Genomic DNA, 57,671 nt, shown 5'->3' with positions numbered 1-57,671 from the left:
TTTGCAGTTTTTCTTCCGATCCCCGGAAGCGTAATAAGCTCGTCTATTTCAGAAGGTATTTCCCCTCCGTAAACGTCCATTATCCTGCGGCACATTTCAACTATAGATCTGGCCTTGGTCTTGTAAAGACCGCAGGGCTTGATAATCTCTTCTATATCCTTTATATCAGCTTTAGCAAAATCGCTTATCGAACGGTATCTGCTGAACAGCTCCTTCGTAACTATATTAACTCTTGCGTCGGTACACTGAGCCGACAGTCTGCCGGCTATCATAAGCTCATGAGGTCTGGTATATGTAAGCGAGCATAATGCGTCCGGGTATTTTTCTTCAAGTCGCCCGCATATTATAGCCGCCTTTTCCCTTTTAGTCAAAAAACCACCTCCGATTACATAAAATCTGCGTTCACATTAAGCCGCCTCTGAGCATAGAATAAATACATAAAGCGGCTTACAAATCGACATGACTGCAGAATATTCCGGAATCTGTTATATCTATATAAGCATAAGACGGAGGTTTCCCGTCCCGAGGGCAGCCGGCGCTTCCCGGGTTCAGGATATGAACTCCATCACCATATCCGTAATATCTGCAGTGTGTATGACCGAACAGAACTACGTCCGCTCCTATCTCGCGGGCCTTGAAAAACAGCCTGTCCGCCGACCGCTTTACTCCCCAGTTGTGACCGTGAGTAAAAAATATCTTAGTCGTTCGGGCGATAAAAATATCATTGTCGGGAGCTGTCGAAGCATAATCGCAGTTTCCGGCGGCGCTGACTATAGTTTTATCGGGATAGCATACCCTTATTCTGTCGAGATCCCGTTCTCCGTCGCCCAAAAAAATAAAGATATCAGCGCTTTCCTCGCAGCGTCTGAAGATCTCACGCATATTACGGACATTTCCATGCGTATCTGAAAACACGATAAGGCGCACGTTTTTCTCCCCCCTCGGTCAAGAAAAGCCATATACGTCAGAAGAAAAATTGTCTGAATTGTGCATATATGGCTATAGAATATTATTTTATATTATATCATAATTATTTATAAATACAATAAAAAAAAGGAGAATTTTTTATGAGCAATTTTAATCAGCCAAACCCCAAAGGATTACAGGCTCTTCTCAACATAGCGTCAAAAAAACTCGGCACTACACCTGATACTCTGCAGCGTCAGCTTCAGGACGGGACTTTTGAAAAGGCGCTGAATACAATGCCCGGAAATGAAGCCGCAATGCTGAAAAAGGCGCTTTCTGATCCTAAGACAGCGGAAAAGATACTGTCAACGCCGCAGGCTAAAGCAATATACAAAAAACTGAACGAGGGCTGACAATAAAAGCCCGGAGGAGGTGTTAACGTGGACGATCTGATGAGCAAGCTACAGAATGTACTTAACGACGAAGAAAGCATGAAGCAGATACAGGAGCTTGCAGGTATGCTTTCAAGCGAAATGCAGGAAAGTCAGAGTCAGCCGCCAGCCTCCCCTGTGCCGGCGTCAGGCTCTTCTTCAAGCAATCAGCAGGACTCAGGAGGGCCTGATCTGTCTCAGCTGCTGTCAAAGCTGGGCGGAATGTTTTCCGGAGGGAATGAAACGGTAAAGAACAATGTTCCTTCCGTTTCCCCCGGTCAGCCCGCTTCGGGTCAGAATCAGACCGGTTCATTTGATCTGTCGGGTCTGCTTTCCGGTCTTGGAGTAAACTCCGGACAGAGCGGTTCCCAGAACGCTCCGGCTCAGCCGAGCTTTGATATGGGAAAGCTTTTGCAGCTTCAGGGAATATTGGCTCAGGCAAATAAATCAGACAAAAACGTAGAGCTTCTGCTCGCTTTAAGACCATTGCTAAAGGAAGAAAACCAGCAAAAGATAGACCGTCTTATAAAAATATTCAAGCTTTTTGCCGTTTATCCCGCATTAAAGGAAAGCGGTCTTTTAGGGGGAGATTTATTTGGATTATTATAGCTCGAAGGACTTCTCCACTATGCAGGAGGAGGCAGTAAAACGCGTCCGTGAAATGCAGCAGCGTTCCCGAAGTATCGTTAACGGAAATAAACGCAGTCCCGAAAAAAAAGAGCCTCCGCCCGCTGTTCCCCATCCGCCTCAGGAAAATGCCGATCCTGCTCCCAAGGAGCGTACCGATCCTATTCAGGGACTTCTGGGAGGGCTTCTGGGAAGCAAAGGCACAGTTTCCCGAAAGGGTGAGCTTTTTAATATAGGAGGAATAAAAATAGACGAGGAAAAGGCAATGATCGGCCTTCTTATCTACATATTGTATAAACAGGGCTCGGATGTTAAGCTGCTGCTAGCTCTGGGGTACCTTCTTCTGTAACTTTTCATAATTCCCACAATTGCACTGTCATAAAATTGTTCAATTTGTCAAACTTTCAGAATTCTTTGTTAATTTATTGACAATCTTGTCTTCTCCATGTATAATATAATCATAACCATGCATACTTGCATATGTATAAACTTTCATGACTAAAAAAGAGGGCGTTGACAATGAATCTGACACATCTTCGTTATATGGTGGAGGTTGAACGGCTCGGCTCTATTACAAAAGCCGCCGCTGCGCTTTATATGGGACAGCCTAATCTATCCAAGGCTATCAAGGAAATGGAGAGGGAGGTAGGAATACCTATATTTAAGCGTTCCGCTAAGGGCGTTGTCGCAACCGAAAAGGGCAAGGAATTTCTCCAGTACGCAAAGGCTATTCTTGTTCAGATGGACAAAATGGAATCGCTTTACAAAGAAGATCCCGAAAGCTATGTGGATTTTCAGCTGCTGCTTCCCAGAGCAAGCTATATAACCTATGCGTTTACGGAGTTTCTTAACAAGGTCGACAGAACGGAACGTATGGATATAAAATTCAAGGAAACCAACTCAATGGACGCTATAAATGCAGTTGTCGAATGCGAATATAATATGGGTATAATCCGCTATCCGATAAACTACGAAGCTTTTTTTATGTCTATAATAGAAGAGAAAAACCTAAGGGCTCAGGAGGTCTGGACGTACGACTACGTTATTCTTATGAGCGAAAGAAGTCCGCTGGCAAATGCACCCGGAATAACAGAAGAACTGCTTGACAGCTATATTGAGATACTGCACGGCGACAATATCGTTCCGAATATTTCTGCGGCATACCAGAAAAAGAATACTCAGATACAAAGCAGCAAGCGGCATATTTATGTATACGAAAGAGGAAGTCAGTTCGATATACTAAGCTCAGTACCGGAAGCGTTTATGTGGGTATCTCCCCTGCCTAAAGCTGTACTTAAAAGATACGGTCTTGTACAAAGGCAATGCCCCGGAGTAAGCAAAACAAATAAGGACGTGCTTATTTACCAGAACAACTACAGGCTTTCAAATATTGACAAAACATTTCTTGAAGAGCTTGACAACGTAAGGAAAAGTATAATTGTCTGAGCCTTACGCACACAGTAACAGTAATACCGCAGAATTCTGATTCTGCGGTATCTTATTTTACAGCGCAAAATACGGCTTTTATATATTCAGTCAGTTGAGAAAAGTGTATTTACTTTGATCCCGAAAATGAACAGACTACATTTAATTATCCGCTTAAAAATGCGGAACGCAAAGCACGAAAATAAATTGAAACTCCAGCTAAATAAATTATCATGCAGTTGCCGACTATGACCGATAACAGATAATCCGCATCAATTAAATGATAAACAGTAACCGTACTTTTACTTATGTAAATATTTAACCGCCCGAACTGACTTTCGTCAAATGCAAAACGCCCCATGTTGACAAATCAAGCAGGATATTGTATAATAAAATTTAATCTTTAATTTATAAATGGGGGCATATTATGTTATTAACAGGTGCTGATATTATTGTTGAATGTCTGCTTGAACAGGGTGTAAATACCGTATTCGGCTATCCGGGGGGATCAGTTCTGAATATTTACGACTCGCTTTATATGTATTCGGATAAGATCAGGCACGTCATTACAGCTCACGAGCAGGCTGCCTGTCACGCCGCTGACGGTTTTTCCAGAACTACAGGCAAAACCGGTGTTGTGATCGCGACCTCAGGACCGGGCGCTACGAATCTGGTCACAGGAATCGCAACGGCGTATATGGATTCTATTCCTATGGTAGCTATTACCGGAAACGTAGCTACTCCGCTCCTCGGTCTTGACAGCTTTCAGGAAGTTGATATATGCGGTATAACTATGCCTGTAACGAAGCATAATTATATTGTAAAGGATATAAACAAGCTTGCCGATACCATAAGAGAAGCTTTCTATATCGCTAACGAGGGCAGAAAAGGTCCTGTTCTTATCGACGTTCCCAAGGACGTTACCGCAGCAAAGTGCGAATTTATAAGAACCGAGCCTGAAAAAATCGTAAATCACAATCCAGAAGATATAAATTCACAGATCGAGGCGGCGGCTAAGCTTATTAAGGCTGCCGAAAGACCTATGATATATGCAGGAGGAGGAGTCGTTTCCTGCGACGCCGCCGGCGAAATGGCCATATTTGCTGAAAAATGCGACGCTCCCGTTTCACTTTCTTTAATGGGGCAATGCGCCTTTGACAACACCAAGCCTGCTTATACAGGTATGCTTGGAATGCACGGAACAAAAACCTCGGCAATGGCTCTTGGAGAATGCGACCTGCTTATAGTTCTCGGCTCAAGATTTTCAGACAGAGTTCTCTGCAACGCAGGAACCTTTGCGAAGGACACCAAGATAGTACATATTGAGATCGACCCGGCGGAAATAGGAAAAAACATAAACGTTGACGCTTATGTTGTCGGCGACCTAAAATATGTTCTGGCAAAGCTGAACGAAATCCTGCCTGATCTGAAGCACTCCGAATGGATGGAAAAAATTGCAGAATGGAAAAATAAATACGCGCTCAAAATGGTTCCTGTTGAAAGCGAGGACGAGGTTCTTCCTCAGGATGTTATAGAAACGCTTGACAAGCTTACAAGCGGAGAAGCGATAATAACAACCGAGGTAGGTCAGCATCAGATGTGGGCGGCTCAGTATTATAATTTCAGAAAACCGCGTTCATTTGCTTCAAGCGGCGGACTCGGAACTATGGGCTACGGTCTTGGCGCAGCTATCGGCTCAAAGTGCGGAAATCCCGACACACCTGTTATAAATATTGCCGGCGACGGAAGCTTTTTCATGAACTGCAATGAGCTTTCCTCTCTTGCAAAGCACAATATTCCTGTAATTGAGCTTGTCTTTGAAAACAATGTGCTGGGAATGGTACGTCAGTGGCAGCGGCTTTTCTACGGAAAGAGATTTTCGCAGACGGATATTGACCGCGGAACCGATCTTATGAAGCTTGCGGACGCATTCGGTATCGAAGGAGTTCTGATAGAAAAGAAATCGGATATTGAGCCAATGCTTAAAAAAGCGCTTTCCTGCGGCAGGCCTTGTCTTGTCGACTGCCGTATTAATAAGGATATAAACGTTCTCCCTATGGTTCCGGCAGGAGCCGACGTACTCGAACCGATAATGGAGATCGATCTGTCTGAATAAATTTTCAAGGCGGCGTTATGTCGCCTTTTTCAGACGAAGGGAGGAATACCGTGAAAAGAACAGATAAATTCAAGGAACACGTTCTTCTGGTCGTTATAGGGGTTGGGCTGTTCTGGGCGCTTTTTAACTATGAAAAGATATTTAATCTGCTTGGCGCAGGAATGAAAATTCTTTCACCGTTTATTATCGGCGCTGTTCTGGCGCTTATTCTGAATGTTCCTATGAGCGCAATAGAACGCACAATGTTCCGACCTGGAAAAGACAACAGCTACCGAAAAATAACCAAAAAGATAAAACGTCCGGTATCTCTGATACTTACGTTTATTATATTCTTCGGCGTTATCGTACTGGTGCTGTATCTGATAATTCCAGAGCTTATTACAACGTTTACAAGACTTTCAGACGATATTCCGGACTTTATCAAAAATATGAGCCAGAAGCTTCAGAATTCAAAGCAGATAAACCGCTGGCTTGATGAAATGAATATCAGCAAGGACGCTGTAATAAACAAAATACAGGAAGTATTCAAGGACGGAGTTCTAATACTTAAAACAGTCAATTCAACTGTCAGCGTAGCCTCGTCAATGATCACGACCCTTGTAAATTTCTTCATCGGAATTTTCTTTGCGGTATATATGCTGCTGCAGAAGGAAAAGCTAAAGGATCAGCTTTACAGGATCACTACGGCGTTTCTTCCGCAAAAGCCCGCCGGACTCTTATGCCATGTATGCAATATGTCCAAAAGCACATTTTCCAGATTTCTTTCAGGACAATGCACCGAAGCGTTTATTTTAGGCTCGCTTTGCTGTATAGGGATGTCTGTGCTGAGATTCCCCAACGCAGTAACAATAGGTATACTTGTAGCTGTAACCGCCTTTATCCCTATAGTCGGAGCATTTATCGGAGTAGCGGTAGGAGCGTTTCTAATTATGGTGACAGACTTTAAGCAGGCTGTCTGGTTTGTTGTATTCATGCTGGTACTTCAGCAGATCGAAGGCAATCTCATATATCCTAAGGTAGTAGGTCAGTCTGTCGGACTTCCGTCTCTGTGGGTGCTTTTTGCAGTAACCGTCGGCGGCGCAACAGGAGGAATACTTGGAATGTTTATAAGCGTTCCTATATGCTCTGTACTTTATTGTCTGCTTCGTGAGGCTGTAACCTATTTCAATTCAAAAAAAGGACTTGACGAGCCTACCGAAAACGCTCAGCCTGAAGCTTCATTCACAGCTACCGAACGGCAAACGGAAAACCAAGCTGCTGTTCAAGGCGCCGGCGTAAGGATAGTAAGCCATCAGCAGACCGTTTCGGACAATATGAACATTTCACAGCATACGGCCAAAGCACCGCATAATACGGGAAAAAAGCCGAGAAGAAAAAAATAAGCATAATAAAACCGGATACCTCATGAAATTATGAGCTATCCGGTTATTTGCTTAAGACCTGCTGTCTATTATCATAAGCAGTATCGCAAAATAATGAAAAACTGTTCCGGCGATCGTAAACAGATGCCATATAGAGTGAAAATATTTAATTTTCTTTATAACATAGAATATGACCCCGACCATATAGAAAATCCCGCCGACCAATAGGAATATAAGAGAAGTTTTTGTAACAGCTTCAAGCATAGGCTTTACAGCAAAAACAATTACCCAGCCCATTGCAATATAGCAGATAAGCGACGGCTTGCTGAATTTTTCAAGGTCTATCGAATTAAGTACGATACCGAGGACCGCCGCCCCCCATACTATACCAAACATTACCCAACCCGTTGCTCCTCTCAGCGGAACCAGAGTTATCGGCGTATAGGTACCGGCTATCAGCAGGAATATAGTATTATGATCCATAATCCTAAAAAACTTCTTTGCCTTCGGATTGGTAATAGCGTGATAAAGAGTAGACATAGTATAAAGGATTATCATACTTGCACCGTAGATCGCTGAGCTTACAACGCCCCATGCGTCAGAGTATATTGCCGCTAAAACTATAAGCACGGCAGTTCCGGCTATTGCAAGAAGTCCTCCCGTTCCGTGAGAAACCGAGTTGAAAATCTCCTCCCCTAAGGTATATCTTTTGGTTATATCCTGTTTCATATGCTCCTTTTCCTCATTGCTGCTCATAAACGTCTTCCTTTCATTTCACTGTTTTTCTTTTAGATATAGTACCATTTTTCAGGACATATGTCAAGAGATTTTTTTGACATATGTCGCAGTTTAAGCAGCTTATATTATAAAAAAATGAAGCAAAATAATTATTCCGCGAGTGAAATAAAAAGCATTTAGCTTTGAAAATTCCGCAAATTTTCACATTATCTACACATAATAAAGTTATTATATAGAAAATGAATATGAAATATTATGAGGAGGTCTTTTTATGCCAAAAATGCTGGTGGTGGACGATGAACCGAGGATCCGTGAAATTATAAGGGAATATGCTGAATTCAACGGCTTTGAGGTAGTTCAGGCTGAGGACGGAATGGACGCTGTTGAAAAGATAAAAAAAGAAGATTTTGATATTATCATCATGGATATAATGATGCCTAAGCTGGACGGCTATTCCGCCTGCAAGGAGATCAGAAAGCTTAAGGAAATACCGGTTATAATGCTTTCGGCAAGAGGCGAGGAATACGACAAGCTTTTCGGCTTTGAGATAGGCGTTGACGATTATGTAGTCAAGCCATTTTCCCCCAAAGAGCTTATGGCCAGAGTCCGTGCAGTTATGAACAGAATCAAGTCAGCTCAGAAAACCGAAGATGTTATCACCTACAAAGGGCTCTGCATAAACTTTACTGCCAGAGAGGTCACGATAGACGGAGAACGGGTCTCAATGACTCCTAAGGAATACGATCTCCTTTTCTATCTGGTCAAGAATATGAATATAGCGCTTTCAAGGGAAAAGCTGCTTGAAGAGGTCTGGGGCTTTGATTTTTACGGCGACGACAGAACGGTCGATACTCATATTAAAATGCTCAGGAACAGCCTGGGGCCGTACCGAAATCTTATAGTTACGCTGAGAGGAATGGGCTATAAATTTGAAAAAATTCAGTGAGTTCAAAAGCCGCGTAAAAGCAAAAAAGCTGGAAATAGAGGGGAAACGTTCCCTGCGCTCGTATGTATGGATGTATTTTATATTCTTTACCGTATTCATACTGGTGCTTATCTGGCTTTTCCAGTATTATTTTCTTGACAGCTACTATGAGTCTGCTAAAATACGCGACGTACAGAAAGCAGCTTCCAAGATAGTCCGCAATTATGATAAGGACGATATACAGAATATTTCAAGACAGCTTGCCTTTGATAACAGTCTTTGCATTGTAGTTCTTGACGAAATGGGAAATATCAAGCTTGTTGAAAACAATATCGGAAGCTATTCATACTTTTATGACGACCTTGAAAATAATTTCGGTATCTTCCTGTTTAAGCTGAAAAATGAGTTCAACAGCTCAGATGAAAAATATATCACCAAGATCCATCAGAACGAGCATTTCAAAAGCAAGGAAATTTTCTTCTGTACCGGGATCAACAGCTCAGATTCGGACAAACCTCTGTATTTATTTATAGAAAGCTCCGTTGCGCCTATCGACTCCACAGTTAATATAATCAGGGAACAGCTTATTTATATTACCATAATACTTTTCGAGCTTGCATTTATAGTAACGATGTATATATCAAAAAGGCTGTCAAGGCCTATCGTTGAAATTACGAAAACCGCAAAAAAATTCGGAGCGGGGGATTATTCCGTTGAATTCAAAGCGGGGGGATACCGTGAAATAGAAGAGCTTTCAACCGTACTTGACAACGCAAAAAATGAGATTCAGAAGGTCTCCGATCTGCGCAACGACCTTATAGCAAATATTTCCCACGACCTGAGAACTCCGCTTACAATGGTAAAGGCATATGCCGAAATGATAAGAGATCTGTCCGGGGACATTCCCGAAAAGAGAAATGCTCATGTTCAGATAATAATAGACGAGGCTGACAGGCTTTCCAATCTTGTAAACAATATCCTTGAGCTTTCAAAGCTTGAAAGCGGAAATATAGAGCTTGAGCTGTCGGATTTTTCTGTACATGAGAAAATTCACGATGTTCTTACCCGCTATACTCTGCTGATAGAAAATGACGGCTACGATATTCAGTTTATAGAGGACGAGGACAGGATCATAAGAGCCGATATTGAAAAGCTGGATCAGGTTCTTTACAATTTTATAAACAATGCTGTCAACTACTGCGGAAACGATAAACGTATAAGGATCAAGCAGATAAACAAGGCTTCATGTGTAAGAATCGAGATAATCGACAACGGAAAGGGTATATCAAAGGAACTGCTTCCGCTTATATTCGACCGCTATTACCGTGATGCAAAATACAAGCGCGACGTAATAGGCACCGGACTGGGACTTTCAATATGCAAGGAGATCCTTAAAAAGCACGGCTTTGCATTTGGAGTTCAGTCTGAAGAGGGAAAAGGCTCTACTTTCTGGTTTGAAGCGAAGCTTGCTCCGCTGAGGAAAGGCGATAAGCACAGCCATGATAAAAAGCCGCTGAGCTATCTTCCCGCTCAGACAAAGGAGCAGATAATGGAGGAAGAACAAAACAGCAGTCAGAACGGCTTATAAAAAAACAATACAGAGAGCATTTATTTTTGCCCTCTGTATTTTTATATGCTTATTATTTAATTCCGTACTTCCGGTAAAATGCCTTAATATCCTCATCACCTTTCACAAGCTCCGTATACATAAGCCTGCCGGTTTTAGGATCGTAAAAGCCAATGGTTTTTTCACCCGTGCATATGCTTTTTTCAGTTCGGACTTCAAAGCCTTTGCATTCCTCCGGAACGGGAAGCTCCTTGAATCTTTCGAAAATACTCATATCAATACCTGTATTAAGCTCTACAGCTTTATTTTTATAATATCAGAGCAGATACCGTACTGCTTCCTGCCGTTTACAGTCTTATAGGCTCTTACCTTGATATAATTATATCCCTTTCCTGCTTTAACAGACTGGCTTGTCTTGGACGAAGTGCCGACTACTGCCGTAAGTTTAAAGGAATCAGTTTTTCCGGTCTTTGATGTATATATCTGATACCCGGACGCATTCTTCTGCTGATTCCAGCTGACTTTGATATTGCTTCCTGACTTTACCGCCGAGGCCTTTGTTTTAAGCGGATTTGTAACTGCGCTTATAGCTTCGGTAGCCTTTCCGAAATAAGTAACTCCGTTTTTAATATAGTAGGCTTTTACCTTATACTTATAACCTGTGCATGACGCCAGCGGGATATCCTTGTAGGAATTTGTTTTTACATCGGCTTTCCTTACCCACCTTTTAGTTGAGGGATTGTATCTGTAAACATAATACCCGCTTGCTCCGCTGTATTTGCTCCAGCTAAGGCTTATATAATTTCCGCCTATCTTGGAAACCTTTGAATTTTTAAGTACAGAAGGACAGATTTTAAAGGATAGCTTTTTTACTCCTTTATAAAGTCCTTTTCCCTTAACGGTGATCTGAGCCGTTCCCATATTTATATTTGAGGAATATGCAACGGTATAATCCGTTCCCTTTAAAAGCGTTTTGCTTCCATTTCTGACTTTGACCTCAGGCTTTAATGCACTTCCTGTATAATACTGATCTGCAATGCTGTCAAAAGTCATATCCGAAATATTTTCTGTAACGGTAACGCTGCATTTGGCGGTTTTTCCGGCAGAGGTCTTAGCGGTAACAGTTGCCGTTCCTGCATTTTTTCCTACAACCTTTCCGTTTGAAACGGAGGCCGCACCGCTGTTGCTCGATGACCACGTTACCTCGTCAGTAATATTCGAGCCTTTCAGAGTATGCTGAAGCTTTGTGCTCTGCCCCTTTTCCAGCGTAACGCTTGAGGCATTAAGTGAAATTCCGGCGGCGGGAGATATTGTTACCGTTACTCCCCTTTCCGAGCTGTTTCCGTATGTATCATAGGCGTATATATAAGTATTATATTCGCCCGTTTCCTTATTGTGATCGGCTGTGCTTACATAGAATGAAGCCGCCGATCCGCTTACCGCTCCGTCGGATAACGTACCGGAAGCCCAGTTTTTATCCAGATCGTCAGTGGAATTTTTTGTGGTCCATGTAGGGAATTTAACGCTTTCTATTGCCGAATTGTCCGCAACCGTACAGGTTACGGTATATCCCTTTGCCGTTATTCCCGATATCTTTACATTTGATATTTTAGGCGCGGTCGTATCGATATAGGTGCTGAGTGTTTTAGAGGACATATTTCCATATTTATCGTACGCCTGAATTATCGTAACATAGGTATCGTCTATACGTCCGAAATCAGAAGTTCTTACAGTACCTGATACATATTCAGCCGGACTGTATACCGTACTCCATTTTGCGGCGCTTTTACCCTTTGACTTTGGATAAGTTCCGAACTTTACATATGAAACCTCGGTATTATCGGTAATGTTCGCCGAAACGGTATAGCCGCTGCCGGAGATTTTTGAAGCCTTTGCTCCGGAAATTACGGGAGCTGTCCGATCCAGCTTCTGCTCCATGCCGTCAATATAAAGCCTGTAGTAATAGTTCTCCGAAGCCGTGCTTTTCCTGTTTATCATTGTAACAAGCTTATCTGTTTTATAATCGTTCCATTTGTAGTTCTGCTCTATAAGCGTGACCTCGCTGCCGTTTACCTCCTTGACTATAGCGACATGATCATATTCTCTTGTCTGCATAATATCTCCGGGAAGAGGGTTCTTTACCGTTTTCAGCTCAGCGTTATGTCCGTACATTGAAACCGAGGGCTTATCGTCAACCATATTTATATTATAAACCGTAACGCCGAATATCTGTGAATAAAACCTTGATACATAGCCCGCGCAGCAGTAATATCCCGTATTGCTCTGATATGTTACATACTCCGCATCTATTCCCTGAAAGGTATCTACTATCTGACCGTTTCTGGTTATTTCTATTATCTGCTCATTACTTGCCGCAGCAGCCTCAGTCAATGCAATATCAGCACACAAGGTAAAGAGCATACATATCGTACATATCATTGCGGAAAGTCTTTTCAATGGCGTCATCATATCAGGTCATCCTTTCATCAGCGTTAGCTGTTTGAATCATAACAGCGGAAACTAACTTAATAATATCACAAAGGTTACAAAATGGCAACAGAATATGTTTCACTTCTCTGTTTTGCACATAAAGTTTTAGCTATTTCGCACAAACAATTCCCCATTATCAGGAGCTTAAAATTCCATTTAGGCCCAACGCCTCAAATGAAGTTTTGTTACATTTTGTAACCTTTATCTCTATATGATATTTAATCCGCTGATGAAATAATTGACAATCCGAAGCAGTAATATTCAGATATTAAAATTTATTCCCTCATGCTTCTGCGTATCCTTTTCCATTCGGGACAGTATTTTTCAACAAGCCTCCAGAAATCTCCGCTGTGATCCATATAAACTAAATGACAAAGCTCGTGAATAATTACATAATCGATACATTCCATATCAAAATAAACAACGTCTAAATTAATGGATATCCTGCGCTCTGAGGAACACCTGCCCCAGCTGCTTTTAAGCTGTTTTACCGTTACGCTTTCAGGAAAAAGCCCGGTAAGCGAAGTCAGGAAATTCACTCTGTCAGTAATAATTTTTACCGCCTTTTCCTGTACGGCGCTTTCCGCCTGAGCAATAACATAGCCTTCGGTATAATTCTTGTTTACCGAGATCTTCAGCGCGCCGTCTTCAAAGCAAGGCTTGAAATATCTTTCGCTGTAAATAAGCGAAATACGGTACAGCGTTCCTGCTAAATAAATCCCGTCTCCGTCCTTATAGCTTGTAAAGCCTCTTTTCACGCGTCGACTGCAGTCAAGGTTTTTAATGATCCAATCGGTTTTCTGACGCAGAAACTCCTCCCCCTGAGCGACAGAAAACTCAGGCGGTATCTTCAGAACCACCCTGCCTTCTCTGATACAGATATACATATTTTTCCGACTCTTGCAGTCCAAAATATAAGATATCACCTGTCCGTTTTCAAGAATAACCGTTTTTTCCCTTACAGTACCCATACCCTTTCACCAGCCCAGTCTAAAAAACAACGGGCGGATCTCTCCGCCCGGTTTCCCTATAAATAAATCACATCAATAAATCGGAGTATCCGAAAGATAACCCTCATAAACATATCCCGTCAGCTGTCCGTCTACATTCATAAAGGTAACCTTGCAGTAACCGTCTATACCGCGCTCAAGCACAGTAACCTCAATATTCGGCGACATACATACTATCTGCTGTGCATTCTGGTCCGGCTCGGTACGCAGATATGCATATTCGGTAACATACGCCTTATCACCCTCAACCTCGGCTTCACTGCCGCTGTCCTCAGCCTTTGAATCCTCAGCTGCCTGAGAAGAAGCCTCAGAATCGGACTTTGAATCCGCGCTGTCAGTGCTGCTCGGATCAGCGCCGCTTTCCTTTTTATCTTCTGATGTCACATCCTGAGCTATAGACGTTTCAGGGGCAATAGTTCCCGTATAAACTCCGTCAGGAACAGACGAAGAATTACTTTTAAACAGTCCCTTTGCCAGAACTATAATAACGCATATTACAAAAATCCCTACTACAATTACTGCGGCAACTCCCATAAGGTTTCCAGATTGAAACCCGCCGCCTCTGCCGCCGTTTTTACTGCCATTATCCATTATCCGTAATCATTCCCTTTTCAGCATTTACCGCTGCGATTATACCTATTAATATTATATATGCAAACTGCGGTTTTGTCAAGATTAATGATTATCCGCAGATAATTTACGGTAAACAATATCTCTGACACAACTATATACTCCCGGTGTCCTTTCCTGACGTACAGTTAGGAAAAGGTAATTTAAGTTTATCTCTTCGCCGAAAGAGAAACTGAATTTCAAATAAAAAGCAAAATTGATTTCCTGCAAATACTTGCTTAAATATTGACTTTAGCTTCAAAATATGCGATAATAAAAATAATAATGATTTCAAAGGAAAGGAAATGTTTTATGACGATCATCGCAGGTCTTTATATTGATCCTTTTGATATTCTTCTTGACGTCCGAGTCTGAACCGATATTTTCGCTGTATAAAACCGAGTCAGGAAAAATGAAAGGATATGATGATATGGAAAAGGAGCTTTCAAAGCTTTACGAACCCTCGCAGGTCGAGGATAAGATCTACAAATTCTGGCATGACAACAACTATTTCCATGCCGAGAGAGATTCGCAGAAAAAACCGTATACTATTGTAATTCCGCCTCCGAACGTAACGGGGCAGCTCCATATGGGGCATGCTCTGGACGAAACATTGCAGGATATTCTTATCCGCTGGAAGAGAATGAGCGGTTATTCGGCACTCTGGCTGCCCGGTACAGACCACGCCGCTATTGCTACCGAAGCAAAGATCGTTGAAGCTATGCGCAAGGAGGGTATTACAAAAGAAGATCTCGGACGTGACGGCTTTATGGAACGTGCGTGGGAGTGGAAAAAGCAGTACGGCGGAAGAATTGTCGAACAGCTTAAAAAACTTGGTTCTTCATGCGACTGGGAGCGTGAGCGTTTCACTATGGACGAGGGCTGTTCTCAGGCTGTCAAGGAGGTTTTCGTTAAGTATTACGAAAAAGGCTTGATATACCGTGGAGAAAGAATGGTAAACTGGTGTCCTCACTGCAAAACAACGCTTTCAGACGCCGAGGTCACCTATGAGGATCAGCCGGGACATTTCTGGCATCTTCGCTATCCGCTCAAGGACGGCTCGGGTTATGTTCAGCTTGCAACTACCCGTCCCGAAACTCTGCTGGGAGATACCGCTGTCGCTGTTAACCCTAACGATGACAGATATAAGGATATTGTCGGCAAGACCTTGATACTTCCGCTGGTCGGCAGAGAAATTCCTGTTGTTGCCGACGATTATGTTGATATTGAATTTGGTACGGGCGTTGTAAAGATCACTCCCGCTCACGACCCTAACGACTTTGAGGTTGGAAAACGTCATGATCTTGCTGTTATCAACGTTATGACCGACGATGCCAAGATCGTTGACGATTATCCCGAATATGCAGGCATGGACCGCTATGAGGCAAGAAAGAAGATCGTTGAAGATCTTGATAAGGCAGGCTTCTTGGTTAAGACTGAAGATCACGACCACAATGTCGGCACCTGCTACCGCTGCGGCACAACCGTTGAGCCTAAAGTTTCAACTCAGTGGTTCGTAAAAATGAAGCCGCTTGCTCAGCCTGCTATCGACGCTGTTAAGAGCGGTGAAACGAAATTCGTTCCCGAACGTTTTGAGAAGATCTATTTCCACTGGCTTGAAAATATCCGTGACTGGTGCATTTCACGTCAGATCTGGTGGGGGCATCAGATCCCCGCATTCTACTGCGACGACTGCGGCGAAATGACCGTGACCAAGGAAAGCTCGGCTGTTTGCTCTAAGTGCGGAAAGCCTATGCGTCAGGATCCTGATACTCTCGATACATGGTTCTCGTCAGCGCTGTGGCCGTTTTCAACTCTTGGCTGGCCTGATGAAAACGCTGAGGATTTCAGATATTTCTACCCTACAAACACTCTTGTTACAGGATATGATATTATTCCGTTCTGGGTCATGAGAATGATGTTCTCGGGAATTGAATGCACGGGAAGAGTTCCGTTTGATACCGTTCTTATTCACGGTCTGGTCAGAGATTCACAGGGCAGAAAGATGTCAAAATCACTGGGCAACGGAATTGACCCGCTGCTGATAATCGACCAGTATGGCGCAGACGCCCTGAGATTTATGCTTGCTACAGGAAATTCCCCCGGAAACGATATGCGATTTATTGAAGAAAAGGTCAAGGCAAGCAGAAACTTTGCAAACAAGGTATGGAACGCCGCAAGGTTTATCATGATGAATCTGCCCGACGATTTCAAAGCGGACAAGCTTCCTGAAAAGCTGAATGTTGAAGACAAGTGGATAATTTCCCGATTCAACACTCTCGCCAAGGAGGTTAATCAGAATCTTGAAGCATTTGAGTTGGGCGTTGCTGTTCAGAAGCTTTACGATTTTATTTGGGACATATACTGCGACTGGTATATTGAGCTGACAAAGCCGAGAATTACGGCAGGCGGCGAAACCGCACTGACTGCTCAGACTGTTCTCGTTTGGGTAATGAAGGGTATGCTCAAACTGCTCCATCCGTTTATGCCTTATATTACCGAGGAGATATGGCAGGCGCTTGTTAATGACAACACTGCAATTATTGTAAGCGAGTTCCCTGTTTATGACGAGGCTCTCTCTTTTGCTGAGGACGAAGCCAGGTTTGAAAAGATCATCACCGCTATTAAGGGAATCCGTGCGACACGCAGCGATATGAACGTTCCGCCGTCAGTTAAGGCCAAGGTTTATATCGAAACTGCTCATACCGAAACTTTTGAAGCAGGAAAGCTTTTCTTTGAGCGTCTTGCGTCAGCTTCAGAGGTTGAAATTGCAGACAAATGGGAAATTCCCGACAGCGTAACGGTCGTTACAGATTCAGCTAGAATCTTTATCCCACTCTCTGATATTGTTGACATTGAAAAGGAAACAGCTCGTCTTACAAAGGAGAAAAAAGCGGTCCAGAAAGACCTTGACTTCCTTAACGGAAAGCTCAGCAATCAGGGCTTCCTTGCAAAAGCTCCCGAAAAGCTTATTGAAGCTGAAAAGGCTAAGCTTGAAAAGGCAAAGGAAAAAATGGCGAAAATCGAGCAGTCGATCGCGGCGCTGAAAAAATAACTTATTAAAAAAAGCCTTCTGCGGTACAAAACACCTCAGAAGGCTTTACTGTTTCTAAACACGAGTTTTAGGACGATAAATTCCAGCGCAGACTGATTTTATAAATAGGTCTGCGCTTTTTGCAGAAATTTGTCGAACGGAATACAATAGCTTTTACTTGAATTATGTCAGATTTTGTGGTATACTTTTTGTAATAATATTTATCATAAAGGAGTATAGAAAATGAAATGGTCAGCGTTATTATGCGAACAACGTCAAAGGCCTTCTATATCTGGAAAAGGCGACTCAAGAAATGAGTTTCAAAGAGATTATCACAGAATTATCCAAAGCGCATCATTTCGGCGTTTACAGGACAAAACTCAGGTCTTTCCGCTCGATAAAAGTGATTTTGTAAGAACAAGGCTCACTCATTCGCTGGAAGTGTCATCATTTGCAAAATCCCTGGGACAAATGATCTTTCAGAATATCATAAAATTCAAGCAGGATTCCGAAATTACGGAAGAGATCAAAGATAAGATATGCAGCGTTCTGGAATGTGCAGGACTTATTCACGACATAGGTAATCCGCCCTTCGGTCATTTCGGTGAAGAAACAATTCGTGCGTGGTTTAAAAACAATCTGCCTAATATAAAATACAACGGTAAGGAAATTACAAATATTCTATCCGAGCAAATGCTTAATGATCTGTATCACTTTGAGGGCAACGCTCAGGCTCTCAGGCTTCTGACGAAGCTGCATTTCCTTGTTGACGAGCATGGAATGAATCTTAATTTTACGCTGCTGAACACAATAATAAAGTATCCTGTTTCATCAATTGAAATAAATAAGGAAAGTAAAAATATCAAAGAGCATAAAATGGGCTATTACTTAGCAGAAAAGGAATTGTTTGAAGAGATAACCTCAGCCACAGGCGCAGTTGATTGCCGCCACCCCCTAGCATATATTCTTGAAGCAGCAGATGACATTGCTTATAAAACCGCAGATATAGAGGACGCTGTAAAAAAAGGCTTTATTACATATTCACAGCTTATCAGGGATCTTAAAAGCGAAAAATATAGCGGCAAATGTGCAGATGAGCAAGAGCTTAATGAATACCAAAAGGCAATAGACAGGCTTGAATATTATTACAAAACAGCATTGGAAAATGAAACCTCTTCTCCCGAACAGAACGCAGTTCAGCGCTGGATAATTTATGTTCAGGGCGTATTGCTTAAATGCGCGGCATTCGGATTTACAAAGAATTATCATGAAATTATGAACGGCAGTTTTAAAGATGAAATACTGTCCGTTTCTCACGCAAACGCTCTTGCTTCTGCTCTCGGTGATCTTGCGCTCAGATATGTTTTTAAATCAAAACCCATTTATAAGCTTGAGATCTCGGCAGGAACAATTTTAAACTTTTTGTTGGACAAGCTTGTAAATGCCGTTCTTTACTATGATACGGATAAGAAGCTTTCACCGATGAGCCAGCGTCTTATCGCTTTGATTTCTGAAAATTATATCAAAGCATACAGGTCATATTCTGAGGATAAAAACGATAATGAAAAATTATATCTGCGTTTGTTATTGGTTACAGACTTTATCTGCGGAATGACAGACAGCTATGCAAAAAGACTGTATCAGGAACTCAGCGGGATAATGTAGGGGAAAATAATATGTTGATAGAAGAATATTTAGAAGACATTTATGAACAGCTTAAAGAGCAAGTTGAGGGTATGCTTGGCCTGTGTTTATTAAAAGATGTTAATTATCATTCAGGGAACATACCGGATTACAAAAATAAAACTGTGCAATTATTGTATTGTTTAAAATACCATTTTGGTTATGCCTGCGAATATGAATATATGTATCATAAGGTTTTGAATGAAATGTCAGACAAAGATGAAATTACCGTAGTGTCAATAGGCTGTGGAAACGGAATTGATTTGTGGGCTTTACAAAGTGCAATTAGCCGGGAGAATAAAGATATAAAAATAAATTATTATGGTATAGATTCATTGGATTTCAATTTTTCACAGGAACATATGATGAAGCCGAAGAAAAATGGATTACAGATCGTGAACGTAATTGGGATAACGATAACGTGCGTGAGTTCGTAAATTTATGTAATGATGCTCAGATAAAACTACTTACGTTTAGTAATCACCCTTACACGGATATTCAAGTTGAGCGGTTGAAGAATGTTTCAGTTTTAGGTTTTATATATGCAATATCAAAATTAAAGCTATTAGTTGGAATAGACAGCTCAGGGGGGCATATTGCAGCATGTTATAAAGTGCCTTCGATTACAGTTTGGGGAAAACAGACGCCGGAATATTTTTATAATATTGGCATTAAGCAGGAAAACCTTAAACATAACAAGATAAGTTATAGACCCCTCAGAAAGAATATTAGTATATGGTCAAAGGATAGATGTATAGAAAAGGTAGGTTTCAAAATTGTCTTTGATAAGATGCTGGAGGTAATAAACGGTGGAGTAAATCTTTCGGAGGATGTTTTAGATTATGATAATCATAGCAACTGTTTTATAATGGAATAGAAGGGGTTGGTAATTGATGTAATGGATTCGGACATTAAAAACCTAAAAAATATAACAGGTGGTGATATAACAAAATAATTGTGAGTTCTGTAGTTTACACAAAATATTATAAAAACTAGGAGGCTAATATGGATTACAAAATTAAATTAAACTCATTCTATCTGTGTGTTCAAGATTTAAAAAGAGCGGTTAATTTTTATGAGCAAATTTTGAACCAAAAAGTAGAAGGTGATGGCTCATTGTTTGTTATCAACGGCATAAGATTTTGGTTGTTTGATTATCAAGCTGCTAACGATAACAGAGTTGTTTTTGGACACAATTGTTTGCCAAGTTTTGAAGTAAGTGATATTAAAGCTTTAGTGGAAAAATTAGAAGAATTGCAAGCGGAAATAGTATATCCCCTTACTCATTTAGGCAACAATTGGGTTCTTGAATTTAAAGATTCCGAAGGCAATGACATTGAAGTATATTCAAGATATCGTCCTTTTGAAGAAGACCCGGACGGAAATTATTCTTTCAATTGATTTTTTTAAAAATAGAAAGAGAAAAGATTTAATGAATAACATGATGTACATTAACCGAAATATGATCCTTCGCCTGTAAAGATACGTTTTTTACAAGCGAAGGAAATAAATCAATGAATAATTGGCTATCGTGTTGTATCGTCATTATTTATTATAGGTATTGATTGGAGCAATAAAATTACAGGCAGAGGTAATGATAATGTGCAATACTTCCAAACCGACGTATCAGAATTAGTTGAAATAATGCCAGCGTTAGATAGAATCGATATACTGATCTTTCCAAAATCAATATGTGAAATTTCATCATCTGATTTGCAGTATATTGCGAAATATATTTCATCAAAAACAGATGAAATATATATTATGGCTTCGTATAGGAATGTTGAAGCTGCATTAAATCTAGACGTGAACAAAATGATATTACTTAGTAATTATTTAAATAAAGAGAAGTTTCAAATATCAATCGGCGTTCCTGAATATTCATATTCATTTGAACATAAAGGTACAGGAATAAGAAAAATATATTATGATTATGTTTATCCAGATGAAGCAATAAGCTATATTGAACAGCTGGGAAATAAATGTATACTATTTGATGAAGATGATAACGACTGTATATCTTGTAATGATATAATTACAAGGAAACCTATATTAACACTCAGCAATATACATTTCAACTGGCTTAAATTTGAAAGGTATTAAAACTCTATTGACGAATGACAAATATAGGTGTATCATATTAATAAAGGAGTGATAAAATGATAATCAGCGCAAGCCGCCGGACGGATATACCTGCTTTCTATTCGGAATGGTTTTTCAAAAGAATAAAAGCCGGATATGTTCTTGTGAGAAATCCCATGAATATCCATCAGGTCAGCAGGGTAAAGCTTACTCCTGACGTTGTTGACTGCATTGTATTTTGGACAAAAAATCCTAAGCCAATGCTTGAACGGCTTGACGAACTGAAAGATTACAGCTACTATTTCCAGTTTACCCTGAATTCCTATGCAAAGGATATTGAGCCGAATGTTCCGTCAAAGGACAAAGAAATAATTCCGACCTTTAAATTACTTTCGGATAAAATCGGCAAGGAAAGAGTTATCTGGAGATACGACCCCATAATTATCAATCAAAAATACACCGCCGAATATCATATAAAATATTTTGAAAGGCTTGCGCATATGCTTGACGGAAAGTTCGGAAAATGCGTTATCAGCTTTGTTGATTACTACAAAAAGAACGCAGCAAACTTCAGAAACAATAATATATCAGAGCTTTCTATTAAAAGCATAAGACAAATTGCAAATGCTTTTTCAGAAATTGCAGAAAGAAATAATTTTACTATAAATACCTGTGCAGAGGAAATTGACTTGAGCGAGTTCGGCATTGAACACGGAAGGTGTATTGACGATACACTGATCGAAAAGCTTACGGGCAGCAAGCTTATAATACCGAAGGACAAAAATCAGCGTGATGAATGCGGCTGTGTTGAAAGCATTGATATCGGCTTGTATAACACCTGCCTGCATGAATGTAAATACTGCTATGCAAATTACAGCAGAAATACCGTACTTTCAAATTATAAGAAATATGATATTGATTCTCCGCTGCTTTGCAGCAGTATCAGGGAAGAAGATAAGATCACTGACAGAAAAGTCAAATCTCTTATTGACAGTCAGCTTGGTTTCGGAGATATATAATAAACTCCTATTAATTATAAATGCTTTTCTGCAAATAGTTCCTTATAAATACCTAACGCCCCTGAAGTGTCTGCGATCAGTTCAGGGGCGTTTAATATAATAAATCGGTTAGGTCATAGCATTTTTAAATGTGGAAAACCGCAGGGAATCGGGTAGAATTAAATTAGGTATATAACTCATTATCCGACGCCGCTGTAGGTAAGAATTATACACGGCGAACCCCTTATATACCGCCTCGCAAGCATAATATTTTGAGCCTCCCTGCTGTAATCTCCGTGCAGTTTAAAATTCTTATACAGACAAGCATGTACTGCTCAGAGCCGGGATACTTGAAATAAACAATGTCAATACTGATAAATGCTGTTCTTGACTATTCGGCAAATTTGGGTTACACTATAAATATAATAACTTAACTAAAGGAGGACGCTGTTATCAGACCTTTCGGAGGTAACGGCAAAAGCTTATGACACAATATGAAAAACTGCTTAAATGCTTTGAATGCGTAAAATCAATGATAAATTTCAAGCCTGAGATCGCACTGGTTCTCGGTTCGGGATTGGGTGATTTTGCAGATACGGCTGTGGATGTATATGCCGCTCTTGACTATTCTGAGATCGAGGGCTTTCCACGTTCTACCGTCGAAGGACATAAGGGACGCTTTGTGTTCGGATATGTAAACGGAGTTCCCTGTGTAATTATGCAGGGCAGAGTTCATTATTACGAAGGCTATCCCATGACCGACGTTGTGCTTCCTGCAAGACTTATGTCAATGCTGGGAGCAAAGGTTCTTTTTCTTACCAACGCTTCCGGGGGTATCAACGCCGATTTTTCCGCAGGTGACTTTATGCTGATAAAGGATCATATCTCCTGCTTTGTACCCAATCCGCTTATCGGCAGGAATATAGACGAGCTTGGTACTCGTTTTCCCGATATGAGCAGGATATATTCTCCTGAACTTAGACGTATAATTAAGGATACTGCCTCCGATCTCGAAATAAAGCTTCAGGAGGGAGTTTATCTACAGCTTACAGGGCCTTCCTTCGAGTCACCCGCGGAGATCAAAATGCTCAGAACCTTCGGTGCAGACGCAGTAGGAATGTCTACGGCTGTAGAAGCTATTGCCGCAAATCACGCAGGTATGCTCGTCTGCGGAATATCCTGCGTTTCAAATCTTGCCTGCGGAATGACAGACAATCCTCTTACTCATGCCGAGGTTCAGGAATGTGCCGATAAGGCAGCCCCTAAATTCAAAAGGCTTATTTCGGAAAGTATTGAAAATATATCTGATTACCTCAATACTGTCAACTGAAGCTGAGGTGGATCAGAAATGATATACAATGAAAACGACAGTGTAAGGCTTTCCCAAGACGGAAGCTCCGTTGTGATAATAGATCAGACGCTGCTGCCTGCCGAAAAAAGATTTATTTCACTTTCCGCCGCCGAAGAGATTTTTGACGCAATATACCATTTAAGAGTAAGGGGCGCACCTGCAATTGGAATTTTCGCAGGCTACGCCTTATATGTGCTTGCCCGACAGATTAGCGAAACCGAGGATTTCTTTGCGAGGCTTGAAGAGCTGTCGGACTATCTTAACTCCTCCCGTCCTACGGCAGTCAATCTTTCATGGGCGCTTAACAGAGTAAAGAAAGCCGCGTTAAACTGCCGCAACCTAAAAAGAAGTGAGATCCTTAACGCTATGAAAACCGAAGCCGCAGAAATTCATGAAGAGGATACAGCCGTATGCAGGAAAATAGCGGAATACGGGCTTTCCCTTATAAATGACGGCGACGGGATACTTACACACTGCAACGCAGGTGCGCTTGCGACCTCACGATACGGAACAGGCTTAGGACCTCTTCTTTACGGCGCAGAACAGGGATACAGATTCCACGCATTTATTGACGAAACACGTCCGCTTATGCAGGGCGCAAGACTTACTGCGTTTGAGCTTATGAACGCCGGGATCGACTGTACTCTGATCTGCGACAATGCGGCAGGGCTGCTTATGAGTCAAGGAAAAATACAGGCCTGCTTTGCCGGCTGCGACCGGGCGGCAATGAACGGCGACTGCGCCAATAAGATCGGAACAGCGTCTGCCGCAGTTCTGGCAAATTACTATAAAATTCCGTTTTATATTTTTTGTCCTTCATCAACGATCGACAAAAACTGCAGGACCGGAAAGGACATAGTGATTGAAGAACGCCCCGCAGAAGAAATAACAAAGCTTTATTTCAGCAGGCAGATTGCTCCCGACGGAATAAAGTGCTTCAATCCTGCCTTTGACGTTACAGATCACAGTCTTATAACTGCGATAATTACCGAAAACGGCATATTCAGATTATGATAAAGCAGCCAGTCAGCATATCCGTAACTGTCTTAGAAAAAGCCTCAGTTATAATTTCAAATAAAGATCCCGCCAAGCCTTAAACTTGACGGGATCATTTTTTAAGTTCACGCTAATTGACTTATTATTCAAACAAACCGTTTTTCAATCTTTCATATGTGGATCTTTCCAATCCTACATATACAGGAAACCTTCCTGTCTTTTCAATTGTCAGACCATTAAGCATACCCGTATGAAATGATATGTGCCTGAACTGACCAAGCGCCAACTCAAATCTGGTGTATTTACAATTTTTCGGCTTTTCGCACAGCATTTTATCGCTAAGGGAATCAATATAGGTAATAGTTTTCTGACGAACCTGTTCCAAATAGTTTAAAAGCTCATTATCTGATAAAACTATATCGCAGGGATAATCAGGATTATCCATACCGTTTTCGTGGAAAAACGGTTCTTTATAATTAAAAGGATCAAAAAACCACTTGTCTGCTGAATGTATTGTATGATATACATACCGCCACGCAGGACTTTCGCAGATAAGCGCATTGCGGTCGTAGGTTTTAATTACAGTTTCAAGGTTAATAAAATTAGGAATTACCTGCTGTTTGATTATTTCACACAGAGTGTTCATGACTTAATATCCTCCATAAGCTCTCTGCACCGAGCATATATACGCTTAGGATCTTCGCCTACGCTGAAGCGTCCGTTTTCATAAAGTACTTTTCCTGCGCACATTGTAAGCTTAACGTTCTGCTTTGAACCGCTGTAAACCAAATTTTTCACAATATTGTTTTCCGGCTGCATATTAGGCCGGGACATATCTATAACTATCAGATCCGCCTGATTTCCGACGTTAAGTCCGGTACAGTCGTTAAGCCCCATTGCAAGAGCCGAACCTTTTACCGCCGCATTCAGCACAGTATCTGCCGGACAAGCCGAAGCGTCCGCTCTGTCTATCTTCTGAAGAGCCGTCATAAGGAACATTTCCCTGAACATATCAAGGCAGTTGTTACTTGCCGCTCCGTCTGTTCCGATTGCTATATTTATACCCTTATCCTGCATTCTGCATATCGGGGCTATTCCGCTGGCAAGCTTGGAATTTGAGCCGGGACAGGTAACCGCCCAGACTCCATGCTCCTTGAATATCGCCATATCGTTATCACTGAAATGAACGCAGTGAAAGCCCGCTCCGCCGTAATTATAAATTCCCAGACTGTCAAACAGCTCAGTAGGAGTTTTCTCATATTTCTGAATACATTCAACAACCTCTTTTTCGGTTTCCGAATTATGAACCGAAACGGGAGCCTTGTACTTTTCGGCAAGCTCGGCAACCCCCTCAAGCATTTCATATTCCGCCGTATACTCGGCATGAAAGCCAAGACGGTATGAAACAAGCGGATCTACGCCGTTAAAACGCTTATAGTTTTCCTCCAGACGCTTCACATTTGACCTATCCCCGCTTATTGCTCCGCACATAACCGTTCTGAAGCCGCATTCGGTATTCGCCTTAAAATAAGCGTCCGGTTCAAAATACATATCAAAGGACGCGGTTATTCCCGAGGTAAGATATTCAAGAATCGCAAGCTTTGAAAACCAGTAAACATCCTTATCGGTCAGCTTTGCCTCCATGGGAAATACCTGCTTGAAAAGCCAGTCATGCAGCGGAAGGTCGTCCGCATAGGAACGGAGAAAGGTCATAGCCGAATGCGTATGGGCATTTTTAAAGGACGGCATAAGCAGGCTGCCTTCAAGATCGTATTCCTTTTCAAACAAGGTGTTTTTGAGCAGCTCGTCTGACGGAGCTCCGGCAAAAGCGATCTTATCTCCCTCGACCCATACCTCCTTATTCTCTATACTGATACCGTCCTGTATATCCATTACTCTTCCGTTTTTAAACCTTATCATCTTCCTCTACCTCATTTCATAATTTTAAGCAAGGGAGCTTGCTCTGCCGCACCGCAGGAGCTTGAGCCTCCGTATGCAAAGATTAAAGTTATTATATCACACTTTTTTATCATATACAAGATATTCTAAGGGTTTCAAATATAATTTTCTATAAAAACAGAATATATTTCCATTAAATAATTCAAGAAAACTTGAAAAAAAGTATTGACAACAGGCAATAATAATGATATAATAGATAAGTACTCAATCAGAGAACATAAAAATATCGCGGAGTGGAGCAGTTCGGTAGCTCGTCGGGCTCATAACCCGAAGGTCGTAGGTTCAAATCCTGCCTCCGCAACCAATGCCGAAAGAAGTCTGTTGTATTAAATAGACTTCTTTTACTTTTTCTGACAGAATATAAAGGGAATCGAACTATATCAAAAATGCCTTTTCTATAACAATGTACTCTCGGCTAAGTGAGATCTAAAGTTTTCACCCATTTTAATACTGTTTAGTACATCGAGATACCTGTCATCACTTTGCGATGACAGGTATTTTTATGCTTGCTGCAAATATCCGATCTGTTACGCTATTTTATAATTTGAACTGACTATATTATATAGTATAATTTTGTTTGAGTAAAATGCACAAAAAGAGCATACGGAATCTGATATGCTGATTCTACAAAATTATATCCCGACTGTTTTTTGATAAACTGTGGCTTTTTCGGCTCCTGCTTTGTATTAATTATGAAAGGAGGCTGATACCTCTTGGAAGTGTTGACGTTGCGTACGGACGAAGACATAGAGCAGACTATAAATAAATACTCATCCACTGTTTACAGCATCGCTATGACCAGATTAAAAAGCAGATCTGACGCTGATGATGTTTTTCAGGAGGTTTTTTTAACTATGTGCAGAAAACGCCCGTCGTTTGAAAGCGAAGAGCACCGTAAAGCATGGATAATAAAAACCACTCTTAATTACTGTAAAAGAATAACAATGAGTACCTGGCGAAGAAAAACCTCACCGTTGGAAGAAGTTTCAGACCGCTCATATCAGTTCTATACCAAGGAGGAAAACGACGTATACAACGCCGTATCAGATCTGCCTAAAAAATACCGAACAATAATAGTCCTGTATTATTTTGAAGATATATCCGTAAAAGAAATAAGCTCGATTCTGCATATCCGCGAAGGAACGGTAAGAATGCAGCTGACTCGTGCAAGGAATATACTGAAAACTAAACTGAAAGGAGATTATTTTTATGAATAAAAGCTTTTTTAAGAATATGAAAGAACAACTAAAGCCCTCCGATAAGGTTTTAAATGAGCTTCTTGAAAAAATAAACAGCGCGCCGCGGGTAAAAAGCAGAGTATGGCTTAATATTACATATGCTGCGGCAGCAGCGGCGGTACTTATCTTAGCGGTTACTTTTATTCCCGGAGCGAGTTCCGACGGAAAAATAAAAGTTTATGAAAGCAGCACCGCTTCCGACTGCGGCAGTAATTCAGGCTGCATAGTCAAAAATCCGGCAGCTTCCGCCGACAGTATTGCCGCAGGATTCGTTATTGATAATAATAACAGCCTGAATCCTCAGAGCAGCAGTTCATCCGGTGCGCCTTCTAAGGATAATACCTCTGAAACGAACGGCGAAAACTCCAAAACCGATAACAAGAAGTCCGAAGAAAGCAAAGCTCCGTCAGACAGCAGCTCCGTCAATGCAGCTGACAGCAAGACTGATACAGAGGAATCTTCAAAGACCGACGACGTTTCAGGTGCGGCAAACTACAGCAGTTCTGACGCTGATCAGGACGAAGCAAATAAGCTTGCTCAATGCACAGCAATAGACTATAACGGATCTACTTATAATTATATTTTAATTTCTTCATCCGAAGAAACCGGAATTACAAAGCTCGGTTCCGGAACAGCAATGGCGGAAAATATATCTGTGACTGCTGATATTTACAGTGACGTTACGCTTCCTTCCGATACTCTTATCTGGCTGAAAACCCGTACATCAGATTACTATGCATATTTTAACAGCGGCTTCCCCAAGGATACTCTTTCCCGGTATATAAGTTCACTTTGCCTAAAAAATTTATCCTGCATTCAGGCTATGGGTGATCTGACGCAGTCATATTCCTCTGAGATTAATACCGAATTTGACTGCGAAAAGAACCGGCAGGCAGTTACAATGCTCGGATATCTGGAGAGTATTGCAGGCTCGGCTCAGAAGTGCGACAACGATACAGCATATGAAAATATACACAATTCAGGCAGCTACGGGCTGTATTTTGAAATGTCCTATCCGTATTCATATTCTCAGCAATGTACGATCTCAATGAGCCGCTCGGGATATATCCAATTCAGGTTTATGGGACAGACCTCATCTTATTATGTCGGAGCTAACGCCGATATTATGATCGACAGACTGTCCGGCGATTTTAACCTTCAATAATAAATTTCTCTTTATATTAACAAAGCAGCGCCGCATATCTTATCATGATATGCGGCGCTGCCGGCAGTTATTATAAATTATGCCCTTGCTGCAAGATCTGCAAATTCCTCTCTGTATTTATCTGTAATAAGATCATACTTATTAAGTGTATCCAGAATTTCATTAGGTTTAATATCAGAATATTCGCTTCCCTTTAAATACATTGCAAATTCGGCAGCACAGGCTGCAAACGCAAGATTCGACGGCATTTCTTCGGTATAGGAATCAACCCTAACTGCATTTTGTATCTCACGGCTATCATTTTTCTCGGGACTCTTATACCTTAGTTTTACCGTAAGCAGCTCCTTCTGAAGCTCACCGCTCTGATTAATTTCAGCGCCGCTTTCTTTTGTATCCTTTACCTCTGCTGAGGAAGTGTTTTTCTGATATTTAAGCTCTATTCCCGATGAACCTGACGAACCAAGAACTCCTTTAACAGGTATTATCTCATAAAGAGCGGTAACGCTGTGACCCGCTCCCATATCCCCGGCGTCCTTTTTATCATCGGTAAAATCCTCGTCTTCAAGCAGGCGGTTCTCATAGCCTACAAGCCTGTATGCCGCAACGTTAAGAGGATTGAATTCGACCTGTATCTTAACGTCCTTGGCAACGGTATAAAGCGTTCCGCTCATTTCAGCCACAAGCACCTTTTCCGCCTCGCTGAGGGAATCTATATACGAGTAGTTTCCGTTTCCGTTATCGGCAAGCGCTTCAAGCCTATCGTCTTTAAGATTGCCGGTTCCGAAGCCGAGGACCGACAGGTAAACTCCGCCTTCACGCTTTTTCTCCACCAGCGCCGTAAGCTCCTCCGCAGAAGATACTCCTACGTTAAGGTCCCCGTCCGTTGCAAGAATAACTCTGTTGTTTCCGCCTTCTATGAAATACTCCTCAGCGATATTGTAGGCTCTGTTTATTCCCGCCTCGCCTGCGGTAGAGCCACCCGCCTCCAGCGAACCCAAGGCGTCGGTTATCTTTGTATAATTGTCACCTGTTTCTCCCTCAAGAACGACCTTATCCTCACCCGCGTAAGTAACTATAGAAATTCGGTCGTTTTTATCAAGATTTTCCGCAAGCATTGCAAACGCCTGCTGAACCAGCGGCAGCTTGTTTTGATCCATCATAGAGCCGCTTACGTCAATAAGAAATACAAGATTCATAGGAGGTCTTTCGGTAACCTCAATATCCTCCGCCTTTAATCCGACAAGCATAAGCTTCGATTCACTGTTCCACGGACAGTCGGAAAGCTCCGTCGTTATCGAAACCGGATCTTCTCCCGAGGGCTGAGGATAATCGTAATTGAAGTAATTTATGAACTCTTCTGTCCTGACTGCGTCCGGGTTTACCGTTTCTCCGTTTAGCAGCATTCGTCTGATATTTGCATAAGAAGCGGTATCGACGTCAGTTGAAAAGGTTGAAAGCGGATAATCTGCAACAAGCTTATATCCGTTTTCCGTATATTTTGCATATTCCTCAGCGTTAGGCTGCTCATTCAAATATTCTTCTGAATAATTATCGCTTTGACCATCAATGGTATTATCGTTTGAGGGTCTGTAATTTCCGCCGTTCATGCTTGCCGAATCCTTTGCACCGCATGAAGTCATTATTCCCGCAGACATAAAAACCGCAGTTGTCATGCTTAACGCCTTTATTAGATTTTTCTTTGTGTTTTTCATAGTGCCGTCCTCCCTTTATTGTCATTATGATAAAGCTTTGTATATATTATTTTTTCGCATACTCGTCAGTATTTTTCTCAACCTATCCCCCTGAGAGTATATCTTAAAAAGCGTACGATCCGAAGCGAGTACATATACAGCGCTGCGCTTTTACCTGCTCAGGTTCGTTAACCGTCCTGACTGATAATTTTTTCGTCCTTAACGATCCCCTCGCATATTATGGTATAAAGCGTATTCCCTGTAAAATCGTCTTCAAAGCTTTCATTGTCGTTTCCGTAAACTCTGTTGTAGCAAATATAATTATTGCCGCCGTAAGATATTCCGTTTATTATAAGTACCTCAGGGCCTCCATCCACCGCTGGATTTTCATAAAATATACCGTCCCGAATCGTATATTGCTCCCCCGTCTGCTTATCCGTCAGCGTGAGGACCGCATTTGTAATGCCGCCTCCGACCGAATTATTCCCGTCAAATTCACAGGGCTGCTGGTTCTCAATTACAGTTATAAAATTCCACAAGTCTTCAATTGTCCCATTATCTGAAATCTCGCCGGAATAGCGAATATCTGAGTGAGTTTGTTTGTCGTAAACCATTACCGTTCCGGAGAATTCATAATCCTCGGGATTTCTATCCGACAGCTTAAAATACTCACGAGCACTTACATTGCTCACAGATGAACTATCTGCTAACGGCAATGAAACATCAGATCGAGAACTGTCACTTACATCACCGCACGAGGTCAGCGTTACCGAATTGATAATTGTAATAGATAAGCTCACTGCCTTTAAAAGCATACTGTTTGTCTTTTTCGTAATGTCGTCCTCCTTTTCTGTAATTCGCCTCAAACACTCTCCCACTCCTCGATCAGAGCTCCGATACTGTCGGTATAGGCAATTCTCATACGGTCGTAGTAAAAATCGTCTATACCTTCCTTAGGATAAATACATTCCGCAGAATCCTCTGAAAGCGACGACCAGCCGTTATGAAATACGATCTCGCCGTTCTCGGTAAATTCTATCTGAGGAGCGTTCTCAAATACTATCCTGTATTCACTGCCCTCCTGCTTCATAGGCAGCAGATAGCTGCCGCCCTTATTCATCAGATACGGGGTCTTTGACGTTATCTTTATTTTCTTTGCTATCCGTTTTTCGCTGTTCCCCCGACAGATCACATTGCCGACAGCTAAAGTATACTCGCAGTAATCGCTCCTTTTATCTGCTTCGGTAACTGTACAGTCAATAAAGAACTCCGTTTCCTCAAGAACCCTTTTTTCAACAAAGTAATCGCCGCCGCTGTAATCATAGTCCTTATAGCTCTTTTCTCCGCTGTATGCAAGGCTTAATGACTGAAAGCTTGTTTTTGCTATTTTCTTTTGTTCTCCTCCGGAATTATATGGAATGTTTATATCGGCGGCAGGGTTTGTGAATATTTTAACCCCAAAAACAATTACAGCTATACAAGCCGCCGCATAGAGCCATTTCAGCGGCTTTTTCCTCCTGCTGCGAGACGCTGTTTCTATGACGCTCTTTTTATCCGATCTAATATCCTTTGGCGGATCATATCTTTTTTCCGCCGTTTCCTTGTCCGTACTTTCCTTTATCCTGCCCCATAATTTTTCCATATCGGGAGCAGTATTCTCCACATATTCATCGTAAAGTTGTTTCAGGTTTTTTTCGTTCATAATGCCGCTCCCTCCTTCACAAATTTTCTCAGCTTGTGTATCGCCCTGCTGTATTTCCATGTGACGGAGCCTAACGGCTTATGCATTATCTCTGAAATTTCTCTGAACGTAAGCTCAAGCCCTATATGAAGGTTTACTATCTCACGTTCCGGTTCCGAAAGCAGATCCATTGCTTCACCGAAGGACATAACACTTTCAGCTGTTTCGTCAGTGCGCTTCTTATCCGGAATACTTTCTTTCAGTCCGTTTTCCTCTTCGTCCAGCGCAAAAACCGTTCTGTTTCTCTTTTTCAGGAAATCCGCCGCCATATTGTGAGCGATAGTTACAAGCCAGCGCTTGTGCCCGTTTCCCATACGGTAGTATTCAGCCTTCTGCCAAAGCCGCAAAAAGAAATCTGATGTAAGATCCTCAGCGTCCTGAGGACTTCTGACAATATTAACGAACGTTTTGTATATGTACTTTCCGTAATCCTCATATACAGCCCTGAGTCCGTCAGTATCGCCTTTCAGAATCAGCTCCATTCTGAAATCGAATTCCTTATCGGTCATAGCTTCACACCCTTCGATATTTTATATACGATCTGCCCCTGTCATATTTATTGGGCAATAATACACAAAATATAATTTTATTTTTTGTAAATTTTACACAAACTCCTGCTTTTATAAATAAAGGCGGTCAAGCCGCCTATGATACTGATATTATTTACTTCCTGGCTTTAATCTGTCCTCGGCTATCTCTATTGAAACGTCGTAAAAGGATATGACATTATCCTCAGGCCCGTTTCTGATACGCCTCAATACCTTATTGATCGGATACACTGCATTTTTTTCGTCTTTTTTCAGATAAGGGACGCCATCCTCTTCGGCTGCCCAGCTATATCCGCACTCTTCAAGCCTGCACCGCAGCAGTACCTGTCCCAGATAAACGCCGAAAATTACCGCTGCGTTCCATATATATTTATCGCTTGCTTCCCCGCTCGCCGCATATCTGCTTTGTCCGTCAAGCAGCTGTTCGAGGGAAAGTATGCTGTCGGGAGTATAGTCAAGCGTCCAGCCCCCTGATGCAGCGACCTTTACCGCCTTATGGCATATCTCCGCAATATTTATACCGTTACCGCTGTTTAATTTAACCGCCTCCTCAGTCCTTTATTCCCTTAAATACCATTGCCGATATCGGCGGAATATTTACGTTTCCCCTTATAGGGAACTTATTCATTTTTCCCTGCTCGTTCAGCCTGGTATAGAATCTGCCCTCAGGCAGAACAAGATTTCTTTTATCATGATACGGATTAAACGCCGCTATAAGACACGTTTCATCATTTTCAAGCTTAAAAACAACAAAGTTATCGTCGCCGGTATCGAGAAATTTAAGATATTTACCTATCTCGTCCTTTGTCCTGAGCCTGAAAAGCGGATTGTTTTTTCTTACTCGTATAAGCGCCTTATAATAATTGAATACATCTATATTTTCCAGCTTTTCGTTCCATTTTACCGAATTTGTATGATCGGGGGCATTATAGCTGTCATGGCTGTATATGTTAACTTCGTCTGGCTGTTCCCCCTCCGAAAGAAGCCTCGGCTTTGAGCGCAGAAAATCCTGACCGAGCTGTAAAAACGGAACTCCCTGCGCCAGAATTATTACTGCCGCCGCAAGCTTATCCATTTTTATCCTATCGTCTCTGGAATTGTGCTTAGCCGAGATCGCAAGCTTATCCCATAGCGTATGATTATCATGAGCCTCGCAGTAATTTATCGCCTGCGACGGCTCAAACGCCCAGCATGCCTCAGGCGATAGGTTATTTATCTGCCAATGAGGAACAGAGCCGGCAATTCCTCTTTTAAGAGTATATACAGCGTTTACATTGCCGTTTACAAAGCCCTTGTCATAAGGATTAAATGTTCCTCCCTTAACTGCGTCCCGTATATTGTCATTGAAAAGTCCGACGCTTCCGAATTTATAGGAATTCCATTTGTAAGCGAGCTTATCTGCCGAAATGGGAGATTCCCCTCCTGTCCAGCCCTCCCCGTACATAAGCAGGGCAGGGTCGAATTTATTAAGCTCCTCTCTGATCATATTGACCGTTTCAATATCGTGCAGCCCCATAAGATCAAAGCGGAAGCCGTCAAGCTTATATTCCGACGCCAGAAATTTAAGCGAATTTATCATAAATTTTCTGTACATAATATGATCCGACGCAGTTTCGTTGCCGCAGCCGGAGCCGTTTGAAAATCCGCCCTTATTATTCAGACGGTGATAATAATACGGAAAGCTTTTATGAAATGAAGATTTTTCGGTAAAATAGGTGTGATTGTAAACAACGTCCATAATTACGCCTATCCCGTTTTTATGAAGAGCCATTACAAGCTGCTTGAACTCGCTTATTCGCTTTGCCGGATTCTCAGGATCGGAAGAATAAGATCCCTCCAGGCAGTTATAATTCAGGGGATCGTAACCCCAGTTATACTGTGCCTTATACGGCTTGCTTTCATCGACAGTAGCATAATCAAAAACCGGCAGCAGCTGAACGTGAGTTATTCCAAGCTCCTTCAGATGATCAAGACAGGTAGAAGCCTCCTTGTACTTCGTTCCTGTGCGTGTAAACGCAGTAAACTTTCCTCTCTCCTGCCATTCTATACCGCTTGTTTCGTCAATTGAAAAATCCCTGACATGACATTCGTAAATAACCGCATCGCATATGCTTTCACAGCGGGGCCTTGAAACCCTGTCCCAGCCGTAAGGGTCGGTCTTATGCATATCAAGAATACAGCCGCGCTTGCCGTTAATGCCGCAGGCCTTGGCATATATATCTATAGTTTCGTATTTATCCCTGTTGTCAAATTCATATGTGTAGGTATAAAAAACGCCCTCGGCGATCCTGAGCAGCTCTACGAACCATACTCCGTGCCAATGGCGTTCCATAGGCAGAGTTTCTATCAGATTATCGCCGTCCCCGTCAGTATAAAGATTAAGGTATACCGCCGTAGCCAAAGGAGACCAAGTTCTGAACTGGGTCTTTCCGTCTTGGAATACAACTCCAAGATCATCTCCGTCATATGCGTTATCCCTGTCAAACTGCCGGTAATCTGTTATATTGTACATCTGCCATGCCCCTTGTTTATATATTTAAATTATTCAGCCGATACTCCCAAGGCTTCACCCAGCCTCACCTTCGTTTCAAAGCCCTCTTTTGTATTCTTTATAAGATCTCCGCATACGCTTACCTTACCTTTTTCCAGAAGAAGTATTACAGTTGAGCCGCCGAATTCAAAAAAGCCCTTTTCCTCCCCCCTTGAAACTGTTTTGGTTTCAGGGTGAGAGTTGGTGATCTTTCCTACCATTGTTGCCCCGACCTCCATCTGGATAATATCGCCGAAGCGCTCTGTCCTTATCATACAGTATTCTCTGGAGTTTTCCTTGTATACCGGAATATACCGATTGACAACGGGATTTACCGTATAAAGCATTCCTTCTATATGCCTGTTATGACTTTTGATTCCGTCAGCGCAGTAGCTGTAACGGTGATAGTCGTCAACGGAAAGCCGTATTATAAGCGCAGTTCCTCCGTTATACCTTTCCGCCAGCCTGCTGTCCCGCAGCAGCGAGGCTGCCGTATAAACCGAATTTTTTACAACAAACATACTTGAATTGGTTATCTCATAGGCTGAGACTTTTCCGTCACAGGGCGAAATAAGAACGTTATCGTCAAGAGTTATCCAACGCTTCCCCGGCTTCAGCTTCCTTGTAAAAAAGTCATTGAACGACGAATACATCCTCTCCTCGTATTCAGCCATATCAATATTGTTTTTCTCGGCAAAGGTAATCGCCGCACCTGCCGAAAGCCTGCTTGAAAGTATAACCCTTGAACATTTTGAGAATATCGGAAGCGCCAGAAACTTCATAAGCGCCCTGCCTAAAGCCGACGAATAAGCGTCTGCAAGAAACTTGTCCTGCTTCGTTGTTTTTTCATACTCGTTTCCGTGTCTGTCGCGGTATTTCACAGCTTTGACCTCCTCAGGCTATATTATATGGTTGAATTTCAGATACCCGATAAGAATTATAGCTCCCATTGTAAACAAAATAAGTATACCCTTAAGGGACAGCTTTTTAACGTTTATATTAAGTACAAAAAGTATAGATATAAGTATCATGAAGCCCTGAAAAACGTACGGAAAATATCTGTGGGGAATATTCTGCCTGCCCAGATAAAGCAGCGGAAGAATTATAGCTACGGTCGTTACCGGAAGCCCCTGGTACTGCTTTCTAAGCTCGCTTGTCTGACGCTGACGCTCCTCCTCCATTACATTGAAGTAGCCAAGTCTGATTACAGCGCCCAGAACGATCATAACTGCCGACAGAAGTCCGAGTCCGTTGTTAAAGCCGTAATGATAGCCTATCACTGCCGGAAAAACTCCGAAGCATACAAGATCGCAGAGCGAATCTATCTGGATCCCGAATACCTTTTCATGATCTGTTCTGTTTTTCATTGACCGTGCTATCTTTCCGTCGAACAGGTCGCATATACCTGACAGCAGCAGACATAGAAACGCTATGGATTCATGTCCCTCAAAAACCTGCGTTATACCGAAAACCGACGACGCAAGTCCTATATACGTCAGAATTACGGAATAATTATAGAAACCAATCATTTTTAAAACTCCTTATTTTTTCAGGCATAAATGCCGTATCCTTTTACCTGTTCCCGTCCTTTTCATGTTCCTCTGCGGCGCTCTTTCGCATACATAGAATATGAGCCGCAAACGTAACTGCCGCACTCATAATTAGCAGGCAGTAAAAGCTAAGACCTCTGCTCAGCAGCATTCCCGAGCGCACATATCCGTCGGAAAAGATCCCGCTGAACATTACGATAAAGCAAGCCTCCGTTATACCGGCAGCTCCCGGAAGAGGCAGCATTTCAACAGTGATCGAGATCATTGTCTGTATGGCTATTATTCCTATAAAACCCGTTCCCGATAAGCCGTAGGATCTATAAACAACATACGTTACTGTCAGCAGAAAAAGTCTCTGCACCGCAGTTATTAGAAATATATTGACTATCGCCCTTACGTTATTCTTGATATATTCTGCGCCCTTAATATAGTTATCACAGACACGGTCTATTTTGTTCAAATACTTCTCATTGTTTTTCTGTTTGAGAAAATGTATCCTGCAAAGGAAATTGATAATTTTTATACCTGCCGACCTTGCCCACATCGGTCTGAAAAAGATAAATACCAATCCTCCGATATACGCAAGATTCAGAATAAAGCCTATTATAAGAAGCCACATCCAGCTTCCCACATGTTCCACAACAAAGCTGTGCCTGAAAATAAAGAACAATACCCCGAATATAACAAGAACCGCCTTGTATGCGACCGTAACAACAAGCATTATAAGCGACGAAAAACCAATCTTTATCCCGTCCTTTTTCATGTAAAAGACCTGAGCCGGCTGCCCTCCCGATGACGACGGAGTGATACAGCTGTAGAAAAAGCCTATAAAGCTGTATTTCAGGCATCTGTAAAACGGAGTTCTGTCGCCGAACATTGTAAGCATATATTTGAAAATCACCGATTCACCGCTGACAAACAGGAATACGCACAGTACTCCCGCCGCAAGCCACTTCTTATCCGCACGGTGAAGATCGGCAAGTATTATTTTCAAGTCGGTATCGCCGAACAGCAGTCTGAAGGTAAGAAAGCCTATAACTGCGATAAATAGAATATTAAGAGCATAGCTCAGGGTTTTCTTCAACCTTTTACCTCCGTTTCGTTAACCGTGCAGCACCAGCCGCAGCGGCTTATTCCTTTGCTTTTCACACATAATTATAAACTGAATATAAAAATAAAAATCAGATATTTATCTTAAATAAATCTTTAGAAAAAATACAGCGCAGCAAGTGAAACAATTATCTGGACGATAGTAAATCTGAATACTACCTGGGTATCGGACCAGCCCTTGTTTTTTCTCATGTGATCGTGGAGCGGAGTCCTGATATTTTCCATAAACCTTTTCATTCCTAGAAAACGCCTGAAGGAAAGCTTCATAAGTCCCAGCCCTCCGTCAATTATCAGAACGATACATAACGGGATAAAGAGCAGAGGTCTGCCTGTCTTTAAAGCGCAGACAGCAAGAAAAACGCCCATTGCCCTAGAGCCGGCATCGCCCATAAGCAACTTGCTGGGCGAACAGTTGAACCAGAGATAGGCAAAAGCAGCCGAAAGCATTACTACGCAGACAAGCCTGAAGCCCGAACCTACAGATACCGCCATAAACGAATAAAGCGAAACGCAGAAAAGAGAACCGCATAAGCCGTCTACTCCGTCAGAGCAGTTGGTTACATTTATACTTGCCCATACGAGAATTACTCCAAGTATACCGAAAACAATTACCGGAAGCTCGAAGCTGTGCCCGAATATACTTATTTCCGTCCCGTTATGGTATATATAATCGGCTGAGATACCGACTGCGATCATGAAATCAAGAATACCCTTTTTAAGCTCTCCCCACGGCTTCTCGGCGGCGTCATCCAGAAAGCCTGTAAGCATTGCGGCATAAATAAGTACAAGATATAAAAGCAGCTCAGTGTTCAGAGGTACAAAAAGAGCCGTACACAGAGTAAATGCGGTTATGAGAATAACTCCCGCTCCTCTGGGTTTTCCCTCTGAAAGTGCGCCGTTTACCGCAAACTGCCTGCCCTGATCCTTGGGAAGCACGCGCATAAAATATTTAAGAGCAAATAAGGCTATAAAAAAAGTGCCGAGTACCGTTATAAGCATTGCAGTCTTATAAAAACCGGAGCCGTCAATAAGATTTATCAGCATAAAAATTGATCAATCCTTTCAGTTGTGCAAAAAATCCTTTTCCTGCGCAGTTTTACCGCCGCAGACTATTCCATGCGAACAGTTATACTATATAATTATACAACATATAAATTAAAAATGCAAACACAAACCTATGGCATTTTGCACAAAATTTTCAGGATAATATTGTTTGGACCGCTTTGATAACGAAAACTGCTGTGTGTTGTTTTCGTTAAATAGACATATAATATTAATTTCTGCAAATTATTTAACGTTTAATTGTGAATTCTGCACACATTTTTGTGCAATGTAAACGATTTATCATATGATAATTTGGTTAAATAGTATCTTGAAAAGTTTCCGAAAATTATGTATCATTATATTTAGCAATAAAGAAAAATAATTTGTTGCTGAGTAAAATGGGTAAAATCAAAACGGCTTTAAGCCGTAATTTCAAACTTACTTACTGGGAGGAAATTAAAATGAGTGTTAAAAAGATTGCCGCAATAGTATGCGCACTTTCAATGACCACAGCAATGCTCGCTTCTTGCGGAGATAAGGACGAGTCTTCGTCTTCTAGCTCAAAGGCTGATAATGCTTCTTCAGCTGCAGCAGCAGAGAGCACAGCAGATTCGGCTGCCGAATCTGAAGCTGAGTCCGCCGCTGAGTCAGCTGCTGCAGACTCAAGCGAAGCCGACGAAGAAGAATATCCCGGAGTCGTAACCGAATTCAAGGGTCACGATGCTATGCTTATGTTTGCAGACAGCGAATGGTTCTGGCGCAATATGAATATGGCTAACGACGCAGATGCCGAGACTCCTTCGTATGGTGTTGACGCTGACGTAACAGGTGACGGTGAATATACCGTTTCTATTAATAAGAATACTATTCTAGGAACAGACGACGCTCCTAATGAAGGCGCTCTTATTAATGAGGATACCGGAGAACTGTTTGCAAGCAACGGCGTATCCGTATTCTGTGTTGATATTATGGGTATCGTAGACGGTACTACAAACTACAAGGGCGAAGCTATCAAGAAGAATAAGCTCAAGGAAGGCGATCCTCTTACAAAGAAGGACGCTCCAGGAGCTTATACCGGACAGGAGATCACCTGCGAAGTAACTTCTATAAAGGCTGACGGCAAGGAAGTTGAATTTGATCCTTCAAAGATAGTTTACGGAAATATCGAGGATAACAACAACTGCTACAGAATTGAGATCTACAACTCCTACGGCGATACCGTTAAGGATCCTCCTATTGACCCAATGGCACTTTCCTTTGAGAAGGAGCTTTCAGTAACCTTTAAGATCTCCGGTCTTGACAAGGAAGCTGCAGCTGAATAATTTTCAAATAAATGCACATAATCCGGCTTTGTTCGCAAGGTCGGATTTTTTATACGCATTTATCATATTATTTGTATTGCGGATTTTTATTGTCCGGCTGTAATTTAATAACTGGAACGAAAATGGTATAAAAATATTAAATTAAACGTTTGCGTGCCGTCGTTTTTACCATACATAAGCACCGCCAATTATGCAGACTGATGAATATATCTAAAAACGCCCTTATTTTATTGACCTTCCTTGAACCAAGTGCTATAATTTAAATATAAGCGAAGTTATTCAGGCTAGTGTATATTGACAGGAGGATATAAAAATATGAAATCATATAAACGATTGCTTTCCTTTGCGGCGGCCGCAGCCTTAACGGTATCGACTGCCGCCTCGTGGGGATCGGCTTCTGTTTCAGCAGAAGATTCCGTTCTTTATATAAACGAGGTCTGTACGGGAAATAACGGAGAAAACGGAAACATTACCTACGCTGCTGATACAAGCGGCGAATACTGCGATTGGATCGAGCTTTACAACCCCTCCGCCAGCGATGTGAACCTTTCCGGCTGGAAGCTTATTAAAGACGATTCAAGCGAGTATTCGTTCGGAGATGTAACTGTAGCGGCGGGAGAATATAAAATTGTTTTCTGCTGCAAAAAGTATGCCGGCGACAGCAGCTACCCGAATGCAGGGTATAATCTTTCCGGTGACGGAGTTACTCTTGCGCTTAACAACGGATCGAAGGATATAGATACCGTGCAAGTGCCTGCGCTGGCAAAGGACACCTGCTATGCAAGACAGCCGGACGCTACTGATAACCTTGCTGTGGTATACCCTACACCGGGAGCTTCAAACAATGACGCTGAGTCAGCCGTTCCCTGCAACGCACCGGAGTTCAGTGCGGAAAGCGGAATGTACAGCAGTCAGTTCGGACTTTCATTATCAACCGACGAAGGCAATACCATCTATTATACAACGGACGGAAGCGATCCGGCTACAAGCTCGACACGAAAAGAATACACATCTGAAATAACAGTTAAAAACCGTTCTTCCGAACAGGCGATACTTGCAACGTTTGTAAAGGTTTCTGAAATAACCCCTTGGAACAATTCAAACAGCTTTCCGTCAAACAGCGCAGTGGACAAGGGTACAGTCATCAGAGCCTGTACTCTCAGCAGCGCCGGAAAATACAGCGATACAGTAACAAAGTCTTATTTCGTAGGAGTTTCAAGTAAAAACCACAATAACCTGCCGATCATCTCCGTTACTACGGATACCGCTAACCTTTTTGATTATGATACGGGAATATATATCAAGGGAAAGACCTATTACGATTATATTAAGGGCGGAAACGTCGACTGGGATAATCCCGAAGCAAACTACAACCAGCGGGGACGTGAATGGGAAAGAGAATGTCATATAGACTTTTTTGAACCTGACGGAACGCTTGCCCTATCTCAGGACTGTGGAATGAGAACCCAGGGTGCATACTCCCGTGCCTCATATCAGAAATCCTTTAGATTCTACGCCCGTGACGAATACGGAGAGAAAAATTTCAAATATGAATTTTTCAAAGGACTGACTAAGGAAAACGGTTCAGGAGAAGCTGTAAAAAAGTTTAAGAAGCTTGTTATAAGAAACGGCGGAAACGACTGTGATTATACCAAGTTCAAGGACAGCTATCTTCAGTCGCTGGTATCAGACAGAAGCTTCGATACTCAGGCAGGACGGCCCTGCGTTCTGTTTATTGACGGCGAATACTGGGGACTTTACACACTTCAGGAGGACTATGACGATTCTTACTTTGAAGAAAACTACGACGTCGATAAGGACGAGGTAATAGTTTATAAAAAGGGAGAAATAGACGAAGGTTTTGAAGAAGATATCGTTTATGCCGATGAACTGTATAATTTTGCAAAAAACAACAATATGTCAAATGCCGCAAATTATGAAAAGATAAGCCAAATGCTCGATATAGACAGCTTTATAGACTATATGGCGACCGAGATCTATATAATCAACGAGGACTGGCCTGGAAACAACTACGCTATGTGGAGAGTAAGGAATACCGACGAAAGCAACCCTTACTCGGACGGAAGATGGAGAATGCTGTATTACGATACTGAAATGGGAGTAGATCATTACGGCAATTCCTCTACCAAATACAATATTAATAATCTTCAGAAAATAATGAATAATAAGAGTGATTTTCTTCCCGTTATCTTCAATTCACTTATGAAAAACAGCAGCTTTAAGGAAAAGTTTGTTACATCAATGATGGATCAGATGAATGTAAACTATAACTGGAGCCGCTGTCAGGAGCTTATGAAGCCGTTCTACGACGCTTATTTCCCAGAGCTGACAAAATACTTCAGCCGTTTTCCGTCATGGGCAAATGTCGGCAACGCTTCGACGCCGTGCTATAACAGGATGGTGACATTCCTTAAAAACCGCCCGTCATATGTTCCAACTATGATGAAAAATTCTCTGGGACTCGGCAGCGCAGTCAGCGTAAATGTTACCGCAGTTAATTCAGACGGCGGAACAGTTAAATTAAATACGTCACAGCTCGATCTTTCAAAGGGATTCAGCGGAAAATATTTTACTGATTATAAAATTACCCTTACCGCCGAGCCTAAAGAGGGATATATTTTCAAAGGCTGGTCAGGAGGAATTTCCTCTCAGAGCAAAACTATAAGCATTTCACTTTCAGGTAATACGAATATACAGGCCGTATTTGACAAGGAAGGCGAAAGCAATATCCATACAGTTACGTTCAAATACGGAACAAAGACCTACACTTCCTTTGTACAGGACGGCGGAACAGCTTCCGCTCCGTCCGGATTGTTTGAAAGAACCGGATATACGCTTTCTTGGGATAAACCGCTAACAAATATCAGATCCGATATTACAGTAAACGCAGTTTATACGGGTATTAAATACACTGTCAAGTTTACTCCCAACGGAGGAACAGGTTCAAGCTACACGCAGAGCTTTACATACGGCAAGGCACAGGCCTTAACGGCGTGCAGGTTTACACGAAGCGGATATATTTTCACAGGCTGGGCAAAATCGTCCGCAGCTGATATAAGCTATGCCGATAAGCAAACGGTAAATAATCTTTCTTCGTCAGCAAATAAAACCATTTACCTTTATGCAAAATGGAAAAAGAGTATTCCCTCCTGCACGGTTTCCGGAATCGGAACTAAGGTCTATACCGGAAAAGCGATCACTCAGCCGATAACCGTAAAATACGGCTCGACTGTTCTTAAAGCCGGAACAGACTATACGGTAAGCTATACTAACAATACAGCGATCGGCACGGCTACGGTTAGAATTACCGGCAAGGGAAATTACGGCGGGATCAAAACGATTCAATTTAAGATCAAGCCGGCAACAGTTACCGGACTGACCTGCTCCCGCTCTGTAAAAAGCGTAAGGATCAAATGGAATGCCGTAAAGGGAGCGGATAAATATCAGGTATACAAGAAGCAGTCAAACGGTGAATACAAGCTGCTTGCAGAGGTAAAGGCTCTGGAGTACAAGGAAACCGGTATGAAGTCAGGTCAGCTTTGCGACTACAAGGTAAGAGCCAAGACCAACGGAGTTGTCGGAACCTGCGGAAGATATATAACGGCTACAAAAACCGTTACACCTGTTCTAAAGGGAACTGCCGGAACGAAAAGCGCCGCTTTAAGCTGGACAAGATGTACGGATTCGGAGGGCTATCAGATAGTAATGTCTGCTTCAAAAAACGGCAAATACACTGCGATCAAATATCCTAATCCCAACAAAATTACAAGCTATAAAAAAAGCGGACTTACCAAAGGAAAAACCTATTACTTCAAGATACGCTCATTTAAGACCGTAAACGGCAAGAAGCTTTACAGCGATTATTCATCAACTGTTGCAGTAAAGGCAAAGTAGTCATATACGCATATTGGAAACGGTTTAAGGCAATAGTTATAAAGCATTAAACAATCGCTAAAAATAATATACAGCAGATCATGTGAACAGTTCCTTGATAACCAGACGGTATCAAGGAGCTGTTTTTTATAAAATGTTCAGCAGATCTTTCTTGATGAGATCAACGCAGAAAATTAAAACCCAGATAAGATAAAGCAATAGAATCAACTAAATTTTATTAAAAATTCAAAAAATCCGTTTATAATTACCAAAACACTCCAAAAAGCATTGATTTTATTTTTTAACTGATGTATAATAAAAATATTGATAACTATAATAAGCGTTTTGCTCTGCATCAAAGTTCTTACAGAGAAAAATATTTTATTGATTATGATGAATATGAAGAATACATTGGGTATAAACTGTCTGGGTTCAGCAATATTTTATACATATCATAACCAGGAGGAATCGTAGTGAAAAAAAGTAGCATAGCAGCTGTTATAATTACATTGATTGTTTCTGTGCTTTACACTTCACAAAACGCTGTATATGCGGCACAAGATAAAGCAAGGACCATAACAATTCATCTGACATCAGTTCCCGATGAGGCATATTATGTTGATCTTCTTGTAAAAATTACAGATTCCGATGCAGTATATACTGTATTTAACAGTGAAAATGCTGAGAGAAATGGTTTTGATAAAAACGATAGCTATGTCGGCTATGTAAATGAAGGTTACATTAGCTATTCATTGCATTTTACTAATGCTGATAATGATATGAAGATAAACAAATACAAAAATGATTATTCAGACAACATTCGTGCTGATAATGAATTTATTCCATTTGACTATCCCAATTACAATAAGAATTTTGATTTGTTAATGCAATATTCCCCAAAAATCAAAGTTGCCATACTGAATGAGGATAAGGAAGTGATAAGCGTTTCTGATGCTGGAACAATAAAAAAAGCTAAAGGTTATTTGACCGGAGGCATTATATATAACATTGACAGCAATAGGTTAGAAATTGATTACTATACTCCTAACCATACCTTTGGTATAATTGTTTTAATCTTAACAGCTTTTATATGTGCTGTTATAATTATATTTATCACACTTATAATTAAAAACATTGTAAAGCGAAGAAAGAAGTCTTTATTTAATGATAAAGCCTAATACTATAATGTTGCATAAGAAAAATATTTATCTTAATGATAATTTCAGTTATTATCATGCGTACAATGTATAATTATAAAAATACAAAGGTATGCCAGAGACGAATACTACATACAATTAGGATACGAATACTATAATACAGTTAAAAACAGAAATGGGCGGTGATTCCATTTCTAAATTTGTAGAAGATCATCCATACATCGAGGCAGGAGATTTACTCTATTTTCACAATGTACATGAACCAAATCAAGATGTAACTCATGCTACAATAATAAGCGAAGTTAAAGATTGTGAAATATTTTATGCTGGTCATTCAGGGTCGAGAGATAAATTTCCGTTATCTGAAGCAATAGTGACCACAGAAGAAGATGATGATTTTCTTTATGATTATGTTTACATTATTAAAATGAGTGATGCATTATGATTAGAAAGCGTATAATATTTTTAACTATCCCATTGATAATTGTCGTAATATTAATAATTGTTTTCTGTTGCACACGAACGGTGTACTGGCATAATAAATATTATGAGGATCAAAAGCCAAAGCAAACTGATGCAGAATATCTTGGAGTATGGGATGTAAGATTAATAATACATTCAAGTAAAGATAAAGAGGTGAAAAATCTCGGAATTTCTCTTATAAACAGTTCTTATGAAAATAACGGAGAACTTCCCCAAAAATATAAAGGAATAGTTTCTGACAAGATATTTAAATATATGAATCCGAGATATGCGTTGGCGAAATTAAAAGATAATATTATCAATGAAGAGTTTCATATTCAAGAAGCATCTGTGCTTAGCCATAACAATAAGGCTATATTTCTATGGGGGTACACTTATACGGCAGATTACTATCGTAAAAATGGTCAGCCTACAGATATTGGGATAGGATATGATGGTACTCCCCATAGACTATATCTTGAATATGTAAATGGTCAATGGGTTATTGTTTCGGCTAATATTCTTTTCTAATTACCTAACCGCTTGAAAAACTAATAATGATTTACGAAACCATTGGGCAACCCCCAATTAAAACATCAATTCAAGTTTCTCGCTGGAAGAATTATAATTTGTATCCAAGACGCTCGAAAACAGGTGGTACTTGGATTGAGATAACATCAGAAAAAATCAATGATAGCTTTATATATTACGAAAAGGAAATTGGCGATGATTGGGAATTGTAAGAAGAAAAAAATAATAATCATTACTTCTGCATTTGTTATCGCTTTGATTGGTCTATTTGTTTGTTATAATCATGATTTAGACCACAAGGAAATAGCCAGCGGACATCTGATTCCTAGCAATGGTGAATATGTATACTATTCAATAGTAAGAGAAAATGATTTAGAGGATATCTATAACTGTTCATATGATCTTCCAAACTATGATTTCGACTTTAAAAACCATAGCTATATCATCACTTTTGGATACGAAATTGTAGAATTGTCATACTCACTGATTTCACAACCTATTTTTCATAGTTTCGATTACTATGTTCCCAGGGTTCAGCTATTGAATAAAAAAGATGACTTATGCCGCATTTACGAGATACCAAAAGTAAACATTGATGTTGACCCAGATAATTACAAAAGGAATGTATACTTTGTAAAGGAATAATAACTTTAATGGAATTAAAAATGACTAATCAGTAAGCTAATAAAGTATATTGCTTCTGAAAAGAAATTTTTGTTGCACCTTTACAAACAAACGATTATAATGATATCGGAGGTTAACTATGCCTATTTTAAAAATACATAAAAATGCATTGTATGTTAATAACGAGCTGGTAAAATTTCAGTTTGAGATTGATACTGTCCTTGTTCTTGATTCGCAGGTAATTGTACTAATAAAAATTCCATATGACATTGATAAAAATGATAATGTTTACTCAGTTGATTTTCATGGTAAAATTACTTGGCAGATAGAATCAGCAAAAAAGAGGTTTCCAAAGCTGCAATACACTCCATATGTTGGGCTTTCGTATAAAAATGGCAGTTTGATTGTCAATGATTTTTACGGTACGGATTTTATTGTAGATATCAAAGATGGTAGCCTTTTGGATAGAAAAAGCGGTTCGAGATTTTGAAACGGCATATATTGACTAATAAAGTATGGATTATATGGTGGAAGTCATGAAAAAAGTTTCATTGATAACATTATCATTTGTGATGGTGATTACTCTGTTATTGTGGGATTGTGGTTACCTGTATTATAATCCAGTTTATGTGTATATGAAATAGGCAGGAATTTAATATGCAAAAAATCACAAAAAATATTATTGTCATAATGACAATAATACTAATTGCTTTAATATTATGCAGTAGTTGTTTTGAGCTGTGTACAACTAAAATCACTATTACTTCTTTATGTTGCTATTCTTTTTGTTTTGCATTAATATTATTAATTCCAGTTTTAATAGTAACCAAAATGAAAAGATTTGTAAAGTTGATTTCAATAATCAGTTTGTCAATTATAATATGTTTAACATTAGCCATTAATAGAGATATGTCTTTAAAATGCACAGAATATCAGGTATATACTAATAATAACTGTTCAATATTTGTATGTATTAATGAATCTATATTCGGCAACAGATGTAATGTGTATCTAAAGAAAAACAGCTTAATAATGAGGAAAGTTGGCAATCCCATGGCATTGCCTAACAATTACGATCCGGTAAAATCGAAAAATTTACAAGTAGTTTGTGAGAATGATTTAGTGGTAATAAAGATCAAATGTAGTGGGGAATCTGAAGACTACGAAGAAATTAAGGTTACTCTATAAAACTCATGAAAAAAATTTAAATTCTTCAAAGTAAGAGTAAATAACCGGAACAAGATTCTATCTCATCAGTATTTAATAACCGATTATTTTGAAGAACTATATAAGCAAAATCTAAGCTTTGAAAAGCTTATGGAAACTTCATGGGTATCATGGAGCAACGATATGAAAATAGTTGCTCAGATTTGGTTGTTCGGTGTTTCTGACTCCAGCGTTTTTAATGATGGTGTTGGCTGAATTAACTGCAAGCAATTGTCATAAAAATTTATTTTTATGATAAAATACAAGTAATATCAAATTCAGAATTTATAAAACTAATTACAAGCTTTTGCGATATTTGCAACGATTCATGCGGAGATAAATACTGTATATAGTAATGGTAAGATACGTTACTATAACTTCGTTGGATAATTGAATATCTTAGAAATGTGATGCCAAATGAAGGAATTAATATACGAGCACAGTACTCATAGTCTTAATTATGCGGAAAGATGCAGTACAAAAAGTTACTCATTAACAATAAGTTTCTTGGAATTAATATTTGATTATGATACCAATGTGTTGATTGGCGTTCAGGGATTTTTGCCATTAATAAAAGCAGAACGATGTGACATTCAACTTCCTAAATCTACCGAAGGACTATATCAAATAACCAACATTGATAATACTAAAATACAACAGGGCGGTATATGTGACTATTTTTCAGTTGTCGCAACAACCCAATGTGATAATAATAAAGTACAGATTAAGTATGACGCAAAAAAGGGCTTAATTGAACTTGATCTTTTTCCAATAGGTAAAGATGCTTCTTTCATAACTGTTGATAAGAATCTCGTATGTTCAGTTGATAATAAAGGAGTGCTGCAGAGATTGTATATCACACCTGATAGTTTTGTAGGCTAATGACTTCACAAAGTATACGAAATTAAATCTTAATCCTTTTACGTTACTCAACATAATCATAGCTCAAAATTCAACTCACGGCTTTTCTTTTGAAGTGTTATGTTACAATGCAGACGCATTAGATTTACTCTCTGCAAATTTGATAAATAATGCAATATTCTAGGATAACATCATAAACGAGAAACTTGATTAAACAATGTAACACGGCAGACTTTGTAGTTATTCTACATTGTCTACCGTATTTTTTTACACAAATTCAAAATCTGCTGTTATACTTCTGCACAATGGGAAGATATCATATCAAAAGCACTTACCCTTATATAAATGCTTTCTCCGTTCCTCCTCAGCAAGTTTAGAAACATTATTCTTCATAATAATCAAAACTCCAGTCTGACTTTCTGACCGGAGTTTTTTCATACTTAATAAAAAAACCGCAATTTTATCCGAGGTGTTAAACCAAATCAGTCTGATCATTGTGCATAATGCTGTATAATTAGATCTGCTTTTTGTCAGTAATAATAAATATTGCTTATGTTAATTGACTTTGTAAATTGTATGTGATACAATTAAGCTGTCGGAGGGGAAGACACCCATAGGAAAAAACGAACGCTGATAAGGTCGTTATCAGTGGAATAACGGCAATACGAGGGGACGGCACCCATAATAAAAAACAGAAGCAATTTAATACAGTTAAAGGTAACGAAGGGGAGGATACCCATGGAAAAAAACATTAAGGTTACCGATAAGCAGGGAAATTTAATCGGAACTACCTACCCGAAAAGGGCAAAGGGGTTAGTAAAGAACGGTCGGGCTGAGTATATCAGCGGCTGTGAAATAAGACTGAATACTCATGCTCCGATCGCAAATGATACGGAGGATAAAATTATGAGTAAGGTTATAAATTTTAATGCGAGAGAGTTTAAGTTCGATAAAAGATGTGATAATAACGTCGGCTCAAGATTATTTATTACTGACTGCTTCGGAGAAGATACTGAGGTTTTTGAAATAGGAAACTGGGGTTGGGACTGGACACAAATAATCTGTGAAAAACAGCTTGAAAGAAATACCGACTATATTTTCAGGTTCGCTATGACCGGCGGTATCTGCGATACCCACGACGAAACCTCGCAGTTTGTGATTTGTCCCGTAGCGGAGGGCAAGGACATCAGCGCCGCCTGGGAAGACAGATATACTTATTCACTGGCACAGGCAGAGTACAAGCCTGCTATCAGCAAGCGTTGGGGCAGCGGTTTTGTTAGGATTTATGAGATTCCCTTCAACACATATGACTGCGAAAAGTTTACGTTTATATTTATAGCAATGCATGCGGCAGCAAAGATCTTTCCGGCAAAGGAGCTTTCGGCTTATGCGGATTTTGAAGATCTGAGCTACGACGAATATTGCGCTCAACGCACACAAAACCTTTACGGCGGCTGTTCAGAGAGTTTATTCAGCTCAGACGGATCAAATATGAACTTGGATAATACAAATATGTCTGAAAACGAGCTTGCCGAAACATTAAGCAATTTAGGCGACGGCTGTAATGTCCAGCTTAAGAACGTTACTATCTATTCCGCAGAAGGAGAATATTTTGACATAGGCTTTATGTCAGACGGAAGCTATTTTGATCTGTCAAACGCAAATCTTACAAGCAGAGCCTTGTCAATGCTTGTATGCAAGCTAGGCGACGGCTGCAACGTATGCTTAAGCAATGTGAATGTAACAGCTGAAGGAATAGATAATATGTACAGCGTCGAAAAAAAGGCAGACGGAGTTAATATTGATCTTATCAACGCAAAGATTCCCAGAGCGGTTGTCAGTCTGATCAACAGCAAGCTGGGCGATGGCTGCAATTTGGATCTGTCTGCAGCAGACATATTCTGATACAGATGAAAATTAAACTCAGTGCATTTTAAACCTTATAAAGAAAACGAGGGAGGACTTAACTGTTCTCCCTCGTTTTTGCACCTTCTGAATTTATCTGCTGTTTATAACTATCCCCGTAATTATATCAGCGCAGCCCTCATACCCAAGCTTTCCGCTGTTAAGACATATATCGTAGGTCTGCATTGACGACCAGTTTCGGGTAGTGTTTATATTGTAGAAATCCGCCCTCTTTTTGTCATAGCGCTTCAGCGTATTTTCAACGTCGTCGTACTTTATCCCATGAGCTTCCATAGCATGATTTATCCTGTTTTCATGACTTGCATAAATATATACGCTGAGTGTCGGAACAACATTTTTCAGTATATAGTCGGCGCACCTTCCTACAATAACGCATGAACCCTGTTTTGCGATCTCCGTAATAAGCTCCGCCTGAGCTGCAAACAGCTTTTCCGCCAGATCAAGCTTACGGTCTATTCCCGTCCTGAACGACAGAGGTGATCTAAGAGGACTAAGAGTTGCCTCCTCAAAGTTCCTGACCTCGTCTGCCGATATTCCTATCTTTTCCGCCGCCATCTGCAAAAGCTCATGGTCGTAGCACTTTATTCCGAGATTATCGGCAACAAGCTTTCCTATATCGCTTCCGCCGCTGCAATACTGCCTTTCTATCGTTACTGCGCTTATCTTAGCCATTTGTTTTGTTCTCCTTGTCCGATTATTTTTCTGTCATGATATATATACAGTTAGTTTATACTTAATTATAATCTGAACCCCTGAAAATGTCAATTACATTATTATTACAAAACAACGGCTTTCATTACAATTTATTCCCGTGAAAATACAGTGCTTCCGGATCTTATGGTTTTGAGGATATTTATATCGCCGAGCCTGCTTATATCCTGCTTCAGAGGATTTTTATCCAGAATAACCAAGTCTTCGCTTCTGCCTGCTTCAAGAGTACCCTTTGTACTTTCTTCGCCGTACTGATATGCGGCGTTTGCAGTAATCGCTCTGAACGCCTCAAATACCGGTATTTCTTCACGATCAAGGCGGACTCCCGACCTTGTTATTCTCTCTGCGGCACAGCGCACAGTTTCCAGCATATCAGGCTCAATGACCGGAGAATCCTGATGAAAGGTAAACGTAATACCTCTTTCAAGAGCCGAATTGGCAGGAGAAATACCCCTTGCCCTTTCAAAACCGAAATTCTTTATATGGATATCCCCCCAGTAATAGCTGTGAGCGGTAAAAAACGACGGGATTATGCCGAGCTGCTTTACTCTGTTCAGCTGAGATGGTCTTATAAGCTGAGCGTGTACCATAACAAATCTAAGACTTTTAATTACGGGATACCTTTCTGCCGCTGCTTCGGCGCACCTTAAAAACTGCTCTGCCGCTGCGTCACCGTTGCAGTGAGCAAGCAGCTGAAGCCTTCGCTCTGCTGCATATTCAATCGCTTCAGTCAGCTCTCTGTCGCTCATAGCCGGATAACCACGGTATTCCTTTTCACCCTTGTACGGCTCCAGCATATATGCGGTCTTGCCCTGTGGAGAGCCGTCAAGAAACAGTTTTATCCCGCCCAGCCTGAAATGCTTATAAGCACCGCTGAACAGGCTGTATATCTCGTCCGCATGGCTGTAATCGGCATATCCGATAACATCAAGCTTTAATATTCCCGATCTTAGCAGAGCAGCGTACAACGGACAAAGCTCCTTTGCAAGCATACCCTCCTGAACCGTGGAGATACCATAGGACGCATATTTATCCTGTGCCCTTTCAAATGCGCTCATAAATTCTTCTGTGCTGCTCATAGGTATCTTCTTTATATAATCAATATAGGCGTTTTCCTCCATATATCCGTTAAGCTGTCCGTCGGTATGGCCGAATCTTCCTCCCTTCGGCGGCTTAGAGGAAGCTGATACGTCCAGCGCTTCCAAAGCCTTTGAATTGAAGACCCCCATATGACCGGACCTATGAGAAACAGCAAGCGGATTATCCGGACATATCCTGTCAAGCAGATTTATGTTCGGGTGAACTCCCTCTTTAAGCAGATTATGGTCGTAGCCCTCCGCCTTTATCCACTGCCCCGGCTTTATATTCCTTTCCTTAATATAATTATCTATTCTTTTCTTTATATCGTCAAATGAAGCCGTGCCGTTCAAACTGCATTGAAGCTGAGAATTTGCTTCGGCGGCAAAATGACTGTGAGCGTCGATAAAGGCAGGAAACACCGTACTTCCTTTAAGGTCAGTTTTTTCAAAGTCTCCCGCAGGGGCTTCTCCCCTGCCGACGCACCTGATAATTCCGTTTTCGGCAATAATATAGTCGTAGACCTCCGGCGACCTCATAGTTACTATCTCTGCGTTATAATAAAGTCTTTTCAAATGTTATCCCTCCGTTAACTTTATGCGAAACGGCAGAACGCCTATCCGTCCTGCCGTTTTATTATGCCCTAAAGCTTCCAGATATTTTCCGCATAATCCATAACTGTTCTGTCAGACGAGAACTTTCCCGCTGAACACATATTCAGCCAGCATTTCTTAGCAAACGCAAGACTGTCCTTATAATCGGCGTTTGCTTTAAGCTTTGCCTCAACGCAGCTGCTCAGATCTCCGACAACATAATAATGATCGGGAACATGCCAGCTTGCACCGTCGGTCAATGCCTTGTAAAGCTCCTTGAAGCTGCCCTCCTGATCGGACGGAACTCCTCCGTCATCAAGCGAGCCGTCAATAAGCTTATTGAGAACACGATTTATCTTTTCATCCTTGAAAATAATGTTCCTTGGGTCGTATTCAGGCATTATCCTTTCAAGCTCCTCAACTCTTGCTCCGAAAATATATTCGTTCTCTTCTCCGGCTTCTTCGGCAATTTCAACGTTCGCCCCGTCAAGAGTACCCAGTGTTACCGCACCGTTCAGCATAAGCTTCATATTGCCCGTTCCGGAAGCTTCAGTTCCGGCTGTTGAAATCTGCTCGGAAATATCCGCAGCAGCCACAAGCTTTTCGGCGCAGGAAACGTTATAGTTCTGCACAAAAACCACCTTTATTAAATTCTTTGTATCGGGATCAGAATTGACAAGCTTTCCAATTTCGCCTATAAGCTTGATTATTGCCTTTGCACGTCGATAGCCTGGGGCGGATTTTGCTCCGAAAATGTAAGTCGTGGGCGTAAAGTCCTTAATTGAACCGTCTTTGATACCATAGTAAATATACAAAATTGAAAGCGCATTAAGCAGCTGACGCTTGTATTCATGCAGACGTTTGATCTGAATATCAAAAATCGTATCAGGATCGACTTCAGCATTATCGTGCGCCTTAATAAAGTCCGCAAGCTGACGCTTTTTCAGCTGCTTTATTTCTATAAATCTTTTAAGCACTTTCTCGTCGTCAGCATATTTTTTCAGTTCAGCAAGCATATCGAGCTTTTTGATCCAGCTGTCGTTTCCCAGCAGCTCGGTAATAAGCCCTGAAAGCTCCTCGTTGCAGAGCGCAAGCCACCTGCGCTGGGTAATTCCGTTGGTCTTATTCTGAAATCTCTCAGGATAAAGTTCATACCATTCCTTGAGAGTATCAGCCTTGAGGATCTCCGTATGGATCTTTGCCACACCGTTGGTATAAGATGACATATAAACCGCCATATTTGCCATTCTTACCGTTTTGTCAGCCATGGGAGCAAGCTTGTCAATAAGCTTTCTGTCCTTTCCGAGTGCGTACATATCCTTCATAAAACGCTCGTTGATCATAAGAATATAATCATAAACCCGAGGCAGTATTTTTTCAACAAGAGCGGAATCCCACTTTTCAAGAGCCTCCTGCATAATAGTATGATTTGTATAGTTGAAGGTCTTTTGGGTGATCTCAAAAGCCTTGTCAAACTCCATTCCGTACACATCACAGAGCAATCTCATAAGCTCGGGAATGGAAATAACGGGATGAGTGTCGTTAAGCTGAATCGTTACCATATCGGCAAGCTTGTCAAGACTGCCGAAACGCTCCAGATGCTTTTTCAGAATATCAGCCAGCGATGCCGCAGAGAAGAAGTATTCCTGCTTCAAGCGCAGGATCTTACCCTCAGTGCAGTTATCGTTGGGATACAGTACCTTTGAAATATTTTCAGCAGAGGTTTTGGCCTGCACTGCTCCCGAATAATCGCCGCAATCAAACTGTGAAAAATCAAATTCGTCAACAGCCTCAGCCTGCCACAGTCTGAGATTCCCTATGTTTTCCGTTCCGAAGCCGATTATAGGCATATCATAAGGCACTGCTTTTACCGTTTCGTCCGAATATACTACCTCTACCGTATCGGCTTCACATCTCTTTGACCAAGGGTCTCCGTATCTCTGCCAATCGTCGGCATATTCTCTCTGGAAGCCGTTTTCAATAGTCTGCCTGAACAAGCCGTATTTGTAGCGTATCCCGTATCCGTCAAGAGGAATATCATGAGCGGCTGCGGAGTCAAGAAAGCAAGCTGCCAGTCTGCCGAGTCCTCCGTTTCCCAAAGCAGCGTCTTCGATCTCCTCCAGTTCCGCAAGAGAGCGGTTATGCTCTTTTAGTATACTGTCAGCCTCGTCCTTTATCCCAAGGCAGAAAAGATTGTTATAAACTGCCCTGCCCATAAGAAATTCCATTGAAAAATAGCAGGCCCGTCTGCCGGAAAGATGTTTTTCCGTACTTGCAGTCCATCTGTCGGAAATACTGTTCATTACAGTGCTTGAAATACTTTCGTGCAGCTGTACCGCTGACGCGTTTTCAACTGTCCTGCCGTATTTTGTTTTCAGATCCTTTTTAAGCTCAGCTATAAAGTTATTCCTGTCCATATATAATAATCCTTTCAGCATATTTCAATAAGCCGCAGACTATACACCAAGTCTGCCGTAAAGCCTTGTGAGCGAATAGATCTTCTCAGCAAGCTCGTCTGTAAACATATCCTCTGCCGCTCTCCACTGCCAGTTGCCGCCAAGTGTTGAAGGCGTATTCATTCTTGCCGACGAATCAAGCTCCAGAAAATCCTGCATCTGAGCTATCGCCGTATCCGAAATACTCGACCACGCAAGCCGTATCATTCCCCACGGAATATCCTTGTTCCGCTTAACGTTAAGATAATCACGGCAGAACTTCGCTTCCTTTCTTGTAAGCGATCTTACCCAGCCTGCAAGCGTTTCGTTATCGTGAGTACCTGTATAACACACATTGTCTGAGTTTTTGAAATTATGCGGCAGATAATTGCTTTTGCCCTCCGGATCGAAAGCAAATTCCAGCACCTTCATTCCGGGGAAGCCGCTGGCTTTAAGCAGCTTTGCTACCCTTGGCGTTATAAAGCCAAGATCCTCTGCGATTATCCTGCATTTTCCCAGCTGTTTTTTTATCTCTTTGAAAAGCTTCATATCGGGGCCCTTACGCCATTCGCCGATAACAGCGTTCTCTCTGCCGTATGGGATAGTATAATAGCTTTCAAAGCCCCTGAAATGGTCTATCCTTACTACGTCGTATGTATTTACAGCGCAGCGTATACGGTCGATCCACCACTTAAAATCCTCCGCCTCCATTACGTCCCAGCGGTAAACAGGATTTCCCCACAACTGACCCTCAGCGGAAAAAATATCGGGGGGGCAGCCTGCAACATCTATCGGAGTTTTGCTTTCGTCAAGTAGAAAATACTGCGGATTTGTCCACACCTCAACGCTGTCATATGCAACATAGATCGGAATATCCCCTATAATATCGATTCCAAGCGAATTGACATATTTCTTAAAGCTTTTCCACTGCTTCGCGTATTCATACTGCAAAAAGCGCCAGAAGCCTACTTCATCAGAGTAACGTTTTCTTGCCTCAGCGACCGCTTCTTTTTCAAACATTTTAAGCGGTTCTTCCCATTCGTACCATGCCTTTCCGCCGTGGGCAAATTTAAGCGCCATAAACAAGCCATAGTCTTCGATCCAGCCGGAATTATCTTCGGCAAACTGCTTATAATCCTTGTCAAAATCAGGCTTGAACCGTGCATAAGCCTTTTTCAGGACCCCGAAAACCTTTTCATAAAGCAGACCGTAATCGACCTCGCATGGATTTTTGCCCCAGTCAATTTTCCTGTAGTCCTCGGCTGCAAGCAGTCCGTCCTTTTCAAGCGTTTCAAAATCAATAAAATAAGGATTTCCTGCATAAACCGAAAAGCTCTGGTAAGGAGAATCACCGTAGCTGGTGGGAGATATAGGCAGTATCTGCCAATACCTCTGTCCCGCTTTTTTGAGAAAGTCCGCAAAGGCATACGCTTCCTTCCCCAGCTTTCCTATTCCGTAGCTGTTGGGAAGCGAGGATATATGCATTAAAATTCCGCTTGCGCGCATTATGATCAGTTCCTTTCGCTGTGTATATATTTTATTATACATTATTTTGTATTCAATATCAACTTCAATATAAAATATCGGCTATTTAAACAAAAATAAACTGAGGTTTTTGACAGCCGCATACGCTGTAATGAACCCCTGAAATATTCCTTAAATAATATTACAAATAGCAACTAATAGGTTACAAATCGGTAACGGGAATTTATTTGGACAGTTGAAAACCTCTGCTTGTCTTACGCAAAAATGTTGAAAACACTGTTGAAACTGTTAAAAACTCTGCATGATTCTGAAATACAAAGTTGAAAGCTTTTAAATCTTTCAACACAAGTACGTTTTTTTACTCTTTTCTGTTACTGGATTGTAATATTTACGGTCAGGCTTCAGTACAAAAAATCTGACACATTTTTCATTATATATGAATTAAAATTAGCTCTGAATATC

Annotated in this window: 50 protein-coding genes and 1 tRNA gene (1 of these 51 running past the window's edge); 29 read left to right on the top strand and 22 right to left on the bottom strand. The window is 41.1% G+C overall.

The window, feature by feature from the left end:
* Together nth and ACYQ0H_RS01940 are read right to left on the bottom strand one after the other, a co-directional pair.
* Positions 1-371: the 5' portion of an endonuclease III gene (nth, locus tag ACYQ0H_RS01945; protein WP_459811143.1), read on the bottom strand. Its footprint begins 268 nt before the window's first position; only the first 371 of its 639 coding nucleotides appear in the window; it begins with the start codon at positions 369-371; its stop codon lies off the left edge, out of view.
* 76 nt (positions 372-447) lie between these two features.
* Entirely contained in the window at positions 448-927 is a 480-nt protein-coding gene (locus ACYQ0H_RS01940) for a metallophosphoesterase family protein (RefSeq protein ID WP_459811142.1), read from the bottom strand.
* A gap of 140 nt (positions 928-1,067) precedes the next feature.
* On the opposite strand from ACYQ0H_RS01940, the gene ACYQ0H_RS01935 reads away from it, so the two are divergent.
* From ACYQ0H_RS01935 to ACYQ0H_RS01910, 6 genes are all read left to right on the top strand, one after another.
* Positions 1,068-1,319 (top strand): hypothetical protein, encoded by a 252-nt coding sequence (locus tag ACYQ0H_RS01935; protein ID WP_459811141.1) that lies wholly within the window; start codon positions 1,068-1,070, stop codon positions 1,317-1,319.
* Between the two features lie 27 nt (positions 1,320-1,346).
* On the top strand, positions 1,347-1,946 hold the full coding sequence (locus tag ACYQ0H_RS01930; protein WP_459811140.1) for a hypothetical protein: 600 nt from the start codon (positions 1,347-1,349) through the stop codon (positions 1,944-1,946).
* Entirely contained in the window at positions 1,933-2,313 is a 381-nt protein-coding gene (locus ACYQ0H_RS01925) for a hypothetical protein (protein ID WP_459811139.1), read from the top strand. Before ACYQ0H_RS01930 ends, ACYQ0H_RS01925 begins: the two co-directional genes overlap by 14 nt.
* A 170-nt stretch (positions 2,314-2,483) precedes the next feature.
* Positions 2,484-3,410, top strand: coding sequence for a LysR family transcriptional regulator (locus ACYQ0H_RS01920; RefSeq protein WP_459811138.1), 927 nt, complete (start codon positions 2,484-2,486; stop codon positions 3,408-3,410).
* A 406-nt stretch (positions 3,411-3,816) separates the two neighbouring features.
* Positions 3,817-5,505 carry a biosynthetic-type acetolactate synthase large subunit gene (ilvB, locus tag ACYQ0H_RS01915; RefSeq protein ID WP_459811137.1) on the top strand — a complete coding sequence of 563 codons (1,689 nt, stop codon included), beginning with the start codon at positions 3,817-3,819 and terminating at the stop codon, positions 5,503-5,505.
* Positions 5,506-5,555: 50 nt separating this feature from the next.
* Positions 5,556-6,887 (top strand): AI-2E family transporter, encoded by a 1,332-nt coding sequence (locus ACYQ0H_RS01910; RefSeq protein WP_459811136.1) that lies wholly within the window; start codon positions 5,556-5,558, stop codon positions 6,885-6,887.
* 51 nt (positions 6,888-6,938) lie between these two features.
* On the opposite strand, the gene trhA is transcribed toward ACYQ0H_RS01910, so the two are convergent.
* On the bottom strand, positions 6,939-7,622 hold the full coding sequence (gene trhA, locus ACYQ0H_RS01905; RefSeq protein WP_459811135.1) for a PAQR family membrane homeostasis protein TrhA: 684 nt from the start codon (positions 7,620-7,622) through the stop codon (positions 6,939-6,941).
* A 253-nt stretch (positions 7,623-7,875) separates the two neighbouring features.
* Here trhA and ACYQ0H_RS01900 point away from each other — a divergent pair, with 253 nt between their 5' ends.
* Together ACYQ0H_RS01900 and ACYQ0H_RS01895 are read left to right on the top strand one after the other, a co-directional pair.
* Positions 7,876-8,550 carry a response regulator transcription factor gene (locus tag ACYQ0H_RS01900; RefSeq protein ID WP_459811134.1) on the top strand — a complete coding sequence of 225 codons (675 nt, stop codon included), beginning with the start codon at positions 7,876-7,878 and terminating at the stop codon, positions 8,548-8,550.
* Positions 8,534-10,117 carry a sensor histidine kinase gene (locus ACYQ0H_RS01895; RefSeq protein WP_459811133.1) on the top strand — a complete coding sequence of 528 codons (1,584 nt, stop codon included), beginning with the start codon at positions 8,534-8,536 and terminating at the stop codon, positions 10,115-10,117. The genes ACYQ0H_RS01900 and ACYQ0H_RS01895 overlap by 17 nt, the downstream gene beginning before the upstream one ends.
* A gap of 52 nt (positions 10,118-10,169) precedes the next feature.
* Here ACYQ0H_RS01895 and ACYQ0H_RS01890 read toward each other — a convergent pair whose 3' ends face one another.
* From ACYQ0H_RS01890 to ACYQ0H_RS01875, 4 genes are all read right to left on the bottom strand, one after another.
* A complete protein-coding gene (locus tag ACYQ0H_RS01890; RefSeq protein WP_459811132.1) occupies positions 10,170-10,370 on the bottom strand; it encodes a hypothetical protein in 201 nt (66 codons plus the stop codon).
* Positions 10,371-10,390: 20 nt separating this feature from the next.
* On the bottom strand, positions 10,391-12,565 hold the full coding sequence (locus ACYQ0H_RS01885) for an Ig-like domain-containing protein (protein WP_459811131.1): 2,175 nt from the start codon (positions 12,563-12,565) through the stop codon (positions 10,391-10,393).
* Positions 12,566-12,861: 296 nt separating this feature from the next.
* Positions 12,862-13,557 carry a M48 family metallopeptidase gene (locus ACYQ0H_RS01880; RefSeq protein ID WP_459811129.1) on the bottom strand — a complete coding sequence of 232 codons (696 nt, stop codon included), beginning with the start codon at positions 13,555-13,557 and terminating at the stop codon, positions 12,862-12,864.
* A gap of 72 nt (positions 13,558-13,629) precedes the next feature.
* Complete coding sequence (locus ACYQ0H_RS01875) at positions 13,630-14,187, bottom strand: SH3 domain-containing protein (protein ID WP_459811128.1); 558 nt, start codon at positions 14,185-14,187, stop codon at positions 13,630-13,632.
* 448 nt (positions 14,188-14,635) lie between these two features.
* On the opposite strand from ACYQ0H_RS01875, the gene ACYQ0H_RS01870 reads away from it, so the two are divergent.
* The 9 genes from ACYQ0H_RS01870 (at position 14,636) to mtnA (ending at position 24,367) form a co-directional block, all read left to right on the top strand.
* The gene (locus tag ACYQ0H_RS01870) at positions 14,636-17,260 is read left to right on the top strand and encodes a valine--tRNA ligase (protein ID WP_459811231.1); all 2,625 of its coding nucleotides are present in this window, start codon (positions 14,636-14,638) and stop codon (positions 17,258-17,260) included.
* A gap of 222 nt (positions 17,261-17,482) precedes the next feature.
* Positions 17,483-18,904: a deoxyguanosinetriphosphate triphosphohydrolase gene (locus tag ACYQ0H_RS01865; RefSeq protein ID WP_459811127.1), complete on the top strand. Its 1,422-nt coding sequence runs from the start codon at positions 17,483-17,485 to the stop codon at positions 18,902-18,904.
* Between the two features lie 11 nt (positions 18,905-18,915).
* Positions 18,916-19,359 carry a hypothetical protein gene (locus ACYQ0H_RS01860; protein WP_459811126.1) on the top strand — a complete coding sequence of 148 codons (444 nt, stop codon included), beginning with the start codon at positions 18,916-18,918 and terminating at the stop codon, positions 19,357-19,359.
* Between the two features lie 74 nt (positions 19,360-19,433).
* A complete protein-coding gene (locus tag ACYQ0H_RS01855; RefSeq protein ID WP_459811125.1) occupies positions 19,434-19,799 on the top strand; it encodes a glycosyltransferase family 9 protein in 366 nt (121 codons plus the stop codon).
* 128 nt (positions 19,800-19,927) lie between these two features.
* On the top strand, positions 19,928-20,323 hold the full coding sequence (locus ACYQ0H_RS01850) for a VOC family protein (RefSeq protein ID WP_459811124.1): 396 nt from the start codon (positions 19,928-19,930) through the stop codon (positions 20,321-20,323).
* A 201-nt stretch (positions 20,324-20,524) separates the two neighbouring features.
* Positions 20,525-21,025, top strand: a complete 501-nt coding sequence (locus tag ACYQ0H_RS01845; protein WP_459811123.1) for a hypothetical protein — start codon at positions 20,525-20,527, stop codon at positions 21,023-21,025.
* Between the two features lie 56 nt (positions 21,026-21,081).
* Positions 21,082-22,023 (top strand): DUF1848 domain-containing protein, encoded by a 942-nt coding sequence (locus tag ACYQ0H_RS01840; protein ID WP_459811122.1) that lies wholly within the window; start codon positions 21,082-21,084, stop codon positions 22,021-22,023.
* Positions 22,024-22,486: 463 nt separating this feature from the next.
* A complete protein-coding gene (locus ACYQ0H_RS01835; protein WP_459811121.1) occupies positions 22,487-23,332 on the top strand; it encodes a purine-nucleoside phosphorylase in 846 nt (281 codons plus the stop codon).
* A gap of 18 nt (positions 23,333-23,350) precedes the next feature.
* The gene (mtnA, locus tag ACYQ0H_RS01830) at positions 23,351-24,367 is read left to right on the top strand and encodes an S-methyl-5-thioribose-1-phosphate isomerase (protein WP_459811120.1); all 1,017 of its coding nucleotides are present in this window, start codon (positions 23,351-23,353) and stop codon (positions 24,365-24,367) included.
* A 124-nt stretch (positions 24,368-24,491) separates the two neighbouring features.
* Here the strand turns inward: mtnA and ACYQ0H_RS01825 are convergent, their stop codons facing one another.
* Positions 24,492-24,995 (bottom strand): DinB family protein, encoded by a 504-nt coding sequence (locus ACYQ0H_RS01825; RefSeq protein WP_459811119.1) that lies wholly within the window; start codon positions 24,993-24,995, stop codon positions 24,492-24,494.
* Complete coding sequence (locus ACYQ0H_RS01820; RefSeq protein WP_459811118.1) at positions 24,992-26,269, bottom strand: amidohydrolase; 1,278 nt, start codon at positions 26,267-26,269, stop codon at positions 24,992-24,994. Before ACYQ0H_RS01820 ends, ACYQ0H_RS01825 begins: the two co-directional genes overlap by 4 nt.
* 266 nt (positions 26,270-26,535) lie before the next feature.
* Between ACYQ0H_RS01820 and ACYQ0H_RS01815 the strand changes: the two genes are divergently transcribed.
* From ACYQ0H_RS01815 to ACYQ0H_RS01805, 3 genes are all read left to right on the top strand, one after another.
* A tRNA-Met gene (locus ACYQ0H_RS01815) sits at positions 26,536-26,612 on the top strand.
* 415 nt (positions 26,613-27,027) lie between these two features.
* Positions 27,028-27,525: an RNA polymerase sigma factor gene (locus ACYQ0H_RS01810; protein WP_459811230.1), complete on the top strand. Its 498-nt coding sequence runs from the start codon at positions 27,028-27,030 to the stop codon at positions 27,523-27,525.
* Positions 27,518-28,711, top strand: a complete 1,194-nt coding sequence (locus ACYQ0H_RS01805; protein WP_459811117.1) for a hypothetical protein — start codon at positions 27,518-27,520, stop codon at positions 28,709-28,711. The genes ACYQ0H_RS01810 and ACYQ0H_RS01805 overlap by 8 nt, the downstream gene beginning before the upstream one ends.
* 77 nt (positions 28,712-28,788) lie before the next feature.
* Here the strand turns inward: ACYQ0H_RS01805 and ACYQ0H_RS01800 are convergent, their stop codons facing one another.
* The 9 genes from ACYQ0H_RS01800 to ACYQ0H_RS01760 all read right to left on the bottom strand — a co-directional run bounded on the left by ACYQ0H_RS01800 (position 28,789) and on the right by ACYQ0H_RS01760 (position 38,925).
* The gene (locus ACYQ0H_RS01800; protein WP_459811116.1) at positions 28,789-30,423 is read right to left on the bottom strand and encodes a vWA domain-containing protein; all 1,635 of its coding nucleotides are present in this window, start codon (positions 30,421-30,423) and stop codon (positions 28,789-28,791) included.
* A 167-nt stretch (positions 30,424-30,590) separates the two neighbouring features.
* The gene (locus ACYQ0H_RS01795) at positions 30,591-31,268 is read right to left on the bottom strand and encodes a hypothetical protein (protein WP_459811115.1); all 678 of its coding nucleotides are present in this window, start codon (positions 31,266-31,268) and stop codon (positions 30,591-30,593) included.
* Positions 31,265-32,104 (bottom strand): hypothetical protein, encoded by an 840-nt coding sequence (locus ACYQ0H_RS01790; protein ID WP_459811114.1) that lies wholly within the window; start codon positions 32,102-32,104, stop codon positions 31,265-31,267. Before ACYQ0H_RS01790 ends, ACYQ0H_RS01795 begins: the two co-directional genes overlap by 4 nt.
* Positions 32,101-32,652 carry an RNA polymerase sigma factor gene (locus ACYQ0H_RS01785; protein ID WP_459811113.1) on the bottom strand — a complete coding sequence of 184 codons (552 nt, stop codon included), beginning with the start codon at positions 32,650-32,652 and terminating at the stop codon, positions 32,101-32,103. The genes ACYQ0H_RS01790 and ACYQ0H_RS01785 overlap by 4 nt, the downstream gene beginning before the upstream one ends.
* Positions 32,653-33,241: 589 nt before the next feature.
* Entirely contained in the window at positions 33,242-35,203 is a 1,962-nt protein-coding gene (pulA, locus tag ACYQ0H_RS01780; RefSeq protein WP_459811112.1) for a type I pullulanase, read from the bottom strand.
* Positions 35,204-35,232: 29 nt separating this feature from the next.
* Entirely contained in the window at positions 35,233-36,102 is an 870-nt protein-coding gene (locus tag ACYQ0H_RS01775) for a phosphatidylserine decarboxylase (protein WP_459811111.1), read from the bottom strand.
* Between the two features lie 18 nt (positions 36,103-36,120).
* Positions 36,121-36,750 carry a CDP-alcohol phosphatidyltransferase family protein gene (locus tag ACYQ0H_RS01770; protein WP_459811110.1) on the bottom strand — a complete coding sequence of 210 codons (630 nt, stop codon included), beginning with the start codon at positions 36,748-36,750 and terminating at the stop codon, positions 36,121-36,123.
* Between the two features lie 43 nt (positions 36,751-36,793).
* Positions 36,794-37,855 carry a lysylphosphatidylglycerol synthase transmembrane domain-containing protein gene (locus ACYQ0H_RS01765; protein ID WP_459811109.1) on the bottom strand — a complete coding sequence of 354 codons (1,062 nt, stop codon included), beginning with the start codon at positions 37,853-37,855 and terminating at the stop codon, positions 36,794-36,796.
* Between the two features lie 122 nt (positions 37,856-37,977).
* Entirely contained in the window at positions 37,978-38,925 is a 948-nt protein-coding gene (locus tag ACYQ0H_RS01760; RefSeq protein ID WP_459811108.1) for an MraY family glycosyltransferase, read from the bottom strand.
* Between the two features lie 461 nt (positions 38,926-39,386).
* On the opposite strand from ACYQ0H_RS01760, the gene ACYQ0H_RS01755 reads away from it, so the two are divergent.
* From ACYQ0H_RS01755 to ACYQ0H_RS01715, 9 genes are all read left to right on the top strand, one after another.
* On the top strand, positions 39,387-40,247 hold the full coding sequence (locus ACYQ0H_RS01755; protein WP_459811107.1) for a hypothetical protein: 861 nt from the start codon (positions 39,387-39,389) through the stop codon (positions 40,245-40,247).
* 315 nt (positions 40,248-40,562) lie between these two features.
* A complete protein-coding gene (locus ACYQ0H_RS01750) occupies positions 40,563-44,162 on the top strand; it encodes a CotH kinase family protein (RefSeq protein ID WP_459811106.1) in 3,600 nt (1,199 codons plus the stop codon).
* 452 nt (positions 44,163-44,614) lie between these two features.
* Positions 44,615-45,319 carry a hypothetical protein gene (locus tag ACYQ0H_RS01745; RefSeq protein WP_459811105.1) on the top strand — a complete coding sequence of 235 codons (705 nt, stop codon included), beginning with the start codon at positions 44,615-44,617 and terminating at the stop codon, positions 45,317-45,319.
* Positions 45,320-45,473: 154 nt separating this feature from the next.
* Entirely contained in the window at positions 45,474-45,743 is a 270-nt protein-coding gene (locus tag ACYQ0H_RS01740) for a hypothetical protein (protein ID WP_459811104.1), read from the top strand.
* The gene (locus ACYQ0H_RS01735) at positions 45,740-46,291 is read left to right on the top strand and encodes a hypothetical protein (RefSeq protein WP_459811103.1); all 552 of its coding nucleotides are present in this window, start codon (positions 45,740-45,742) and stop codon (positions 46,289-46,291) included. The genes ACYQ0H_RS01740 and ACYQ0H_RS01735 overlap by 4 nt, the downstream gene beginning before the upstream one ends.
* A 195-nt stretch (positions 46,292-46,486) precedes the next feature.
* A complete protein-coding gene (locus ACYQ0H_RS01730; protein ID WP_459811102.1) occupies positions 46,487-46,936 on the top strand; it encodes a hypothetical protein in 450 nt (149 codons plus the stop codon).
* Positions 46,937-47,054: 118 nt separating this feature from the next.
* Complete coding sequence (locus ACYQ0H_RS01725) at positions 47,055-47,405, top strand: DUF7957 family protein (RefSeq protein ID WP_459811101.1); 351 nt, start codon at positions 47,055-47,057, stop codon at positions 47,403-47,405.
* Positions 47,406-48,538: 1,133 nt separating this feature from the next.
* Positions 48,539-49,003, top strand: coding sequence for a hypothetical protein (locus ACYQ0H_RS01720; protein WP_459811100.1), 465 nt, complete (start codon positions 48,539-48,541; stop codon positions 49,001-49,003).
* Positions 49,004-49,720: 717 nt separating this feature from the next.
* Positions 49,721-50,887 carry a hypothetical protein gene (locus ACYQ0H_RS01715; RefSeq protein WP_459811099.1) on the top strand — a complete coding sequence of 389 codons (1,167 nt, stop codon included), beginning with the start codon at positions 49,721-49,723 and terminating at the stop codon, positions 50,885-50,887.
* Positions 50,888-50,980: 93 nt separating this feature from the next.
* Here ACYQ0H_RS01715 and ACYQ0H_RS01710 read toward each other — a convergent pair whose 3' ends face one another.
* From ACYQ0H_RS01710 to malQ, 4 genes are all read right to left on the bottom strand, one after another.
* Entirely contained in the window at positions 50,981-51,580 is a 600-nt protein-coding gene (locus ACYQ0H_RS01710) for a cytidylate kinase-like family protein (RefSeq protein WP_459811098.1), read from the bottom strand.
* A gap of 131 nt (positions 51,581-51,711) precedes the next feature.
* Positions 51,712-53,271, bottom strand: coding sequence for an amidohydrolase (locus tag ACYQ0H_RS01705; RefSeq protein WP_459811097.1), 1,560 nt, complete (start codon positions 53,269-53,271; stop codon positions 51,712-51,714).
* A 68-nt stretch (positions 53,272-53,339) separates the two neighbouring features.
* Positions 53,340-55,706, bottom strand: coding sequence for a glycogen/starch/alpha-glucan phosphorylase (locus ACYQ0H_RS01700; protein ID WP_459811096.1), 2,367 nt, complete (start codon positions 55,704-55,706; stop codon positions 53,340-53,342).
* 39 nt (positions 55,707-55,745) lie between these two features.
* A complete protein-coding gene (gene malQ, locus ACYQ0H_RS01695; protein ID WP_459811095.1) occupies positions 55,746-57,272 on the bottom strand; it encodes a 4-alpha-glucanotransferase in 1,527 nt (508 codons plus the stop codon).
* Between the last annotated feature and the right edge of the window lie 399 nt (positions 57,273-57,671).

The sequence above is a fragment of the Hominimerdicola intestinalis genome, assembly GCF_054655215.1.
The sequence above is the reverse complement of the archived record's forward strand: the minus strand, read 5'-3'. Positions and strand labels throughout refer to the sequence as shown.

Bases quoted from the DNA above. Each gene is read 5' to 3' on its own strand.
- ACYQ0H_RS01870 (WP_459811231.1), top strand. From the start codon at position 14,636: ATGGAAAAGGAGCTTTCAAAGCTTTACGAACCCTCGCAGGTCGAGGAT.
- ACYQ0H_RS01770 (WP_459811110.1), bottom strand. From the start codon at position 36,750: ATGATTGGTTTCTATAATTATTCCGTAATTCTGACGTATATAGGACTT.
- malQ (WP_459811095.1), bottom strand. From the start codon at position 57,272: ATGTATAATAAAATATATACACAGCGAAAGGAACTGATCATAATGCGC.
- ACYQ0H_RS01755 (WP_459811107.1), top strand. From the start codon at position 39,387: ATGAGTGTTAAAAAGATTGCCGCAATAGTATGCGCACTTTCAATGACC.
- ACYQ0H_RS01900 (WP_459811134.1), top strand. From the start codon at position 7,876: ATGCCAAAAATGCTGGTGGTGGACGATGAACCGAGGATCCGTGAAATT.
- ACYQ0H_RS01890 (WP_459811132.1), bottom strand. From the start codon at position 10,370: ATGAGTATTTTCGAAAGATTCAAGGAGCTTCCCGTTCCGGAGGAATGC.
- ACYQ0H_RS01825 (WP_459811119.1), bottom strand. From the start codon at position 24,995: ATGAACACTCTGTGTGAAATAATCAAACAGCAGGTAATTCCTAATTTT.
- ACYQ0H_RS01820 (WP_459811118.1), bottom strand. From the start codon at position 26,269: ATGATAAGGTTTAAAAACGGAAGAGTAATGGATATACAGGACGGTATC.
- ACYQ0H_RS01800 (WP_459811116.1), bottom strand. From the start codon at position 30,423: ATGAAAAACACAAAGAAAAATCTAATAAAGGCGTTAAGCATGACAACT.
- ACYQ0H_RS01865 (WP_459811127.1), top strand. From the start codon at position 17,483: ATGAAATGGTCAGCGTTATTATGCGAACAACGTCAAAGGCCTTCTATA.
- ACYQ0H_RS01875 (WP_459811128.1), bottom strand. From the start codon at position 14,187: ATGGATAATGGCAGTAAAAACGGCGGCAGAGGCGGCGGGTTTCAATCT.
- ACYQ0H_RS01835 (WP_459811121.1), top strand. From the start codon at position 22,487: ATGACACAATATGAAAAACTGCTTAAATGCTTTGAATGCGTAAAATCA.
- pulA (WP_459811112.1), bottom strand. From the start codon at position 35,203: ATGTACAATATAACAGATTACCGGCAGTTTGACAGGGATAACGCATAT.
- ACYQ0H_RS01735 (WP_459811103.1), top strand. From the start codon at position 45,740: ATGATTAGAAAGCGTATAATATTTTTAACTATCCCATTGATAATTGTC.
- ACYQ0H_RS01730 (WP_459811102.1), top strand. From the start codon at position 46,487: ATGATTGGGAATTGTAAGAAGAAAAAAATAATAATCATTACTTCTGCA.
- ACYQ0H_RS01840 (WP_459811122.1), top strand. From the start codon at position 21,082: ATGATAATCAGCGCAAGCCGCCGGACGGATATACCTGCTTTCTATTCG.
- ACYQ0H_RS01760 (WP_459811108.1), bottom strand. From the start codon at position 38,925: ATGCTGATAAATCTTATTGACGGCTCCGGTTTTTATAAGACTGCAATG.
- ACYQ0H_RS01885 (WP_459811131.1), bottom strand. From the start codon at position 12,565: ATGATGACGCCATTGAAAAGACTTTCCGCAATGATATGTACGATATGT.
- ACYQ0H_RS01725 (WP_459811101.1), top strand. From the start codon at position 47,055: ATGCCTATTTTAAAAATACATAAAAATGCATTGTATGTTAATAACGAG.
- ACYQ0H_RS01740 (WP_459811104.1), top strand. From the start codon at position 45,474: ATGGGCGGTGATTCCATTTCTAAATTTGTAGAAGATCATCCATACATC.
- trhA (WP_459811135.1), bottom strand. From the start codon at position 7,622: ATGAGCAGCAATGAGGAAAAGGAGCATATGAAACAGGATATAACCAAA.
- ACYQ0H_RS01785 (WP_459811113.1), bottom strand. From the start codon at position 32,652: ATGACCGATAAGGAATTCGATTTCAGAATGGAGCTGATTCTGAAAGGC.
- ACYQ0H_RS01920 (WP_459811138.1), top strand. From the start codon at position 2,484: ATGAATCTGACACATCTTCGTTATATGGTGGAGGTTGAACGGCTCGGC.
- ACYQ0H_RS01700 (WP_459811096.1), bottom strand. From the start codon at position 55,706: ATGGACAGGAATAACTTTATAGCTGAGCTTAAAAAGGATCTGAAAACA.
- ACYQ0H_RS01805 (WP_459811117.1), top strand. From the start codon at position 27,518: ATGAATAAAAGCTTTTTTAAGAATATGAAAGAACAACTAAAGCCCTCC.
- ACYQ0H_RS01720 (WP_459811100.1), top strand. From the start codon at position 48,539: ATGAAGGAATTAATATACGAGCACAGTACTCATAGTCTTAATTATGCG.
- ACYQ0H_RS01710 (WP_459811098.1), bottom strand. From the start codon at position 51,580: ATGGCTAAGATAAGCGCAGTAACGATAGAAAGGCAGTATTGCAGCGGC.
- ACYQ0H_RS01715 (WP_459811099.1), top strand. From the start codon at position 49,721: ATGGAAAAAAACATTAAGGTTACCGATAAGCAGGGAAATTTAATCGGA.
- ACYQ0H_RS01790 (WP_459811114.1), bottom strand. From the start codon at position 32,104: ATGAACGAAAAAAACCTGAAACAACTTTACGATGAATATGTGGAGAAT.
- ACYQ0H_RS01860 (WP_459811126.1), top strand. From the start codon at position 18,916: ATGTTGATAGAAGAATATTTAGAAGACATTTATGAACAGCTTAAAGAG.
- ACYQ0H_RS01935 (WP_459811141.1), top strand. From the start codon at position 1,068: ATGAGCAATTTTAATCAGCCAAACCCCAAAGGATTACAGGCTCTTCTC.
- mtnA (WP_459811120.1), top strand. From the start codon at position 23,351: ATGATATACAATGAAAACGACAGTGTAAGGCTTTCCCAAGACGGAAGC.
- ilvB (WP_459811137.1), top strand. From the start codon at position 3,817: ATGTTATTAACAGGTGCTGATATTATTGTTGAATGTCTGCTTGAACAG.
- ACYQ0H_RS01750 (WP_459811106.1), top strand. From the start codon at position 40,563: ATGAAATCATATAAACGATTGCTTTCCTTTGCGGCGGCCGCAGCCTTA.
- ACYQ0H_RS01850 (WP_459811124.1), top strand. From the start codon at position 19,928: ATGGATTACAAAATTAAATTAAACTCATTCTATCTGTGTGTTCAAGAT.
- ACYQ0H_RS01880 (WP_459811129.1), bottom strand. From the start codon at position 13,557: ATGGGTACTGTAAGGGAAAAAACGGTTATTCTTGAAAACGGACAGGTG.